This window comes from Paucilactobacillus oligofermentans DSM 15707 = LMG 22743 (assembly GCF_001434315.1).
Lineage (GTDB): Bacteria > Bacillota > Bacilli > Lactobacillales > Lactobacillaceae > Paucilactobacillus > Paucilactobacillus oligofermentans.
On the sequence record NZ_AZFE01000031.1, the window covers coordinates 543,464 to 601,134 of the forward strand.

The 57,671-nt window shown below is 34.4% G+C and carries 56 protein-coding genes and 1 pseudogene (2 of these 57 running past the window's edge); 17 read left to right on the top strand and 40 right to left on the bottom strand.

Annotation, left to right across the window (positions count from 1 at the left end):
* Positions 1-347, top strand: partial view of a BglG family transcription antiterminator gene (locus FC70_RS06170; RefSeq protein ID WP_057890123.1) — the final stretch only. It extends 1,147 nt beyond the left edge of the window; 347 of the gene's 1,494 nt are visible here — the last part of the coding sequence; the start codon falls outside the window, past its left edge; its stop codon occupies positions 345-347.
* Between the two features lie 66 nt (positions 348-413).
* Here FC70_RS06170 and FC70_RS06175 read toward each other — a convergent pair whose 3' ends face one another.
* From FC70_RS06175 to FC70_RS06235, 13 genes are all read right to left on the bottom strand, one after another.
* Entirely contained in the window at positions 414-1,142 is a 729-nt protein-coding gene (locus FC70_RS06175) for an L-ribulose-5-phosphate 4-epimerase (RefSeq protein ID WP_057890124.1), read from the bottom strand.
* Between the two features lie 21 nt (positions 1,143-1,163).
* Positions 1,164-2,039, bottom strand: coding sequence for an L-ribulose-5-phosphate 3-epimerase (locus FC70_RS06180; protein ID WP_057890125.1), 876 nt, complete (start codon positions 2,037-2,039; stop codon positions 1,164-1,166).
* Positions 2,036-3,571 carry an FGGY-family carbohydrate kinase gene (locus FC70_RS06185; protein ID WP_057890126.1) on the bottom strand — a complete coding sequence of 512 codons (1,536 nt, stop codon included), beginning with the start codon at positions 3,569-3,571 and terminating at the stop codon, positions 2,036-2,038. Before FC70_RS06185 ends, FC70_RS06180 begins: the two co-directional genes overlap by 4 nt.
* A gap of 30 nt (positions 3,572-3,601) precedes the next feature.
* Positions 3,602-4,600: a hypothetical protein gene (locus FC70_RS06190; RefSeq protein WP_172457050.1), complete on the bottom strand. Its 999-nt coding sequence runs from the start codon at positions 4,598-4,600 to the stop codon at positions 3,602-3,604.
* Between the two features lie 200 nt (positions 4,601-4,800).
* Complete coding sequence (locus FC70_RS06195; RefSeq protein WP_057890127.1) at positions 4,801-5,805, bottom strand: substrate-binding domain-containing protein; 1,005 nt, start codon at positions 5,803-5,805, stop codon at positions 4,801-4,803.
* A 225-nt stretch (positions 5,806-6,030) separates the two neighbouring features.
* The gene (locus FC70_RS06200; RefSeq protein ID WP_057890128.1) at positions 6,031-7,005 is read right to left on the bottom strand and encodes an NAD(P)-dependent oxidoreductase; all 975 of its coding nucleotides are present in this window, start codon (positions 7,003-7,005) and stop codon (positions 6,031-6,033) included.
* A gap of 54 nt (positions 7,006-7,059) precedes the next feature.
* Complete coding sequence (locus FC70_RS06205) at positions 7,060-7,530, bottom strand: YhcH/YjgK/YiaL family protein (RefSeq protein ID WP_057890129.1); 471 nt, start codon at positions 7,528-7,530, stop codon at positions 7,060-7,062.
* Positions 7,531-7,544: 14 nt separating this feature from the next.
* On the bottom strand, positions 7,545-8,819 hold the full coding sequence (locus FC70_RS06210) for an MFS transporter (protein ID WP_057890297.1): 1,275 nt from the start codon (positions 8,817-8,819) through the stop codon (positions 7,545-7,547).
* An 11-nt stretch (positions 8,820-8,830) separates the two neighbouring features.
* A complete protein-coding gene (locus tag FC70_RS06215; protein ID WP_235804080.1) occupies positions 8,831-9,262 on the bottom strand; it encodes a NanQ anomerase/TabA/YiaL family protein in 432 nt (143 codons plus the stop codon).
* A gap of 463 nt (positions 9,263-9,725) precedes the next feature.
* Positions 9,726-10,013: a PTS sugar transporter subunit IIB gene (locus tag FC70_RS06220; protein ID WP_057890299.1), complete on the bottom strand. Its 288-nt coding sequence runs from the start codon at positions 10,011-10,013 to the stop codon at positions 9,726-9,728.
* Between the two features lie 22 nt (positions 10,014-10,035).
* On the bottom strand, positions 10,036-11,439 hold the full coding sequence (locus FC70_RS06225; RefSeq protein ID WP_057890130.1) for a PTS galactitol transporter subunit IIC: 1,404 nt from the start codon (positions 11,437-11,439) through the stop codon (positions 10,036-10,038).
* A 27-nt stretch (positions 11,440-11,466) separates the two neighbouring features.
* Complete coding sequence (locus FC70_RS06230; protein WP_057890131.1) at positions 11,467-11,934, bottom strand: PTS sugar transporter subunit IIA; 468 nt, start codon at positions 11,932-11,934, stop codon at positions 11,467-11,469.
* A 148-nt stretch (positions 11,935-12,082) separates the two neighbouring features.
* Entirely contained in the window at positions 12,083-14,137 is a 2,055-nt protein-coding gene (locus FC70_RS06235; protein ID WP_162253444.1) for a BglG family transcription antiterminator, read from the bottom strand.
* 187 nt (positions 14,138-14,324) lie between these two features.
* Here FC70_RS06235 and FC70_RS06240 point away from each other — a divergent pair, with 187 nt between their 5' ends.
* Positions 14,325-15,152 carry a helix-turn-helix transcriptional regulator gene (locus tag FC70_RS06240; RefSeq protein WP_057890133.1) on the top strand — a complete coding sequence of 276 codons (828 nt, stop codon included), beginning with the start codon at positions 14,325-14,327 and terminating at the stop codon, positions 15,150-15,152.
* A 77-nt stretch (positions 15,153-15,229) separates the two neighbouring features.
* Positions 15,230-15,646, top strand: coding sequence for a hypothetical protein (locus FC70_RS06245; RefSeq protein ID WP_057890134.1), 417 nt, complete (start codon positions 15,230-15,232; stop codon positions 15,644-15,646).
* A 47-nt stretch (positions 15,647-15,693) separates the two neighbouring features.
* Here FC70_RS06245 and FC70_RS06250 read toward each other — a convergent pair whose 3' ends face one another.
* Positions 15,694-16,608: a prenyltransferase gene (locus FC70_RS06250; protein ID WP_057890135.1), complete on the bottom strand. Its 915-nt coding sequence runs from the start codon at positions 16,606-16,608 to the stop codon at positions 15,694-15,696.
* A 144-nt stretch (positions 16,609-16,752) separates the two neighbouring features.
* Positions 16,753-17,673: an NADP-dependent oxidoreductase gene (locus FC70_RS06255; protein ID WP_057890136.1), complete on the bottom strand. Its 921-nt coding sequence runs from the start codon at positions 17,671-17,673 to the stop codon at positions 16,753-16,755.
* 182 nt (positions 17,674-17,855) lie between these two features.
* Between FC70_RS06255 and FC70_RS06260 the strand changes: the two genes are divergently transcribed.
* The 3 genes from FC70_RS06260 (at position 17,856) to FC70_RS06270 (ending at position 19,838) form a co-directional block, all read left to right on the top strand.
* Positions 17,856-18,266, top strand: a complete 411-nt coding sequence (locus FC70_RS06260) for a LytTR family DNA-binding domain-containing protein (protein ID WP_057890137.1) — start codon at positions 17,856-17,858, stop codon at positions 18,264-18,266.
* A 44-nt stretch (positions 18,267-18,310) separates the two neighbouring features.
* On the top strand, positions 18,311-19,036 hold the full coding sequence (locus FC70_RS06265; protein WP_057890138.1) for a LiaF transmembrane domain-containing protein: 726 nt from the start codon (positions 18,311-18,313) through the stop codon (positions 19,034-19,036).
* Positions 19,037-19,175: 139 nt separating this feature from the next.
* Positions 19,176-19,838 carry a hypothetical protein gene (locus tag FC70_RS06270; RefSeq protein ID WP_057890139.1) on the top strand — a complete coding sequence of 221 codons (663 nt, stop codon included), beginning with the start codon at positions 19,176-19,178 and terminating at the stop codon, positions 19,836-19,838.
* A 39-nt stretch (positions 19,839-19,877) separates the two neighbouring features.
* Here the strand turns inward: FC70_RS06270 and FC70_RS06275 are convergent, their stop codons facing one another.
* Positions 19,878-21,053: a cation:proton antiporter gene (locus FC70_RS06275; protein WP_057890140.1), complete on the bottom strand. Its 1,176-nt coding sequence runs from the start codon at positions 21,051-21,053 to the stop codon at positions 19,878-19,880.
* 206 nt (positions 21,054-21,259) lie between these two features.
* Here FC70_RS06275 and FC70_RS06280 point away from each other — a divergent pair, with 206 nt between their 5' ends.
* Positions 21,260-22,321, top strand: a complete 1,062-nt coding sequence (locus FC70_RS06280) for a hypothetical protein (protein WP_235804081.1) — start codon at positions 21,260-21,262, stop codon at positions 22,319-22,321.
* On the opposite strand, the gene FC70_RS06285 is transcribed toward FC70_RS06280, so the two are convergent.
* On the bottom strand, positions 22,318-22,869 hold the full coding sequence (locus FC70_RS06285; protein ID WP_057890142.1) for a TetR/AcrR family transcriptional regulator: 552 nt from the start codon (positions 22,867-22,869) through the stop codon (positions 22,318-22,320). The genes FC70_RS06280 and FC70_RS06285 overlap by 4 nt on opposite strands.
* A 126-nt stretch (positions 22,870-22,995) precedes the next feature.
* On the opposite strand from FC70_RS06285, the gene FC70_RS06290 reads away from it, so the two are divergent.
* Positions 22,996-24,384, top strand: a complete 1,389-nt coding sequence (locus FC70_RS06290; protein WP_057890143.1) for an MDR family MFS transporter — start codon at positions 22,996-22,998, stop codon at positions 24,382-24,384.
* A 46-nt stretch (positions 24,385-24,430) separates the two neighbouring features.
* On the opposite strand, the gene FC70_RS06295 is transcribed toward FC70_RS06290, so the two are convergent.
* From FC70_RS06295 to FC70_RS06310, 4 genes are all read right to left on the bottom strand, one after another.
* The gene (locus FC70_RS06295; RefSeq protein WP_083478658.1) at positions 24,431-25,024 is read right to left on the bottom strand and encodes an NAD(P)-dependent oxidoreductase; all 594 of its coding nucleotides are present in this window, start codon (positions 25,022-25,024) and stop codon (positions 24,431-24,433) included.
* Positions 25,025-25,038: 14 nt separating this feature from the next.
* A complete protein-coding gene (locus FC70_RS06300; RefSeq protein WP_057890145.1) occupies positions 25,039-26,022 on the bottom strand; it encodes a DUF4767 domain-containing protein in 984 nt (327 codons plus the stop codon).
* A gap of 110 nt (positions 26,023-26,132) precedes the next feature.
* Positions 26,133-27,071: a helix-turn-helix transcriptional regulator gene (locus FC70_RS06305; protein WP_057890146.1), complete on the bottom strand. Its 939-nt coding sequence runs from the start codon at positions 27,069-27,071 to the stop codon at positions 26,133-26,135.
* A 297-nt stretch (positions 27,072-27,368) separates the two neighbouring features.
* On the bottom strand, positions 27,369-28,463 hold the full coding sequence (locus FC70_RS06310) for an NADH-dependent flavin oxidoreductase (RefSeq protein WP_057890147.1): 1,095 nt from the start codon (positions 28,461-28,463) through the stop codon (positions 27,369-27,371).
* Between the two features lie 213 nt (positions 28,464-28,676).
* On the opposite strand from FC70_RS06310, the gene FC70_RS06315 reads away from it, so the two are divergent.
* The 3 genes from FC70_RS06315 (at position 28,677) to FC70_RS06325 (ending at position 31,341) form a co-directional block, all read left to right on the top strand.
* Positions 28,677-29,228: a helix-turn-helix domain-containing protein gene (locus FC70_RS06315; RefSeq protein ID WP_057890148.1), complete on the top strand. Its 552-nt coding sequence runs from the start codon at positions 28,677-28,679 to the stop codon at positions 29,226-29,228.
* A gap of 23 nt (positions 29,229-29,251) precedes the next feature.
* Positions 29,252-29,992: an ABC transporter ATP-binding protein gene (locus FC70_RS06320; RefSeq protein WP_112278639.1), complete on the top strand. Its 741-nt coding sequence runs from the start codon at positions 29,252-29,254 to the stop codon at positions 29,990-29,992.
* Between the two features lie 179 nt (positions 29,993-30,171).
* Positions 30,172-31,341, top strand: coding sequence for an FtsX-like permease family protein (locus tag FC70_RS06325; protein WP_162253445.1), 1,170 nt, complete (start codon positions 30,172-30,174; stop codon positions 31,339-31,341).
* 71 nt (positions 31,342-31,412) lie between these two features.
* On the opposite strand, the gene FC70_RS06330 is transcribed toward FC70_RS06325, so the two are convergent.
* The 3 genes from FC70_RS06330 to FC70_RS06340 form a co-directional block, all read right to left on the bottom strand.
* Positions 31,413-31,739, bottom strand: a complete 327-nt coding sequence (locus FC70_RS06330; protein ID WP_057890150.1) for a DMT family transporter — start codon at positions 31,737-31,739, stop codon at positions 31,413-31,415.
* A gap of 135 nt (positions 31,740-31,874) precedes the next feature.
* Complete coding sequence (locus tag FC70_RS06335; RefSeq protein ID WP_057890151.1) at positions 31,875-32,486, bottom strand: histidine phosphatase family protein; 612 nt, start codon at positions 32,484-32,486, stop codon at positions 31,875-31,877.
* A 52-nt stretch (positions 32,487-32,538) separates the two neighbouring features.
* The gene (locus FC70_RS06340; RefSeq protein ID WP_235804082.1) at positions 32,539-33,726 is read right to left on the bottom strand and encodes an MFS transporter; all 1,188 of its coding nucleotides are present in this window, start codon (positions 33,724-33,726) and stop codon (positions 32,539-32,541) included.
* Positions 33,727-33,862: 136 nt separating this feature from the next.
* Here FC70_RS06340 and FC70_RS06345 point away from each other — a divergent pair, with 136 nt between their 5' ends.
* A complete protein-coding gene (locus FC70_RS06345; protein ID WP_057890152.1) occupies positions 33,863-34,234 on the top strand; it encodes a winged helix-turn-helix transcriptional regulator in 372 nt (123 codons plus the stop codon).
* Here the strand turns inward: FC70_RS06345 and FC70_RS06350 are convergent.
* On the bottom strand, positions 34,231-34,806 hold the full coding sequence (locus FC70_RS06350) for a sugar O-acetyltransferase (RefSeq protein WP_057890153.1): 576 nt from the start codon (positions 34,804-34,806) through the stop codon (positions 34,231-34,233). The genes FC70_RS06345 and FC70_RS06350 overlap by 4 nt on opposite strands.
* Positions 34,807-34,993: 187 nt before the next feature.
* Between FC70_RS06350 and FC70_RS06355 the strand changes: the two genes are divergently transcribed.
* Positions 34,994-36,421, top strand: coding sequence for a hemolysin family protein (locus tag FC70_RS06355; protein WP_057890154.1), 1,428 nt, complete (start codon positions 34,994-34,996; stop codon positions 36,419-36,421).
* A 124-nt stretch (positions 36,422-36,545) separates the two neighbouring features.
* Complete coding sequence (gene thiD, locus FC70_RS06360) at positions 36,546-37,358, top strand: bifunctional hydroxymethylpyrimidine kinase/phosphomethylpyrimidine kinase (RefSeq protein WP_057890155.1); 813 nt, start codon at positions 36,546-36,548, stop codon at positions 37,356-37,358.
* A 247-nt stretch (positions 37,359-37,605) separates the two neighbouring features.
* Here thiD and FC70_RS06365 read toward each other — a convergent pair whose 3' ends face one another.
* Together FC70_RS06365 and FC70_RS06370 are read right to left on the bottom strand one after the other, a co-directional pair.
* On the bottom strand, positions 37,606-38,814 hold the full coding sequence (locus tag FC70_RS06365) for an NAD(P)/FAD-dependent oxidoreductase (RefSeq protein ID WP_057890156.1): 1,209 nt from the start codon (positions 38,812-38,814) through the stop codon (positions 37,606-37,608).
* A gap of 12 nt (positions 38,815-38,826) precedes the next feature.
* A complete protein-coding gene (locus tag FC70_RS06370; protein WP_057890157.1) occupies positions 38,827-39,729 on the bottom strand; it encodes a prenyltransferase in 903 nt (300 codons plus the stop codon).
* An 88-nt stretch (positions 39,730-39,817) separates the two neighbouring features.
* Here FC70_RS06370 and FC70_RS06375 point away from each other — a divergent pair, with 88 nt between their 5' ends.
* Complete coding sequence (locus tag FC70_RS06375; RefSeq protein ID WP_057890158.1) at positions 39,818-40,795, top strand: polyprenyl synthetase family protein; 978 nt, start codon at positions 39,818-39,820, stop codon at positions 40,793-40,795.
* Here the strand turns inward: FC70_RS06375 and cydC are convergent.
* The 6 genes from cydC to FC70_RS06405 form a co-directional block, all read right to left on the bottom strand.
* Positions 40,792-42,516 (bottom strand): thiol reductant ABC exporter subunit CydC, encoded by a 1,725-nt coding sequence (cydC, locus tag FC70_RS06380; protein ID WP_057890159.1) that lies wholly within the window; start codon positions 42,514-42,516, stop codon positions 40,792-40,794. The two genes, FC70_RS06375 and cydC, sit on opposite strands and share 4 nt — an antisense overlap.
* Positions 42,509-44,233: a thiol reductant ABC exporter subunit CydD gene (cydD, locus tag FC70_RS06385; RefSeq protein ID WP_057890160.1), complete on the bottom strand. Its 1,725-nt coding sequence runs from the start codon at positions 44,231-44,233 to the stop codon at positions 42,509-42,511. Before cydD ends, cydC begins: the two co-directional genes overlap by 8 nt.
* A complete protein-coding gene (gene cydB / locus FC70_RS06390) occupies positions 44,223-45,251 on the bottom strand; it encodes a cytochrome d ubiquinol oxidase subunit II (protein WP_057890161.1) in 1,029 nt (342 codons plus the stop codon). Before cydB ends, cydD begins: the two co-directional genes overlap by 11 nt.
* Entirely contained in the window at positions 45,251-46,669 is a 1,419-nt protein-coding gene (locus tag FC70_RS06395; RefSeq protein ID WP_275453064.1) for a cytochrome ubiquinol oxidase subunit I, read from the bottom strand. The genes cydB and FC70_RS06395 overlap by 1 nt, the downstream gene beginning before the upstream one ends.
* Positions 46,670-46,982: 313 nt before the next feature.
* Positions 46,983-48,500: an ABC transporter permease/substrate-binding protein gene (locus FC70_RS06400; RefSeq protein WP_057890163.1), complete on the bottom strand. Its 1,518-nt coding sequence runs from the start codon at positions 48,498-48,500 to the stop codon at positions 46,983-46,985.
* The gene (locus tag FC70_RS06405) at positions 48,497-49,435 is read right to left on the bottom strand and encodes an ABC transporter ATP-binding protein (RefSeq protein WP_057890164.1); all 939 of its coding nucleotides are present in this window, start codon (positions 49,433-49,435) and stop codon (positions 48,497-48,499) included. The genes FC70_RS06400 and FC70_RS06405 overlap by 4 nt, the downstream gene beginning before the upstream one ends.
* Positions 49,436-49,879: 444 nt before the next feature.
* Here FC70_RS06405 and FC70_RS06415 point away from each other — a divergent pair.
* Positions 49,880-50,719, top strand: a pseudogene (locus FC70_RS06415) (Mbeg1-like protein).
* A 39-nt stretch (positions 50,720-50,758) separates the two neighbouring features.
* On the opposite strand, the gene FC70_RS06420 reads toward FC70_RS06415, so the two are convergent.
* The 7 genes from FC70_RS06420 to FC70_RS06450 all read right to left on the bottom strand — a co-directional run bounded on the left by FC70_RS06420 (position 50,759) and on the right by FC70_RS06450 (position 57,367).
* Positions 50,759-52,648, bottom strand: a complete 1,890-nt coding sequence (locus tag FC70_RS06420) for a copper-translocating P-type ATPase (RefSeq protein ID WP_057890167.1) — start codon at positions 52,646-52,648, stop codon at positions 50,759-50,761.
* Positions 52,645-53,022, bottom strand: a complete 378-nt coding sequence (locus tag FC70_RS06425) for a cupredoxin domain-containing protein (protein WP_057890168.1) — start codon at positions 53,020-53,022, stop codon at positions 52,645-52,647. The genes FC70_RS06420 and FC70_RS06425 overlap by 4 nt, the downstream gene beginning before the upstream one ends.
* 22 nt (positions 53,023-53,044) lie before the next feature.
* Entirely contained in the window at positions 53,045-53,482 is a 438-nt protein-coding gene (locus tag FC70_RS06430) for a CopY/TcrY family copper transport repressor (protein ID WP_057890169.1), read from the bottom strand.
* A 117-nt stretch (positions 53,483-53,599) separates the two neighbouring features.
* On the bottom strand, positions 53,600-54,691 hold the full coding sequence (asd, locus tag FC70_RS06435; RefSeq protein WP_057890170.1) for an aspartate-semialdehyde dehydrogenase: 1,092 nt from the start codon (positions 54,689-54,691) through the stop codon (positions 53,600-53,602).
* Positions 54,692-54,854: 163 nt separating this feature from the next.
* Positions 54,855-55,517, bottom strand: coding sequence for a TetR/AcrR family transcriptional regulator (locus FC70_RS06440; RefSeq protein ID WP_057890171.1), 663 nt, complete (start codon positions 55,515-55,517; stop codon positions 54,855-54,857).
* A gap of 33 nt (positions 55,518-55,550) precedes the next feature.
* Positions 55,551-56,648 carry an ABC transporter permease gene (locus tag FC70_RS06445; protein WP_057890172.1) on the bottom strand — a complete coding sequence of 366 codons (1,098 nt, stop codon included), beginning with the start codon at positions 56,646-56,648 and terminating at the stop codon, positions 55,551-55,553.
* Positions 56,648-57,367, bottom strand: a complete 720-nt coding sequence (locus tag FC70_RS06450) for an ABC transporter ATP-binding protein (RefSeq protein WP_057890173.1) — start codon at positions 57,365-57,367, stop codon at positions 56,648-56,650. Before FC70_RS06450 ends, FC70_RS06445 begins: the two co-directional genes overlap by 1 nt.
* A gap of 193 nt (positions 57,368-57,560) precedes the next feature.
* Here FC70_RS06450 and FC70_RS06455 point away from each other — a divergent pair, with 193 nt between their 5' ends.
* Positions 57,561-57,671, top strand: partial view of a TetR/AcrR family transcriptional regulator gene (locus tag FC70_RS06455; protein WP_057890174.1) — the beginning only. 405 nt of this gene lie beyond the right edge of the window; only the first 111 of its 516 coding nucleotides appear in the window; its start codon is at positions 57,561-57,563; the stop codon falls past the right edge of the window.

The following is a 57,671-nucleotide window of genomic DNA, read 5'->3' on the forward strand; positions in this document are numbered from 1 at the left end:
AACAAATTACAATATTATCCATGATTTTTTACAATTTTTCACAGAAAAAAATACAAAATAGTCCACTTAAAATTCTAATATTATCTTCATTACCCATTTATAGTCAAAATCTAATTAAAACTATATTAGATAATAATATTATTCCTACTATAATTTTCACTAAAAGCATTCAAAATAGTACTAAAAATAACCTCTATGATAATACTCTAAAAAAATATGATTTAATTATCACTGAATCAAACGTAATCACTGCAACTGTACCTATTTTCTTAATTGATAATGTACTGAATAATATAGAATTTAATCGCTTAAATAAAATTGTTTATGAACTTTATTACAATAATTAGTATTTATAAAAATTAAAAATGACACATTTACCAATAAAGGTAAATGTGTCATTTTATTAATGTTAATTAGTGTTTTGCATGATCCTTAGATTTTGCATTGTCTTGACCGTAATATGCATTTGCACCATGCTTACGATAGTAGTGCTTGTCTAATAAATATTGTGGTACGTGATTATCTGTATGTGGATTCAACATTGAGGTATGATAGTTCATTTCAGCAACAACTTCTAACACTTTTGCATTATGAACAGCATCATGCGCATCTTTTCCCCATGTAAATGGTCCATGTTGACTAACTAAAACAGCTGGTACAGCATCGGGATCAATTCCACGTTCCTTAAAAGTACGTACAATCACTTCACCCGTATTTAATTCATATTCGCCTTCAATTTCGCCTTGTGTCAAGGCATCAGCTGCTGGAACATCCCCGTAGAATGTATCTGCATGGGTTGTGCCAAAGGCTTGGACATCTTTTTTAGCTTGCGCAAATGAAACTGCCCATGGTGAATGCGTATGAACAACCCCACCGATATTTGGAAAATGGTTATATAAATACATATGAGTTGGTGTGTCACTTGATGGATTCATATCCCCCTCAACAACTTCACCTTTTAAGTTAACAACTACCATATCTTCTAGACGTAACCTATCGTAATCAACACCTGATGGCTTAATTACAAATAAACCAGATTCACGGTCAATTTGTGAGACATTTCCCCAGGTAAACGTTACTAAATCTAACTTAGGCAATAACATATTAGCGTCATAAACTTTTTGTTTTAAATCTTCGAGCATCATAAAACCTCCAAGTAGTTTTTATACATCATTTACAGGTTCTTGAACAATACCAATTGTATTAAATAATTGGTCAAAGAAAAGTTTCGCTTTCATAACTTGTTCAATTGCATTCTCTTCTGAACCACACCACATTTCAATTGTTAATCCACCAGAATACCCTAATCTCTTTAAAGTTCGAAGGCAACCTTCAAAATCCACTGTTCCTTCACCAAAAGAAACATTTTTAAATTTACCTTTTGATGTAGAAGTAACTGGAAGAGTATCCTTCAAATGAACTGCAGCAATATTAGCAATATTATTTTCAAGTTCCTTAGCAACATCATTTTCGGGCCAAGCAGTTAAGTTACCAAGATCAGGATAACTTTGTAACCATGGACTTCTAACTTGAGTTTTATAATGTGCAATTTCAGTTAGAGAATTAATAAAAGGATCGTCCATTGTTTCAATTGACAACATGACACCCTTTTCTTCAGCCATATTAACACATTTAGCTAAATTTTCCACATATAATTCTCTTGAATTTACTGATTTATCTTCATAAAAAACATCATATCCAGCCATTTGAATATTTCTAATTCCCAAATCAATTGCTAAATCAATAGCTTTTTGCATCATTTCTAAAGATTTATTTCGAATATTTTTATCTTGCGATCCAAGTGGAAAACGTCTGTGACCAGATAACATCATTGTATTTATTCTAATACCAGTTTCCCACATATCATTTCTAAAACTAGCACGTTCATCACGTGTCCATTCAAGACGAGCTAATTTTTCATCACTCTCATCAATTGAAAACTCTAAAAAATTAAATTTTAATTTTTTTACTAGTTCAAAAGTATCACGCCAACTTAAATTATTTGGCAAAGCCTTTTCATAAATTCCTAATGAAATCATTTATTTTCGAGTCCTTCCTGCATTATTTTTAAATCATCCCAGGTATTATCCAAGCTACCAAGCAATTTAAGATACATTTGATACTTGTTCTCATAAATATTGGACTGTTGGCTATCAGGAATCGATTCAGAACGTAAATGCACCATTTTCTTAACTGCCTCATCTATATTCTCATAAATACCACTTCCAATAGCCGATCCAATAGCTCCCCCTAAGCCACCAATTTCAGTAGCTTCTACAAGTTGAATTGGAATATTCAAAATATTAGAGAACATCTGAACCCAAGCATCTGAATTAGTTCCTCCACCAGATAATCTAATTGCTTTGGGCTTTTTACCCAATACTTTTAAAAGTTGTTCAATATGATATCGATGTGAAAAAACTATTCCCTCATATACAGCACGCACCATAGATGATTTTGTAGTGTTACTCTGAATTCCAATATATGCACCTTCTGCATCTGGATTAACATTAGATCCATACAAAAATGGGAAAAATACTACTTTAGAAAATCTTGCATCAGTATGCAATAAAAAATCTTCTAAAATATCGTATATACTTATATTGTTTTCAGTAGCATTTTTTATTTCTTCTCCCATTAAGCTTTGTAAAGTCATCTCAAGATTCCCAGCAGATGTTGCACTTGATGCTTCTACTAAATTATCACCAGTCGGATAAATAGAATTCATTAATCCTGATTTTAAATCAGCTCGTTTATTAGATGGAAATACGTTGATATTCCAAGTACCAGCTATTACGCTAAAATAATCATCATTCAAAACTCCAGTTCCGATTGAACATGCATCTATATCAAACATACCTCCGAACACAGGAGTTTTTACATTTAGCCCTGTTTCTAAAGCTGCCTCATCTGACACGAATCCACATAATTCATCATAATTTTTTAATGGTGGCATTTTATCCATCATTTCTGGTATGTCAAAAAAATCAAACAATTTGGAATCATATTCTTTTGTTTCCAAGTTTAAGATGTTATTACCTGACGCATCTCCATATTCTTGATAAACTTCACCGGTTAATCGTGATCGTACAAAATCCTTCGCAGAAAGGACATACCCAATATTTGAATATATTTCAGGCTTGTTATTTTTAATCCAATTCAGTAAAATTGGAGATTGACTTGTCATAACATGTTGGTGACTAATAGAGAATATTTCACTTACCCGATTTTCAAAATTTGTTGCTATTTCAACTCCTCTTGAATCAGTTGATAAAATTCCATTAGTAAATATATGCTTACTATGATCAAGCATATACAGTCCCTTACCATGTCCAACACATGAAATGCCAACTATTTTTTGGGGATTAATATTTGCATCAAGAATCGCTTTTTTAATTGCATCACAAATTGATAACCAAAGTACATTCAAATCAATCTCATGAAATCCAGAGTTTTCTTCAATTCTCATAGTAGGAAACGATGAGACACCAAGTTGTTTCCCCAATGTATCAAATATTATTGCCTTTGTATTAGTTCCACCATTATCAATAGTTAAAAAATATTTATTCATAAATTTTCACCTGTCATAACTTTTATTAAATTAGCAAATTTTATACACAGCAACTTCATTTGTCTCTCGGTTAGCAGAAAATATATATTGAACTTTATCTTTTTCGTAAACCGTTACGTTACTTGGACCCACTTGTTTATCAATCAATTGGATGTTTATTTTATTATTTTCAAAATTAATAAATTCTAAATCTTGCTTTCCATCACGATATCCAAAAATAAAATATTCTTTATTACCAATTAGTCCTCCCCAAACAGCATGACCAAATGGTGTTTCTGCACCACTCCTATAAATAGAATTAAAATTTGAATCATATATTCTAGTATATGGTCCATGAAATCCTTCAATAGTAAGATATTCATCTTTACCATCATCATTTATATCTGCAGTTACAATGTCACTTGTTTCTACTGCAACTAATTGAGTTAATTTCCAATCTTCTTCTTGTGTAGGATAATCTAAACGATATACACCACTAGTACCAGTAACTAAAGAATATGCGCCCATGTTTTTATATCCATGATTTTTTGTTAAAGTAAAATCTAAATGCCTTATATTTTCAACCTGTTCTGTTTCATCATTATAGTTTCCAACCCATATCATTCCCGGATCAGTCCAATCATCTGCATTTTCTTTTGAGTTTGCAATTGAACAGCCAACAAACTGCAATCCATTTTTATTTTCTATCAAATCAAAACGATGAATATATGGGAAATCACCAATAACTGTCTGGTCCCAGTCAGTACCGTTGAATGTTTCTTTTACAATTCTGCAATTTTTTGAATTAAATCCAGGATAAAATCTCTGAGTAGCCAAAAAATTTAAAGTCCCTGGTATTTGAATCATTGTCATGGTGCCACCAACATCATCCCAAACGATTGTTTTTTTATAATTATCATTTAAGTCATATGCAAAACAAGGTTGATTTTCCTCCGAAGCAACCACTAAGAAGTCATATTCTTTATTTTTTAGACGCATAATTGCATAGCAATGGTCTAACTCATCCGAAAAAATTTTTATTGTTTTCATTAATAAATCCCTTTCAGTTATGTTTTAATCAAAAAAATTGTTAACCGCTTAACTTAAGACTTAAAAAAATTCAATTATTACCTATATTTTTATACAATAGGACAAACAAAAACCTATAATAAAAGCCCTGGTTAACCGCTTAACTATAAATCTAATTGTATTCGCTTTCTATACACCTGTCAACGCCTTTTATCCTTGTATTAGAAAGAATCTCTTAATTCCATTCTTGTTGTAACAACAATTCTTTTGGGATTATTTTCTACCTTGTTATCTGAGCCTAACTTATTAATTAGTGTTTTTACCGATGTTACACCCATATCAAATGAATCTTGATGAACACAGCTAATTCCCGGTGTCATTATTTTCATCCAGTCAAGGTCTTCATATGATCCTATACCATAATTTTCGGGGTACCTTTTATTCAATGACCTCATGGCTTGTATCAGACTAATCAAAACTTTTCCATTCATTGAAAAAAATCCAATTTTTTTATTTTTGTTTTGTATAATAATCTTATTTAACGTCTCTTTTAATTTATCAATATCATTTCCATGATTACTAATTTCCACACAGTGACTATCATCTTTATATTTAGTTGCCTCTAAAAATCCCTGATAACGAAGTAAACGTGTACTAACTTGTTCAATCGGCCACGTAATAAAATACATTTCATCATATTCTTCTTTTAACATAGTTGAAACAAAATTATTAACCGCATTAAAATTATCAGTTACAACTGTATCAATCTGTATGTTCATTGCCTCTCTATCAAGCATAACTGCATCATCATTGCTCAAAGTTTTAAAGATTGGGCTTTGTGCATCGACTGGATCAATAATCAATCCTGAAACATTTTGTCGCTTTAATTTATTTATATTTTCAATTTCTTGTGATGGATCAGAATTAGAATTAGTAAAAATAACTGTATATCCTAATATTCCACAAGCATCGTAAATTCCTGATAAAACTGTAGATGTAAATGGATTTGTAATATCAGCCACTGATACACCAATTGTTTTTGTATCATTAGTTGCTAAATCATGTGCAATTGAACTTGGAATATACTTAGTTTCTTGTATCATTTGTTCAATTTTATTTTTAGTTTTAGTAGACATCTTTGAGTAATTACCATTAAGATAATTAGAAATTGTAGCTGTTGATACGTTAACCATTTGAGCAATATCTTTTATTGTTAACTTTTCCAAAATAGTTCCTCCGACCATAATAGTTTCAAATTATATGTATTTTATTAATTAATAAGCATATAACAAACCGTCAATAAATAATTATTATATTTTTGAAACTTTATAAATACTAAAAATTTAGCTTTAATCTAAACTTTACCATTAATTTTCTTCAATGCAAAATAATATATTTTAGAAAAAAATAAAGTATTGATGTCCGAAACCATCAACACTTTATTTTATACATTACATATATTTATCAACATTATTAACCATATTAGTTGCTTTTCCATTTTCTAAAACAGAAATAATATTATTTGATGCTTCTGCAGCAATGTCAATTCTAGCCTCAAGCGTCCCTGTACCAGCATGTGGAGACATAATAACATTCTCCAACTTCCGTAATGATTCTGGAATATCTGGCTCAGTTTCAAATACATCTAATCCTGCACCTGCAATATCATGATTTTCAAGAGCTTCAACTAAATCGCTTTGATTTATCAGAGCTCCTCGAGCAGCATTTACTATATAAGCCGTATTTTTCATTTTACTAAATACGTTAGAATTGAAGACCCCTACCGTAGTTAATAATGCTGGCGCATGTAATGTAATTACATCTGAATTTTCAACCAATTCTTCAAACTTAACATATTTAACATCCAATTCTTTTTCTAAATCTTCAGTTAACCTGTGCGCATCATTATAGATAACTTTCATACCAAGTGCTTGAGCGAATTTTCCAACGGTACTACCAATTCGTCCCATACCGAAGATTCCCAAGGTCTTTCCTTGAAGGCTCATACCCATATATTTTTGTTCACTTACATCTACCCAATCACCAGAACGAACAATTGAATCATATTCATGTAAACGTCGAACGGTGGCAAGTAATAAAGCAATCGTCATTTCTGCAGTTGGCACTCTAACACCTTGCGGTGCATTAGCAACAACAATTCCTTTTTCTTTTGCATATTCAATATCTACATGATCAAATCCAACAGCATTTACTGCAATAACTTTAAGTTTTGACGCAGCATCTATTAACTCTTTATCGCCCTTAGTTCCCATTAACAATAATCCTTCATATTCACTAATATTATCTAAAATCCATTTTCGTGAATATGGTTCTCCATCTGAATACGTTACATCACATTTTTCCTGAAGATTTTGTAATCCCTGTTCAGGAATTACACCTGTAACTAAAACTTTTTTCTTTTCCATAAATTATTACTCCTTACTTAATATAAATATATTTATCATTTTTTATAAATAAATCTAGTTAATTGCAACCTTTACTACTACTTTACGATTGTGCCCAATTTTACCATCGACAACTCCATGTGCTGCATGCAAATCATCTGGATAAAAAGTCGCATAATGACGATCTGTTAACAATGCTTTTCCATGTTGTGATTTTGGATGCCCGAAAAATTGAATTTCAATCTCTGGATCATATTCACTAACTTGGTCTGCAGTCCCTTCATCTGCCCAACGAACCCATTCTGCACCCTTAATCATATAATGAATGTCTACATGTTCACGGTGCGTTTCATAATTCATTGTGTCGTATTCGCGACTATCATAACTTTGAAAACGAAGCTCAACTCCATCCGAAATTACCTTATTACCAATTTTCTCAGCCAAAAGTTCTTCAGTTGATTTAGAATCTAACCAATCTAGTGCAATTTGTATACGTTCTTGAACCTTTATATTGTTTGTATGATTTTTACTTAATCCAAATTCCATTATTAATTTCTCCTTTATTTTTCCATATTTTTTGTTGATACTGATGCATATTTATCTGCGTCAGATTCACGTACAAATAATAATGCTACAACTGCAATAAGTGGAAATACTGAAATAATTAAATATGCAGATACATAGCTACCCGTAGATGCCAAAATTTGTCCCAATAGAACCGGTGCAAGAAAAGATCCTGATTGGTTAAATGCATTAATAAACCCAGAAACAGTTCCACGTTGATCTGCAGGTGCAACTTCAACTGAAAGATTATTTGTAATAGTACTAAACATAAATGCACCAACACCCATTGCACCTGTCCAAAAATAAAGCATTGGTAAATTACCATGAGGTGTCAATGCAAAACCAATAATTGTTGGCGTAAAAATAGCCATAAAAATAGATGCCCAAACATGTCGAGACCATTTAGAGTGATCAGAAATCCATCCTGCAACAATCATAGATACAAGTGAGGTGATACCAAAAATTGACATTGCTGTTCCAGCTGTAATTACACTGAATTTTAAACTTTTAACAATAAATAAATTAGCCCAGTTAGTAACTCCCCATTTAGCTCCAGTTGCAAATAATCCTGTGATTGCTAGCATCCACACGCTTCGATTATTAATAGCTCCTTTTAATCTTGCCCATGAAGATTCTGCTTTAACTTCTCCGTTTACTCGTTTAATACCAAATTGTTGTGGAAATGGTGCATTACCTTTCAATGCAAAATATGCAAAGAATAGTGCTGCTAATGGGAATAATGCAGTTACACCCATAGTTGCTCTCCAACCGTAATGTATCATTACTGAAGGAGCATAAATATTAATAACGGTTAATCCAAATGAAGTACATGTATTAAAAATACCCGTTGCTGTTGCTCGCTTTTTACCGTCAAACCATTCAGTAATTATTCCTAAACATGCTGACAAATCTGGACCACTTACTAAACCAAGAATAAATCTTAATCCAAAACCCATCCAGTATCCATGCATAAATACCATGGCTATCATGACAATAAAATTACCAAAAACTGCAGCTAAAAGCATTTTTTTATATCCAAATTTATCTGCCAGCATTCCCCCAGGAAGTACCGATATAGCATAACCTATATAGAAAATAGTAACGTATGAGTTACCCTGTTGTACTGTAAAATGGAGTGAATCAATTGCTGTTGGCATAATAGTAGACCACGATAGTCTAGTAATAAAACTGATTAAAAATGCTAGCCAAATTCCTGCAATAATAAACATTTGCTTTGCAGTCCACTTACTTTTTAATGTCGCAGTATTCATTCCAATCATTCCTACCTTCCAAGTTTTAATACAATTTTTCTAACATGTTTTTTTTCATTTAACATTCCATTTGTTCGATGCGGCTCATGCATACCAATCAAAATAAAATCACCTTTGTGTAATAAAACTTGATTAAATCTTTTAGGTTGTTTTACATATTGGATATCTCGATCATCGTTGTAATCTGATAATGCAAAACATTCTGTATCTGGTGATACATCAATTCTTTCTTCTCCTTCAACGATGTAGTGTAAATCTAATCTTTTTTCATGGATTTCAAAATCAAATTTATCTATAATTTCAGTATCATATTCCAAAGTTTGACAATAAAATGATTCGCCTTCTTTATAACTACGTCCTAAAGGCGTTTTTTTCAAGTCAGTATTTCGTAAAAAATCAATTGCTTTTTGCAATTTATTATAATCTGCTATCTCAATAGCCATCGGATTCGAAAATAACATACAAGCATCACCCTTCCATTACATTCTTTAGTTAAACGGTTAATAAAATTAAAAAATATATACGCCCTAACAAAAAATAATTAAGTATTGATATATAACGGCTTTGTAGCATAATATGATTATATAAAAGCAATTGGTTCAAGTTAACCGGTTAAGTAACTTTTACGACTGTAATTGTATCCGCTTTCAAAAAAATAGTCAAGTATTAATTTTTACTCAAATTAAATTCACAATCAATAGTCCACCTATAATTCCAATATGTTATTGAATTTAAATAATCAAAAAAATACAGATTGTGAACATTTTTAAATTCACTAATATTTAAAATTAAATTAAAAAAACGATTTATTCTTTTTTAAAATAAAGAATAAATCGTCTATTAAAGTTAACAAAGTAAAAATATATTCAAATCATTGATTAATTGGTTATTGTCCTAATACTTTTGTTAATCTAAATTAGCAATAACTTCATCAATTACTTTTTCTGCACCAATATTAGTTAATAATGGTAATCCATTAATTACTGGAATTTTAATCTCATCATTATCATATTGTGTTGTAGTAATCGCCATATCATATTGATCAGCGAGTGACTGAACCTCTGCAACTGAAGACTGACCTAATTTATACTTAGTTTCATCAACACCCCGAGCTGTTAGTTCTTCTTGTAATTTATTCATAGCAGCGGTACTTGTAACAACGCCTGCTCCACATGCAACTAAAATCTTTTTCATTTCTTCCACCTCATATTTAAATTTAATTACTTTCAACATTTCCTTCTGAAGCTATACTCTTTTCTTCAGCAATAATTTTAGATCTATTCCATAACATTAGGACAACAACTAATACAATACAAATACTGTAAGCTAATAGCTTATGTGTTGCAATTTGAACAAAGAACCAAGGAAATGGATTTGAACCATAATCAACACTTGAAATTAATGATGATCCCTTTGGAATTGTAAATTTAGCAGCACGAGCGGCACTTGTAATTAGTGGGGCTAAATTAGTCCCTATCCACAAGCCTAAAACAACATTCACCGCGCCAACAATAAAAGCTCTAAAGAAGTCACCATGAACAACAGCTACTATAAGTGGGAACATAAACACAAATCCAACGAGTCCAATAGTTGGTAAAAATTGATTTCCTGGTAAAATAAAGGCGAATAAAACTGCAATCGGAATCATCAAAGTAGCGCAGGCAAGTACAACAGGGTTACCAATTCCAACTGCAGTATCCATACCAATGTACAATTTTCTAGTCCCAGAGAATTTCTTTTGCGTAAATTTCTGAATTTCAGCTGAAATAGGAACAACACCTTGAAGTAACAAAGCCGCCATTTTAGGTGTAATTACCATAACAGCTGATAAAGTTACACCCATCAGAGCAATTTTCCCTATTTTATCAGCCCATGACATACTTGGAACTGCTGAGTATGCAATAGCACCAATTAAAATACCAATAATAAATCCAAGCAAAGTAGGTTCGCCCCATGCACCAAATTTTTTATTAAATCCTTTAGCGTCAAGGTGAATTTTATTAACACCTGGAATACGATCCATAATCCAATTTATAATAAGTGCAACTGGTACAAATGAAGCTGCATAACCATGAGGAATCGATATACCCGGTAATCCCAAATATTTTTCAGCTAATGGAGCTGTTCTATCAGCAATAACCATGATTACAATCATATTTACACTGGCTAAGAAAAGACTTAGTACAATATCTTTTGATAATGCATATACCAACGAGCCACTAAATGCAAAATGCCAAAAATCCCAAATATCGACATTAATTGTTTGAGTAGTTTTAGTACTCAGCATAAATATATTAATTAAAATACCCAAAGGAATCATGCTAACACCAACAGCTGTGCCATAGGCAATAGCACTTGCAGAAGGCCATCCAACATCAATAACTTTTAAATTCATATGCATTACTGAAACCATATTTTTAATGGCTGGATTCATGACGTCTGTCAAAATAGAAACAGTTGCATTTAATCCAATAAACCCAATACCAACCATCAAACCACCACGTAAAGCCTTAGTAAATGGAACGCGTACAGCTAGTCCAAAAACTAACATAACAATTGGCATCACTACAGTAGGTCCCAGACCTATAATATACATAATAGTATCAATTATGTACTTCATAATATATATCTCCTTTCAACTTATCAACTACACATCAAACGACTTAAAATATTTTGAAATATGTTCGTATAAATCTTCTTGCTTATCAAGTGTTAATAGTTCTTTTAAATAATCTTGTTCTTGAAATAATGACATTAATGATTGCAATACTGTAACTTGACTATGTGGTTCTACCATTGCCAGCATAACGACAATCTGGACATCTAATGTTTGACTTTTATCACCCATATTCCTAAAAGCAACCGGCTTTTTCAAAGTTGCAAATGCTAATGATGCTTGTTTTACATACTTAACATCAGTATGTGGTATGGCTACTGTTATATCACCACTTGGTATACCAGTTGGATATTCAATTTCTCTTGCTTTTACAGCATCTCCAAATGATGAAATAACTCGATTTTGATCAAATAATGACTTTGATAATACGTCAATCACTTGATCTGATGAATCAACTTCTAAATTTGCAAATACAGATCTTTTATCAATCAAATCCATAAACCTAACCTCCTTATAATTTTTTCCTACAAATAAGTTATACTATTTTTGCAAAGGCTTACAAAGTGCAATTTCATGACTACTTATTATGCAAAGTATTCACTACATCAAAAAAGAGCCCATATGGCTCTTTTTTGATGTAGTTACATTACCCTAACGTAATATTTTTTATGATATCTTTTTTACTTTGACTATTTAGCAATAAATCTAATCTATTTTCATCTCTAATTAAATCAATTAACTGTTCTAAAATATAATCATGCTCTTTATTTTCTCCTGGTGACAAAACTAAAAATAATGAAATATTTTCTATTTGGTTTTTTACGTTTATTTTAACTGGATGACGACTTAGAATAGCCGACAAACCGACAGAATTAACTCCATCTTTAACTCCTGCATGGGCAAGCATAATTTTTTTATGAATTAACATGTAAGGACCATACATATTAACTAACTCAATAATCTTACTGCTATACTTGATCGGATCAACCGCATCACCAAGCAGTTGACAGCCGCTTTTAACAACAGTTTCCCAATTAACTGTTGAATTATCAATAATTTCAACTTTAGTACTATCAATAACATCGTTAATGCCCAAAGTATCATTTGCAATATTTAGTTTATCCTCATTTATTTTAGGATTCATATAATCAATCAATGTATTTCTTAATCCCTCTTCATCATTAATGTCAGCATATTTTGAAATTGCCCCCATCAACATATCAATATTTTCATTATTATCATGGAAAAGACTTGGAAATTTTTTTCTAAGTTCCATATGAACCCGCTCATAATTTTTCGCAGATAGTACTGGTCTCACTTGAACAACAGGAATATTAATTACATCATCTTCAATTGGAACTGTTGTAATTACCATCTGTGCTTTATTCTTCAACAGCAACACATCCCGTAACTCACCTATCTCAAGTGAACTAGAAAATTTAATCATTGGAAATGATTTACTTAATTCTTGAAGTAACATAACTGATGTTCCAATACCGCTAGAACACACAATTAAAGCATCTGCTTCTGCTGAAGTTTTTATTTTTTCAGGAATGAATAAATCTTTAACACTTTCGCTTTCTAAGTTGCGTTCTGCAGCTCCAAAATAAAGACAAATCAGAGCAACTTCGTTTTCCGGTAAAGTTTGATCAAGATACTCTTCTAGTGGTGCACAAGAAATTGCTGTATATCCAATTAATTTAGGATAATTTTTTTTAATTAATTCAATTTCATTTGATTCAAAAGGAACATTAAAAATGATTCTAAAATAAGCCGTTACAACGTGATTAGTTAGCAATCCCCAGAAAGACTCTGTATTAAATTTTTCACCAATTAGATTCTCATATTTAAAAATCATCTCAGCAGTAATAGTTTGAATTTTCTTATACAATACAGACCTTTTATTAATATTTCCATCAATAATCATCGGTAAGCAAACTGTAACTTTTGCTAACATTGCCGTTTCTTTATTTAATTGATTCTTACTCAAGATTAAATTATTTTCATTAAACAATAATTCAAAATACTTTTGAACCGTATAAATATATGGAATTAGTTTTTCATCAATTTTTGCACTAGAAATAGTTTTATTAATTGAAATACGATAAAAGCAAGCCACCACAAAAGCATTCAGAATATCCATTGACGTTCCAGTAAATTTCATGTTAACCGTCCGTTGCATATCTCTAAAATCAAACCCTTTTACAACCTGTAAACCTTCAATCCAACAAAAAAACACTTCAGATTTATTCTGTAATTGTTTTAAAATAAATTCTCTCACCACATACTCATCTGTGGCTAACTTTTTCCCTGTAGTCGTATTTATAATATTTAATTCCGAGAAATCAATATTTATTTTTTTAAAATCATGAATAATCGTGTTTCTTGATACAGAAAACCGTTGTGCTAATTTGTTTATTGATAACTCATTAGAATCCATTAGCAACAAAATAATAATTTGATCAATTCGATTAACTTGATTATTTTCTAATGATTTCATTTCAACATCTTCATTAATAACATTATACTTACTCAGTTGTTTTCTGCATTCACGAGTCAATGTGTATCCCATTTTGGGAGTACTTACAATTTTGTCTAATCCAATTTCAGCTAATGATTTATTACATTGATCAATCCGATTAAACATGGTTCTTCTTGAAATATTTAATTCATTTAAAATTTGTTTTTGTAAAATATACATATCTGTACGATACAAAATTGATAAGAGTGCATTATTTTTATCTGACTTTGTTACCTTCAACATCTTTTCACCTATAATTAATAATTATTTTACTAAAGCATAACTCTATTTATAATATATCAATAATTTTATTTTGATTATCTTAATTTTAAGTGATAGTATCATATCAAAATCTAAAGGAGTCGCTATGAATAACGAACTTGGGGAGACTATTAAAAATACTCGTACTTCACAGCATCTTTCTCAAAAAGAACTGTCACAAGATATCTGTTCACAACCGATGTTGTCATCAATTGAACATGGTAAATATATGCCAAACGCCAAATTGCTAATTCTTTTATGTGAACGACTAAATATTAGCATCGCTGAAATTAGCTTATCCACAAATTATCATATTAGCAATAATCAAGAATTAAATAATCAACTTTCCACCTTGTGTAATAATCACCATTATCAACAGTTACTTGATTTTTTAAATAATGATGACACGCTTGACTTAATCAATTCTGATTTACAAACTCAAGCCTACTATTATTATCTTGGCATTGCCCAAATCCAAACCGGCGCTGACCACAACAAAGTATTAAATTCATTCAAACTTTCATTAAGTAGTCACGAAAATAGTACCGATTCTAACACCCTAACTAGATTAACTCATGCGGCTATCGCTGTTATCAAATCAATTATCCACCAGCCTAATTCAGTAGACAAAGAAATCATGTTAGCTACAAACAAAATTGAAACTATTAACTATACTGAAAATCTAAATATCATTCCATATTTATCAGCATGTGCTGCCGCTAAATCAAGTAACTGGACTATCGCAGCCCACTGGATTAATTTTGGTATTACGTTTACTACTGCACATAATTCTCATTATATGTTAGCCAATTATTATTTTCTTTTAGCTCACGTTTCAGAGGCCACTGATGAACAAAATATTAAAATCGAATATGAACAACGATCACAAATATTTGCAGATTTATTTAACGAAAAAGTTTTCAAACAATTTTAAAAATATAAGAATACTTATTTTATCTGTTCAGCGCTTCCGATTATGATTGGGTTACAAAACCAAAGGAGGTAATATTTATGAACAAAAAACTATTTACAAACGTGGTTACATTTCAAGGGCAGTCTAATGAAGTACTTAATATTTTAACTAATCCAACTCGGTTGCTTAATTGGGTTCCAGATATCATGACGGTTGACGAAGTTGACAATACTTTTAAAATCACTCGGACTGATAACGCATTTAATCAAACGGAAATGATTACGGTAATTACAACTAATCAATCGGTTACTTACCAAAGCACCGGTGGTCGCTTAGCTTATGATTTGGTCTTCGACATCACTCAAACCGACCAAATAGTTCAGGTAAGTGAATCATTATTTGTCAATCCGGCTTCTGACAATCATCTACCACTCACTTTATTGACCCCAATTGTTAAACATGCATTTAACCAAAATTTAGATGGACTCGCTCGCATTGTTTCAATTACCAATTAACTAAAAATAGCATCTGATCAAATCCTGATCAGATGCTATCGTTTTAATTAAAATAATTTTTCTAAAATCGTGCCAATCATAAAGAGTAATACATAAACTACAATAATTTGTGAAATATTTTTAACTAAGATTCCATAAACCGTGGCTTTATCTTGATTAGTAAAAAATACTTTTGATTTTTGCCATGCTTGAAAATAAACCACCCAACTCAATAAAATTGTCACTGGTGCCAAACGAAAAAGCGCTAATGGCAACATAATAATGGCTGAGGCCCAGAACATAATCGTAAATAATTTGAAAATAGTTGGCTTTTTAAGATAATATGCTAATGTTTTACGGCCATTTTGAATATCTTCTTCCAAGTCACAAGTATTATTTGCCAATTGTAATATATAGCAAATTAAAAATGGTACTAATGAAATTGCTGCTGCTCGTAGCATTGATACCCCATCAAACTGCCATGAGTTGAGGCTTCCCAGATAGATATAAGTCATTGGAATACAAATTGCGATTGGAAATGAAACGGCAAATTCACCAAAAAAAGTTGAATTAAGTGGCTTAGGGCCAGCTGAATATGCCAAACCAATAATTACCGCTAATACTCCAATACCTAATGTGACTGGACCAGTAAAATAGGCTAATGCCAAACCACCAATTACGGGAATAATTGCTAATGAATATAGCCAAGTCTTAACTGATTTTAAATTAATTTCGTTTTTACCAATGGTACTAGTTTTGGTTTTATAAGATCCATCATCTGAAGCATGCACATAATCCATATAATTATTTTGCATATTCGTAATTAAATGAAACATAAATACTAAGACTAACGCCATTACCGCAAACGTCCAATTAAACGTTCCATAATAATAATATGAATAACTTGCGGCTAGGATCAACCACATTAAATCTAGTGGTGTCGTATATATTTCTGTAAGTTGATAAAATAATTTCGCTGTCATTATTAATCCTCCATTGATTGTTCTAGAATACCATTGATTACAGCATTAACAAAAGAATAACGGCTATGTTTCACATGGAACATTTTCAATAAAAAAACAAATACCTCATCAAGAAGTATTTGTTTATCTAATCTAAATTAAGTCTTATCGAACTAACACAATTCGACCAGGTGCATGTGATGTTTCTAAAAGTTCATGGCCATCAATTACTCCCTGCAATGTGAATGGTAGTTCTCTAAATATATCGACTTTAATCTCGTTTTTAGCCAACATTTTAGCTAACTCAATTAACGCCAGTTGATTAATTGATTCTGCAATTGGTTGAACACCAGCAACTTTAACATTGGGTTTATTAATTAGTTCAGTACTTTGTCCCACGGTTGCGGCTTGTCCATCTGGTTTAACTGCTTGATCGATTAATGCATCATTATTACCATTCATTGCTGCATTCAAAACAACGTCCGCGCGGTTAGCAAACTTAGTGCCAACCTCTTCTTGATCATATAACCCAATTTCATCGACACCTAAGTTTTTAAGTAATTGCTCATTTCGTGATGACGCAACTCCAATTACGTATGCGCCTAAAGCTTTAGCCACTTGCACAATAATAGTTCCAACTCCACCAGATGCCCCATTAACTAAAACAGTATCTCCACGTTTAACCTGGGTAAAATGAGTTAGCATATTATAAGCGGTAATCCCTGGGGTAATTAACGCAACGGCATCTTCATTAGTCACATTAGCTGGCTTTTTAACCAAATGGCGCGGCGTGGTAACCACTTTTTCTGCATATGCCGGACCAGCATGCGCAATTACAACATCCCCAATTTTAAAGTCAGATACGTTATCTCCAATTTTAATAATCTTACCAACTAAATCACGCCCTGGAACAATGGGCAATTCCCCACCAAACATCCCGGCACGTTGGGCACGTTCAAAATTATTTAATCCCACAACTAGTGTTTCAATCACAACCTGATTTTCCGTTGTAATTTCTGGATCATCAACTTCCATTTCTTGAAAAACTTCAGGTCCACCAAACGTTTGATATCCAAATACTTTCATATTTACCCCTCATTTCTGATTTACTAGTTCTACTTACTGTTAATCATAACCAACTTTGGTAAAGATGAACAACATTTCGAATCATGACTAACCACTTGGCTTAAAATATTCTCCACTTATACATAATTTATTTACAAGATTCGACTGAAATGGTGTAATAATATTTGGAAAGGAACTCCGTCATGAAAATCACATTCGAATTCGATGAAAATTTAATAGACACTGAAGTTATTATTAAGGCACCGCGTGACAGTAACTCAATCCAACATTTAGCTAAAATGTTAGAAGAAAACGCGATTTCTACGCCAAAATTAAGATTCTATAAAAACGATAGCGAGTACTATTTAAGCATCAATTCCATTCTGTTCTTTGAAACTGACGAACGCTTAGTCCACGCTCATACCGCTGATGATGTTTTCACAACCAAATATCGACTTTACGAATTAGAAGCTTCTTTACCAGATAGTTTCATTCGGATTTCTAAATCTTCAATCGTAAATACCAATCAGATTTTTGCATTAACCAGATCACTCTCAAATGTATTGATTGAATTTCAGAATTCACATAAACAAATTTACGCATCTCGGCATTAAGCCAAAACGTTAAAAGAAAAATTAAATCAAACGAGGTAAATATTATGAAATTTTTCAGAATCTTCTGGGGACTATTTTTTATTGCTGCCGCTGGTAGCTTTATCGGGACGCAAACAGGCATCATCACAACTGACTTGCCAGTATTTACAATTATTGCATCAATTGTGATTATCGCCATCTTGATTCACAGTATTTTTTCTAAAAGTATCGTTGGTATAATTTTTTCACTTGCCTTCGAGGTAATTGTCTTATCAGGTCCATTTGGATGGCACATTGGTGCCTTTACAATTTTAATCACGGCACTTTTATTGGCAATTGGAATTTCGATTATTTTTCACGACTCAAGAATCTGGCATCATGGCGAATGGATGATGCATCACCGTCGTGACATGTATCGCCATGCAATCGATCCAGACGTTGAAACTATTAATGGTACGGTTGACGGTCACGTCGAAGTTGATAATCGTTTTACCGGTAGTGTCCGTTACGTCCAAGAATCTGATTTCAAAAGTGCCACGATTACTGCCTACATGGCTGGTACTAAAGTTTATTTTGATAAATCAATTATCCAAGGCGATTCTGCCAGCATTATTTTAGATATTGATTTAAGCGGTACTGATATTTTTGTACCTGCTGATTGGAATTTAAATATTAATGTCAATAATTATATGGGTGGCATTGAAGAAAAAGGGCATGGCAATATTAACGGCCCAAAAGTTAATGTAACTGGTCGTGTGCGCATGTCTGGATTAACCATCCACTACGTTTAATCAATCATGAATTAACTAAATATCGCATAAGCTAGAATTACTATTTAATAGTTGTTCTAGCTTTTTATTTGATAACGAATTAAAAGTCAAAATATGTTAATCTAGTAGTTAATAAAGATTGCATTTAAAGGAGTCTCACTTGAAAAACGAAAATTTAGGCACTATTTACGCCAACCAACGAGCAAAATATGACAAACATGAAGGTGTCTATGCGTTAGGAACTTTCACTAATACGGATGAGTCCCAACTAACGGGAACAGCAACCCAACTATTCCCAACTGAACGGACATTAAAAAACTTTGCTACCGTATCCAAAAACGGCTATACAAAAAATAATTTTAATCGTGATCAATCAATCTATACAATTAACTCTGACGATATCCTACAAATAATGACGGACATGCTTGGTGATTCATCAATTAAAATCACTGCTGAAATCACCGAATTTTTAGAAGGCATTGGTAACCAACAACCCGAGCATATGGTCTCCGTATCACAAATTACAGCCCCAGACGATAGCCAGTATTACTTAATGCAAGCTGGCGTTTCTGCCTTAGAAGCTTCCAACAATGCCCTAAAAATTTCAGAACAAAATTACGATCATGATTTATTTACTTCATCCGAAGATAATATCAACATTATCGAAGATGCCATGCCACTATTTGTATTAGAATACGTCAATCATATCCTTGATTTAGATTTAAGTCCGGCTAAAATCCTTGAAACTTCAGATATTGGTCAAGACTTCGATGAAGCAACTAACAGCAACTTGTTATTCATCATCATTCATATGGCTAAATAAAAAATGATTCACCAATTAAATTTGGTGAATCATTTTTATTTACGCTGTGCTAACTTCGTGTTTCGCGTGTCGTTTAATCGCATGTTTTAACATAAACGGTGCAATTACTGTCGCTAGCACAATTACAATAATTACATCAGTATAATACGTTTCTGATAGTAAATGGGCTTCAAACCCAATTTGTGCTGTAATTAAAGCCATCTCGCCCCGGGAAATCATCCCCGCACCGACTAAATAGCTACTATCCAAAGTGAAACCATTCATTTTGGCACCTAAACCACAACCTAATAACTTAGTAAGACAAGCTAGAATGGTCATGATAATAATAAATGGTAGTGATTCCAGCAAGTGTTCAAATTTAATATTCAAACCAATACTAATGAAGAAGATTGGAATAAATACGGCATAACCGATTGGTTCAATTCCATGTTCAACCTTTGAATGACTTTTAGTTTGTGCTACGGCCACCCCTGCAAAGAAGGCACCAACAGCCGCACTTAAGCCAACAAATTCGGCAGCAGCAGCTAATGACAGACAGATAACTAATGACATCACCGTTTCTGAAACTTGAGACAGTAAATGTTCACCTAATCGCATTAAGTATGGCGCTAACCAGCGAACTAATAAGTATACTAAAACAAAGAATCCGGCCTGTTCCAATAATAACAAACCAATATTCGTTGTATGACCAGCAGCTTGATTGCCACCACTCATAAAGCCAACTAAGAGACTTAACATTAATACGCCAATAATATCATCAACGATCGCGGCGCCTAAAATAACAGTTCCTTCTTTAGTTTCTAAATAGTGATATTCATTCATCACTGAAATTGAAATACTGATTGAGGTCGCTGAAAAAATCGTTCCGATAAATAATGACGCTAGCCATGGAAAACCGAATGCATAGCTGGCTAATCCCATCACTGCAAAAGGAACAACTACTCCCATCACTGCAACTACCATCGCTGGTTTAATATATTTCTTCAATAGGTTAAGATCACTCTCTAACCCACCAATAAACATTAAAATGATGACCCCAATAACTTGAAATTCATTTAACAATGAATTCAAATGAACCCAACCTAATAAAGCCGGTCCTAAAATAACTCCAATTAAAATCTCTCCAACAACCCCTGGAATTTCAACTCGACGACATAAGTGAATCGCGACCTGATCTGCCAGCAGTAAACCCGCTAACGTGGCAATGAATAGCATATTTTCTCCTTTGCTAATTGAACTAACAGTTGGTTATATTGTAACAGAACCCGAATACTTTGATTAAATTACTTTAAAAATAACATTCACACCGATGTCCCGGGAAATAATTTGACTCGAAACAAAATTTATCATCACTCCTGGTTTAATCTGACTACTTAAAATAAATAATTACCATTCATGGTACAATTGCACCAGCAGTTTCCATGAAGGGATTTTATATGAACGATATCTTTAATTTCCAAAAATTATTAGAACGAGTTGAATTAACGATACTCATCATCATGGCAATTTTTGGAACAATGCCTTTATTTATCGTTGCAAGTATTTTAATTGCCAGCTTTTTAGCAATTAAAGTCTGTTTGACCACCCGATATTCTATTCAACTTAAAGGTATTCTATCAATTGGTTATTTAGCTGTAATGACGATTCAAATTATTTTCATTGCCAATGTGTCCCTTGATGAACATTTATTATTACGAATTATCGCAGCGGCAATTTTACCGCTACCCTTTTTATTAGAGTGGGCTGTGATGCGTCGTAATAATGATGTTTTCTATCTTCCTTCACTCGGTGAACTTGCCACTATCAGCTTTGACCAATTTAAAAAGAATCGTCAAATCATTCAATCTAGCGTAGTAAATGTAGGTCATGTGCTTTCAACCGATAATCTCAAAAATTTATTTGGCGACCTTCATCGTCACAGCAACTTAAACTACATCAATAATCATTCACTTGATACTGATTTTTTTAAACGCGCTGAACAGTCACTAACTGACCCTAATTTATATATTGTTATTTCAAATACTGGTAGCCCCGCCAGTGAAGTCATTGGATTGTTTACCCAAAAGCAATTTAATCATGCCAGTCTAAGTTTTGACCGTGATCTGTCGACAATCACTTCTTATAATGGTGGCGAACGAGTTTATCCGCCTGGTCTTAATCCTGAAATGCTTTCTTCACTCCATAAAAATAATCAAGCCAGCATCTTAATTTATCGACTACCTGTAACCCGTGAACAAAAAGAAATCGTCCTTGATACCATTCGTAAAATTAACACAACCGGCAGCGCCTATAACATTCTTGGTTTAGTTACAAAACACTCATTACGCCGCAACATTATGTTTTGCTCTCAATTTGTCTATCGGATGTTAGAAATTGCTGAGATAACTTATTTTGATAAATCTGCTGGTAATGTGCGTCCTACTGATTTTGTCGAACTTGATTATCATCGAAAGCTTGAATATGTTGAAGAAATTAAATTTTAACTTTTACTTTGTATTTGATATTCTGCTTCAATTAATTGTGCCATCACCACTGGTGATTCTTGGCAATCATTTTTAATCCACTGTCTGATCACCGCTCCTAATCCAGCTATAAAAAAGTTCATTCGATACTCACGAGCTTGCTTAGATTGAGATAGCTGGGGCATTTTTAATTTTGAAAAAGTTTGTAATTTTTGTGAATCAACTAATGAAATACCTGAATGATAATTTAAATAGACTGCATAAAAGACCCGATTGTTTGCGACAAATTCAAACAATTTTGTAATGGCATCTACAAAATTACTCAAATCAGGTAATAAAATTTCATCAATCATTACTACCACTTCTTGCTGCTTTTTTTCTTGAATATGAGTGACTAAATCATTAATATCCGTAAAATGTGCATAAAAGGTTGTCCGATTTACTTGAGCAATCTCGCAAATTGCTTTAACCGTTATCTTATTTCGTAAATCAGTCGTGAGCAATTCTAAAAAAGCTTGTTCAATTTTAGCTACTGAATTAATTCCTCGTTGATTATCTTTTGTATTCATTTACTCCTCATTTCTTTTGTTATTAACCCAACATTCGCCATCAAATTGTTGATTGAACTACTTTTTAAGACGTGTATAGTATTTAAAGCAACAAACGTTGGATTAATAATTGAAGGATGGTACTATATGCGCGATAAACAACGAACTTGGATTTTCATTAATATAATAATCACTGTCATCGCCTCAACTATGATGGCAACCGCCCTCACTACTGCCTTGCCAGTAATGATTACAGAATTTAATATTTCTGTTACTACCGGACAATGGCTAACCAGTGGCTATTCGCTTGCCATGGGAATCGTTATGCCTCTAACCGCTTTTTTAATTACTCAATTTCCAACCAAAAAGCTCTATTTAACTGCGATTGTCTTATTTATTGTTGGCCTTTTAATCGCTGTACTTGCTCCTAATTTTACCATCCTCATGATTGGTCGTCTATTCCAAGCCTGTGGTAACGGAATTTTATCAGCCATGGCACAAGTAATCTTGCTGACCATTTACCCGCCTGAACGTCGGGGTACTATTATGGGATGGTACGGATTATCAATTGGCGCAGCTCCGGTTATTGCGCCCACAATCGCCGGAGTTATTGTCGATTACAGTGGATGGCGAATGATTTTTTACGTCGTTATCGTTATCATGATTTTATCGTTTATCGTTGCATCTTTGGCATTCAAAAACGTTTTAGAAACGCGTAAAAAGCACTTTGATACCCTTTCATTTATGATTAGTGCCATTGCATATGCAGGCATTACCATTGGAATTGGTAATATCGGCACTTACAAATTTATTTCAGCTGGCGTTTTATTACCAATTTTGCTTGGTATCATTGCGATTGTCATCTTTGCTCGTCGTCAATTAAGTCAAGCTGATCCATTCTTAGATTTACGTATTTTAAAGCATCGTGCGTTTACCCTTAGTTTAATCGGCAGCATGTTATTGTATTTCGCTATGATGGGATCTTCAATTATTTTGCCACTTTTAATTCAATCGGTAGAAGGATTTTCAGCCACCGTCTCAGGTTTAGTAACCTTACCCGGATCTTTAGCAATGGCAATTCTCAGCCCATTTGCTGGTAAAATTTACGACCGTTTTGGCATTCGTAGATTATTTATCACTGGTAGTCTCGGACTTATTATTAGTAATCTTTGCATGGTATTTATCAATATCAACACTTCATTACTTATGATTGCTAGTTTTAATATCATCCGTAGTTTGGCAATCGGTTGCTTAATGATGCCTTTAATCACTTGGGGTATGAGTAACTTTTTACCAGAAATGATGGCTCATGGAACTGCTTTATTAACCTCACTTCGAACCATTGCCGGTGCTATTGGGTCAGCTATTTTTGTTAGTCTAATGACTTTTGTTACTAATAATTCTCAACATTTATCTGCTCAAGGTGCTGCTATGCATGGTGTTAATGCAGCCTTTCTTGGTATGACTTTTGGAGCAGTCGCCTTATTCATTGTTGCGTTATTACCGATTAAAAAAACAAATACTAAATCTAAATAAATATTTCCAATCAAAAAGCAGACCAAATGGTCTGCTTTTTTAACTTTTAAAATTGATTAACTGCCCATTGTGGCTTTTTTCCTTGTAATACTCGATCAATTTCAGAAGCGGCATCAACCGCCATTCGATTTTTAGTTTCAACGGTATTAGAAGCAATATGCGGTGTAACCAACACATTTTCCAATTCAAACAATGGACTATTCATCGCTAACGGTTCTTCGTCAAAAACATCTAATCCAGCAGCCGCAATTTCATTAGTTCTTAACGCCGTTACTAACGCATCGGTGTCAACAATTGGGCCACGCGCTAAATTAACAATCATCGCCGTCGACTTCATACTTTCAAACTCATGTGTACTGATACTACCACGAGTTCCATCCACTAATGGTAAATGGATTGTTATAATATCGGACTTTTCAAAAATTGTTTCACGTGAAACTAGCTCACCAAATTCAACATCACTAGCATGAGGATCAAAAATTAAGATATTAACTCCAAATACTTGTAACATTGCAGCAACCATTTGACCTATACGACCAAAGCCAAGAATTCCAACGGTTTTATTTTTCAAATCAATTCCTTGATGGGTCTTACGATAATCCCAATTACCTTGTCGCATCTGATAAGAATCATTATACATTTTGAAAAACTAAATCATTGAGAATACCCAAGTGATATCGCATCATCAGTTGTCGACTTAAGTGTTGTAAAATCACTATCACTTTGGATAAATTTAGCTATCAAAGCATCTTTTCCATACACACGTGGTTCATACTCTAATGGTTTAGTAACCTTATTTATTACACTTACAATTGTTACGCTATTACTATCAATACTTTTTTCAATAGCTACAGAAAATGCTGTTGACAAAGAAAAAATTCTTCCTCTTTCGTCTGATTTAATGTATAACGCCGGTGTGTAATCAGATAATGTATCAAAGTTGATATTATGCAAATCTAAGTATGCAAGCATGTACCATTCATCATCTGAAATCTTGGATTCATATGGATTACTAGAAGATGAAATTTCACTAGACGTTGATGAACTATTTTCACTACTTTGTTCGGAACTCGACGAACTTGATTTCACCGTCTCAATTTGCTTGCCATCGACAACATTTTTAAAATTATCAACTAAATCATCATTTTTAGATTTCGAAAAATCTAACGTTTCACTGTCATCATCAGTTTCTAAAACAACTGGTGTACCGTTATGCATCGTAAATAAATACAAAGTTGGATCATCATCATTTGTCGGTGCATCAGTATATGCTGATACAATCTGATAATCTTTGGTTCCGGTCCCTTTAATTGACCACGCAACCGTAACTTTTTTATCATTCACCGTCAGCTTAGTATTTTTTAAATTAGTTGGAATTGTATTGTGATAAAATTTTATTTTTTTACTATTAGTGGCTTGTTCATAATCACTATCCCACTGATTCATAAACTGATTCAACTTTTTATCTTTAGTTTTATTCCAAGAATTTTTTTGCTGATGAACAGCAGTTTCGTTTTTATCACTACTTGTGTGATTACCATAAAATAATTTATATCCTCCAAATCCCAGACAAACTACAATTACTAATACCAATCCCATAATTACCCAAATATTTTTTCGTTTACTTCCATGTTTCATAATACTTCCTCCAAAGATTAATTCCCTATTTATCACAATTATTATAAATATTCAAATGGCCAAATTATGGCCAAATAAAAAAGTTACTAAAATCGTTAGTAACTTACTAATTATTCCTCATACCGCTGTTGTGCTTCTTTTAGCTTGTCTTGCATCTGGTTAACTAAACTCAATGGCGATAACACTTTAACCTCTGATCCTTGACTAAGTAACCACAAAATTGCACCACCAACTTTAACATAGCTTCTAATAATATGGCTTCCATCACTATTTGTTTTAATGATTTCCGAACTTGGAAAAGCATCAAGAGCAGTTTGCACATAGTTTCGATATTCAAATACAATTCTTTCAGTTGGACCCATATCTTGTAAATAAGTTAATTTCTTATGATTTCTAATGGAGTAATCAGGTTGGCGATTAGATTTTTTTCTTGCGACCGTATTTTTAATTTCAATAATCCGATCTAAACGATAGTGCCAAATAGTATTATGTTCTTCACTCTCCATTGCAACGTAGAAATAATGGACCTCAAAAAATAAACTAAGTGGAACGGCATGATGAATACTAATATCACCCCGACTACTCCGATATTCAAAAATCATTTGACGCTTATTAGTAATACATTTGGTAACTTGCTTAATCATATCTAACGCTGGTTTAGGATCAGATAATGGAATATACCCATATTTCGAATCATTAAGCTGATATTTCAGATCGCTTTGTTGCGATGTCGGCAAACATGACCCAATAAACTCAAGTACTTGTTCCAATTCTATTGTGTTAAATGCACGGCTTCCAATTACCACTTGTCCCGTTGCCAAAGCTGCATCAAAATTTATCTTTTTACTTCTACGATCTAATCGCAGCGCACCATCTTTTTTGTTTAATTGACCTGCATTTGTCTCTAATAGTACATATTGAATTTCTTTAACATATCGTCGTAAAGTTCGCTCACTAATTTCATATCGATCTTGTAAATTATTTACATTTAATAGTTCACCTTCATCTAAACGCACAATCATTTCCGCAATTCTTTGATTACTATTCATTTTCATTCCTCTTTCGAGATTAATTTACAGATAGCTCTTCAAAAAAACTAATTTCTAAAAAGTATGATATGCAAAATAACCTCTACTAAATCACCTAATATATTCATAAAATCCCCCATATTGATAACATTCCCAACGATACGTAGCGTTTATTTATAATTATAATAATTTGGTTGGCCACAATATGGCCAACCAAAAATTTAATGTAATAATTTATGCATATATAACAAAAAAACTGCAATAGCGATTTTTAGTCGCTATTGCAGTTTCATTATTAATATTTTCTATATAAGGTGTCTAACTATGATATCTTGCCGCCACAAATTCATATAACGGTAACGATAGTGGTGTGATTTCAACCGCATCTTTAAACGGTATTTGAACCATCGCTTCGTCATGACCAGAATTAAGCTTAATCGCCCACGTTGGATCAAACAAAATTTGTTGACCAACGGCAACTAAATCTACTGATTGAAGCACATTTTCAACATCTTTTCTTGTTCGAACCCCACCAACCCCAACAATTGGTTTACGACCATTAACCCACTCTCTAACGTATGCTAACCGACCTTGATTATGATAATTTTCATCACGCGATATACTTGCATATTTATTTAACGAAACATGTAAATAATCTAACCGTGATTCACTTAATTGATCAACCAACCATTTAGTGTCAGCCATTCTAATTCCTGGTGTTTCAAACTCTTCGGGTGAAAAACGATATCCAACAATAAACGGTTCAGTTGCATACTTATCAACTGCATCAAAAACGGCGATTAATATTTCTTTAATAAAATTAAATCGGTGCGCAAGATCTCCACCATACTCATCCGTCCGTCGATTACTATGTGGTGAAAAATATTGCTGTATTAAATACGTATTAGCACCATGCAACTCAATCCCATCAAAGCCAGTTTGAATTGCTCGTCGTGTGGCTTCACCAAATGATTTAATCGTAGCTTTTACTTCTGCTAAAGTTTGCGGACGTGGTGTTTCTGCATCATCCCGTAGTGCAGGAATATCACTCGCCGAGACAATCTGTTGCCCATTTAGTTCCGCACGATGCGTCATCCGACCTGCATGTACAATTTGTAAAATCGCCTTCGTATCCTTGCTTTGAATCCCTTTAGCTAAGGCTGACAATCCTGGAATCATATTATCATGTGCAACACTTAGCTCTCCAAACCAGCCTTTTCCTAAATCCTCAACATTAGCTGCTCCAGTAATAACTGCACCCAATCCATCAGCGCGGTCCCGATAATATTCAATTTCATCTTGCGTAATCTCACCATTATAAAAGCTCTGAGTGGTTGTCATTGGAGACATCATTAAACGATTTTTGAGTTTGGCTCCACTACCAAAATTGAGTTCATCTGTAAATTTAGTCATTATCTTACCTTCTTATTTAAGCTTAATTAAACCATCAGTTATTTCCGAGGAAATAACTTAATCAAATTGGGGACGTTTCTTTTTGTCTGTAAACAATATTGATGATTTAATATAGACAATATATAAGTATTATTCTTATTTATCAAATAAATTGTTATCTATTTAATAATTTTAGTGTTTTACTACAAGTGTTCTAACCAGGGAGGGTTTGTAATGAACAAATCAATTGGCCAACGTATTAGAGAAAAACGCGAAGAAAATAACCTAACCCAAAATCAAGTCTCCGAAAAACTCTACATTACTCAACAAACAGTTGCTCGGTGGGAAAACGATAAACATACCCCACCAATTAAAGCCGTACAAGACTTGGCAAAACTATTTAATGTTGATACCAGCTACTTTTTTGGGGAAGATCGGATCATTGTACATCAATTTAATTTTTTTGCTTTCATCGGATCTCTAATATTAAATTGTTTATTTTTTTGGATAATTGCAGTTGTTCTAGTATCAATCCAGCTTGCATTTTGGGGAACTGCTTTAGCATGTACAGTAGCGCCCATCGTCCTAATTTGGCAAGTAGCTATCGGAACCGTTACTTTTTCAATCAGTAAATTTATTGCTAGCCTCATCATGACTTTGGTAGCAGTAATAATAATTCCAATCTTATGGAAAATAACAAAATATATGTGCCAAATATTACGAACCTACTATCGTTATAACATTAATTCAATCGTTTACGAAGTCACTCCCAGAGTTGATAAATAACCTGAGTAAGATAGGAGATAGTTATGGAATTTATAGTCGACGCACAAAACATCAGAAAATCAGTTAAAAGTAAAAACAAAAATCAACCTGATATTAAAATTCTACGTGACGTTAATTTTCAAGCTACTGCAGGCGAATTCGTTAGCATTTTAGGACCTTCAGGCTCTGGTAAAACAACCTTATTACGCTGCATTTCTGGATTAACTAGACCAACCTCTGGCCAAGTAACCATTGCAGGTAAGTCATTGGGTACTTCATCAGAGCGACAACTTGCACGGTTACGTCGAACTACAATCAGTTATATTTTTCAGTCATACAACCTATTACCGGCTCTACCAGCATATGATAATATCGTGTTGCCCTTACGCCTGTCACATCAAAAAATTAATCGTCATGATGTAAAAAAATTAATGGATGATTTTAATTTTCAAGCAGCACTTAGCCAATATCCAGCTGAACTATCTGGTGGTGAACAACAAAAAGTAGCTATTGCCCGGGCGTTAATGATGCATGCTCAAGTTATTTTTGCAGATGAGCCAACGGGTGCATTAGATTCCTTATCAAGGCAGTTAATTTTTTCAAAATTACGCGAATTAACAAAGTTTGGGGTTTGTGTTGTCATGGTAACCCACGATATTGAACAAGCATCTCAAACTGATCGATCTTTAATCCTACGCGATGGTCGTCTGGTTCAAGAATTCACTCATCCATCAGAACAAACGTTACTTGAAGCAATGCATCTTGCAGAAAAAGTATCATCATGATTAGCATGGGATTTTACCAATTTCGTTATTCTTGGCGAGTTTGGTTAACCGCCAGTTTCATCTTCATAATAGCCGGATGGTTAATTGGCTTTTGTTTAACTGGTATTTTTTCAATTCAATCTGCTTTATCAAGTACGACCAGATTAACTAATGATCCATCACCATTATTTATCATTCCAATGATTTTTGGTGGTCTAACTCTCTTTTTCGTTCTCGGAGGAATTATTAGCAGCGCTTTAAAAGAGATGCAACTTGAATATCAATTATGGGCCATCTTAGGTGCTTCTCCCCGCCAAATTTCAAGACTGGTCGGAGTTCAATTAATGATTCTTGGATTACTTAGCAGTATTATTGGCTATTTTATAAGTCTAATTACAGTAGCACCGTTTTACTATCTACTTCAAAAAAATCTAGGTAGTGACTGGCTCCCTACTGTCCCTTTTAAATTTTCAGTTTTGATTTTAATAATAACTAGTGGAATTATTGCAGTCACTTGCTTTATCACCGGCTTTATACGAACCAAAAAATGTTTAAAGCAACTCGATGAAAGTAAAAAAACTAAACAAAAATTTTTAAATCTATCAAATTTATTAACCACAGTTTGTTTGATTGGAATCACTATCATTATTATCTCAATATTAATTAGCTCACCCATTAATATTTCAGCTCACCCATCCATAATTACAAATGCTGAAATTCAACCGTTATATTTCACTTTAATTTTATTAATCACTCTGCAATTATCAAGTGGTCGTGGCCTATTTCCTTGGATAATTTTTATTATGACCAAATATTTGCCAACAAATAAAACAGCTATCGGTGGTACAGCACAGAAACAAGCAATTGCAAACTCAGAGCGAATCACTACCACTATTATCCCTTTATTAATTGTTCAGACACTTTTAGTGGGCTTATATGAACTCCTTTTTGGTTTTACTAGTCCCAATCAAATTGACATTCAAAATGTTGTTGTATCATTTATCGTGTATGTTGGAGCTCCATTAATTTTAGTTATCGCCAATATTATTTCGTTAACTATGTTAAATGGTCGACAACAAATTAACAATCTTGTTCAATTGACACAATTAGGTTTTACTAAATTAGACCTACTTAAGGAACGGTTATCAGAAAATCTCATTATATTTGCAGTATTGCTTGTTGCATCAGTCTTTAATAGTTTAATTTTATTTACTATTTTAGCGTTGATCTGTTTCAAAACTGGAGTATCTCTAAATATTAGCCTGTTAAATATTATAACGATTTCATGTGTTGGAGCCATTATCACAGGAATTATTTTAACGATAATTGATTGGTATATTATTTTACAACATCACTATTGCATAGATTAACAGCCATATAATTTTAACTAAAAGGTAGTTAAATACAGAAAAAGGAACTTCCATAGGAAGTTCCTTTTCGCTTAATGTTCACCCGTACCAAATAATTGTAAGATCAATACACCAATTGCAATCAGCGCAATTCCAAAGATGCTTGGCAAATTCAAAGGTTCTTTCCAATACACCACTGAGAAAAGTGCAATTAGTACAATTCCTACCGCTGCCCATATAGCATATGCGACATCCATTTCAATTGTTTTTAAAGATAGTGATAAAAAATAAAATGTTACTAAATACCCTAACATTGATGCCGCAGTAAAACTTAAATTATGAAAACCGTCTGACAGTTTCAAAAAATTAGTTGCACAAAACTCACCTATAATTGCTACACTCAGAAATACATATCCCATAACTGTTCCCCTTATAAATCAATTAACTTAAAAAATCGGAAACTGAATATGCATCGCCAGCGGTTTTCCCATCCCAAAATATATAATCGTAATTTCTCCATTACCTATCACTCTTATCTAACATTTAATTATATTTTAATACACTCTATTAAAATAGTTTAATACTGATTGTCCCTCATTCAACAAACTAATTTTAGTTACACTTGTATTTTCAGGTTCAGGCACCGCAAACGGATTTTTAACTTGCAACGCATTCACAACTGCACTTCGGATTGTAAAACCATGACTAACAACGATAATTTTTTCATCCGGATATTTAACAGACATGTCTTGCATAAAATTAGCAACCCGAGTTTCAACATCTAAAAATGATTCACCGTGCGCCGTTTTATAATATTCTGGAACCACATCATCACTAATTGGGCTAAACAAAGCTGGAAATTGTTGTTTCAATTCACTTTTCTTAGTACCATCCCAATCGCCATAGGAAATTTCTTTAATCCGATCATCCAATTCAATTGGTAGATTTGCAGTTTGATTTACAATTTCTGCCGTTTGTTGTGTTCTGACTAGTGGACTGGCAATGATTCGGTCCGCAAAATTAATATCAAAATGATCATGTAATTTTTGGGCTTGTTGTTTACCGTGGTTATTTAAATAAGCAATTTCTGTATTAATGGTACCTTGACTGATTCCTTGTGTGTTGCCAAGGGTTTGTCCATGACGGATAAAATAGAAAACGGTCATAAGATGCCTCCTGAATGATTTATTTCACTCAGTATACCAAACCAACCTGTACTTAGTCAGTATGAAGCCGATTTAATAACCATGTTAACCCCAAAGCCACAGTCGCCATAATTGCTCCAGCCACCGGCGTAAGATATAAACTTACTCCGTCAGCAACTATACCACCGACATATGAACCAACCATAATTCCTAAATTAAAAGCAGCAATATTAAAAGCTGAGGCCATTTGGACATCATTAGGCGTATATTTTTCAGCAGCTTGCATTGTAAATAATTGTAACCCTGGAACATTCATAAACGCTAGCAATCCCATCACAATGATCAAAATTAAGCCAAATATCTGTGCTTGTAAACCAATCAACATTAATAGCATCATCGGAATCATTGACCCAAACATCATCATTAATACTTTAAGTGGCTTTTCATTGGCTACACGTCCTCCAATCGTATTACCAATCGCAACTGCCAGGCCATAGATAATTAAAATAATTACACTAGCTGAGTCACTCCAACCTTGGTCTGAAATAATAGTAGTCATATACGAATAAACTGGAAAACTAGACCCATATCCGACGGCTGTCACAATTAATGATAACAAGACAACAGGTGCTTTAATCATTCTCATTAAGCTACCACGTTTAATTTTTGCTGGCATTGGTAATTCTTTTGGCACTAAGATTATATTTGAGATTAACCCAACCAAACCAATCAATGCAATTACAATAAATGAAATCCGCCAACTTGCATGTTGGCCAATAAATGTTCCCAGTGGTACACCCGTTACGGTTGCGACTGTTAATCCAGTGAACATCGTTGCAATCGCAGATGCTCGTCGCATTGGATCAACCACGCTCGCAGCAATTACCGTTGCCACTGACATAAATAATCCATGGGCAAACGCCGCTACCACACGTCCAACCAATAAAATTGAAAAAATGGGCGCCACTGCTGTAATTAAATTACCAATTATAAAAGTAATCATAATTGAAAGTAATAACACCTTTCGCGGTACCCGACTAGTTAAACTAGTGAAGATTGGTGCTCCAATCATCACTCCCGCCGCATATACTGAAACCGTTAATCCAGCCGTTGCCAAACTAACATGAAAAGTTTGCATAATCAGTGGCATAACCCCAACACTAATAAACTCGGTTGAACCAATTGCAAACGCACTCACTGCCAAAGCTAACAATGTTAGTGTGGGTGAAATTTTACGTTCTTGTTTAATCATTGTATCCATTTGAATTCTCCTAATATCTTTAACTTGTCCTAACAACAAAAATTAATTATACTGTCCAGTGTTAAATAGTAAATTACGCACTAAAAAGTGCTGTAGATACTTAAAAGTACCTATACAATCTTAAGGAGAATCAATTATGCCTGATAAAACTTATAATATTGGCGTTGAAGCAACTATGGATATCATTGGCGGTAAGTGGAAATCAATTATTTTATGTCATCTACGACAACAAACTTTACGAACCGGTGAACTCCGTCGGGCAATTCCTCAAATTACACAAAAAATGCTCACGCAACAATTGCGTGAGCTTGAAAACGATGGTATTGTAAATCGTAAAATTTATGAACAAGTTCCACCTAAAGTTGAATATTCTTTAACTGACCGTGGCAACAGTTTGAATGCCATCCTACATCAACTCTGTCTTTGGGGTGAAAGTAATATTGCTGAACGTAAATCCAATGGTGAAACGATTAATCTTTTAAGTGAAGAACAGGAAGTTAATTCTTAATCAGCCGCTAACGGTGCTAATTCTTTAATTATTCGGGCTGGATTACCGGCAATTGCAACGTTACTTCCAAATGATTTGGTCACTACCGATCCTGCCCCAACGACAACATTGTCGCCCAAAGTAACGCCTGGAACAACCTTCACGTCCCCACCTAACCAACAATTATCGCCAATTGTGATTGCCGCACCAGTACCAATCCATTTAGTTCTTAAGTTAACATCTAATGGATGACTAGCTGTATATAATTGCACTCTCGGTGCTAGTAAAGCGTTCTTTCCAATCGTAATTGGACAAGTATCCAATAAAATACAGTCGAAATTAGCAAAAAAGTTGTCACCAACATGGATATTATAACCATAATCACATATAAAGTTTGGTCGTACATCAATCCGATCACCACAACTACCAAATAACTGTTTAATTAGTTCGTGACGGGTCGTTTCATCTTCAAAATCAGTTTGATTTAATTTTTCAAACAATCTTCTGGCAACTAACCGGTCATGCAATAATTTTTCATCATTCACATCATATGGTCGTTCAGCCATCATATTATCAAATTCAGTTGTATCCATTATTTTCTACCTCACTTATCTAAATTTTCATTAATTATAGCGCTTACAATCATAATTAGGGATAATATTCGACATTTTATCTAAAAATTAGTACAATCGAATTATTCTATTTAAAATAAATTAACTACTTATTAGTAGATTATTTGGTATAATAGAGTCTACTACAAAATTTGAAAGAAGGTACGTCATGGATTCCGGTCCGTCTATTATCATAAACTTAGTGATAATCGTTATTATTTTAGCTTTAGCTGTTCTGTTTACTTTGACAGAATATTCGTTAGTAAAGGTGCGCCCTAGTGCGTTAAAGACCCTTCAATCAGCCAGAGAGAAAAAGTCTAAAAATATTGATCATGCAGTTCATATGATTGATCATATGACTGAATATCTCTCGACTGCACAGGTTGGGATTACTCTTACTTCCTTGATTTTAGGTTGGTTAGGTGAAGAATTCATCGCAACCCTCTTAATTAATGCTAACATTTTGCCTCCTGAATATGCCAAGAGCATTTCTTCAATTGCGGCTATTCTGTTGTTCACATTTATTCACGCTGTTTTCACTGACCTTGTGCCAAAGAACATCGCAATTGATCAACCAGTCAAAGTGTTACTTCTTATTGTTCGTCCTGTTATGTTCTTCCACGTAATCTTTTACCCTCTAATCTGGCTATTTGACCGTGCAGCAATTGGAATTACTAAATTGCTTGGCTTTAATGCTATTCCTGATGAAGATATTTATTCACAAAATGAAATTTTATCTTTATCAAAGGATGCTGCGGATGCTGGTGAATTACAAGAAGAAGACTTGATGTTCATGAAGCGCGCTTTTCAGATGAATGAAAAAGTTGCTGCAGACATTATGATTGACCGTACCCAGCTAACAGTTATAGACATTCAAGACTCGATTCAAGATGCCTTAAATACTTACCTTGATGAAAAATATACCCGTATGCCTGTTGTTGCCAATAACGATAAAGATAAAATCCTTGGATATGTCTTCTCATACGATTTAGTTCGTCAAGGACGCATTAACTCCGATGCTTCAGTACGTTCCGTCCTTCGCAATATGCCGGTGGTTTCTGAAACCCAAGCAATTACTGACGTCTTACAAGAAATGATTCAACATCGAGTTCCGATTGTCGTCGTCAAAGATGAATATGGTGGAACATCTGGAATTGTTACCGATAAAGACGTTTACGAAGAATTATTTGGAACTGTTCGTGATGAAATTGATGACGTCGCTGAAGATTTAGTTGAAAAGCTTGGCTCTGACGATGATGGCAATATGCATTATAAGATTTCTGGAAAAGTTACCTTATATGATTTCGAACGCTTCTTCAAAGCTGAAATTAATGTTTTCGAAGAATCAGAAATGGTTACTTTAACTGGATATGTCATCGACCAGAACCCTAACATCAAAAAAGGTGAAACGGTTATCGTTGATAATTTCCGCATCACACCACTAGATTTCAATGATGCTTATATCAATGAATTCGAAGTTGTCGAACTTCCTAAGTCTGAACAAGACCAAGATGATATTGACAATGATGACGATGATGAAAAAGAATCTCATCGTAATAATCACAAGAAACAAACCAAAGAAAAAGATAACGATTAATACTAATAAAGACTCAATTCCATCCGGAATTGAGTCTTTTATTTTACCGATTCAGAATTATTAACATTTAATCGATAGTAACGTATACTGATTGAAACATAAAAATCATTTGGAGGTATCAACTATGACCAATGAGTATCCACAAGTAATGGTAATTGGCGGATCAGATAGCGATGGCTCTGCTGGGATTGAAGCCGACTTACACAGTTTTTTCATGCGTAAAGCCTATGGAACCGTTGTAATGACCGCAGTAGTCGCTGGTAATTCATATGGAATTCACGATTCCTTTACGCTTCCCTTACCTTTTATCAGTAAACAATTTGAAGTGCTTGCAGATGATTTAGATATTAAAGCGGTCAAAACCGGTATGTTAGCCGATGCTGACTTAATTAATACGGTTGCCGATAATTTAGAAAAATATAGTTTCGGTAAATTAGTGGTAGATCCAGTTATTATAACGAAACATGGCGCATTACTTTTGGAAAGCAACGCTTTTGAAACCCTCAAAAATCGTTTAATTCCGTTAGCTGAAGTTATTACTCCTAACTTTTATGAAGCTGAACACATTGTCGGCCGAAAACTAAATTCAACCGAAGAGATTAAGGCTGCCGCACATGAATTACAATCATTAGGTACAAAAAATGTAATGATTAAAGGCCAACGAACAGGTAATAGTCAAAAAACGGTTGATGATTTTGTCTTATTAGAAAATGGTAAAGAATTTTGGCTTCCTGCACAATTTTTTGATACAGATCGTCGCAATGGAACCGGCGATACCCTAAGTGCGTTTATTGCAGCCGAACTAGCTAAGGGAACTAATGTTGAGCAATCAATTAGGATCGCGCGTGAATTCGTTACTAACGCCATTCAAACAGAAATTAAAGTTGGTCATAAATACGGACCTATTAATCATTGGGCCAATAAATTGCCCCTATAATTGTTTCACATGAAACTTTCAATGAGATTTAATCCAGTTGAAAATTTGATTTTGAACACTTTTGCGAGGTAGTAGCTCAAACCGGTACAATTTACTGTCAGGGTGATTTAATTGCTAACTAGGTGTCTTATTTTGACAATTATGGTCACGTATTGCTAGCCGAACATTTCCTTGGCATTTAATATAATAAAAAGTTTCCCAGTTGATTAACTGAGAAACTTTTTTGGCTAAAATTTATTTTTTATGTCTAATGATAGAAATCAAAACGACCCTTTGATAGCACTTCTTTAAAACCACCAGTTTCAAGTAATGATTTATCCATAATACCCTTTTTAGCTACAGAAGCTAAATATCCTTTAACCGTTGTCTTTCCAACTAGTCCAAAGGCGTGAGCATTACCAATTGAAGCAACGGTTCCAAGTGACTTAAAGGCAAATTCTTTTGTAGCTTCACCATTCACTTTATGAATAATATTTTCAGCGGCCAAGTGACCCATCACAAGTGCAATTTGTGCTGTGGTTGGGAATGGACGTCCAGATGCTTCATCCATTGCAGCAGCAACATCACCGACAATAAATACATCTGAAAAATCAGGATCAGTTAAATCTTTGTTAACTAATACTCGTCCACGTTTTTCAGCAAAGCCAGCATCCGTCATTACTTTACTACCACGGACACCGGTCGTCCAAATAATAGTTTTAGCAGTTACTTCCGCTAGATCATTTTTATCTTCACTGTCTTGATATACAACGGTATCCGGTTTGATAGCTTTAATCATCTTACCGTTTAACATTTCAACGCCCCAGGCAACTAACTGTTTCGTACCGTAGTCAGCTAACTTTTCTGGGAACATTGGTAATAAGTGAGTTGATGCTTCGACGGTCACGATTTTAATTTTTTCTGGACTCACACCGGCTAACTTAGCCAAAGTTGGTTTAGCTTCAACCAATGCCCCAACTAATTCAAATCCGGTGAATCCCATCCCGCAGACAATAATTTTAAGATGTTCTTCATCTTGGGTACGAGTGTATTCAGCCATTTGATCTTCGAGATGTTTGCGAATGTTAAGTGCTTGATCAACATCAACCATTGAAAGTGCATTTTCATCAACACCTGGAATACCGAATGATTCTGAAACAAATCCTAGTGCAACAATCAAATAATCATAATGTAATTCTGGTTGGTCAGAAACTTCGACAACCTTTTGTTCACGATTAATATTTACAACATTACCCTTAATAAAGGTTGTTTTATCATTTTTAACAACATCATTAATATCAAATAAAATTCGTTCTTGATCTTGCGTACCAGCCGCAACCTCATGTAAATCAGCTGCCTCATAATGATAATCATTCCGGTCAACTAATGTTACGTGAATATCTTCTTTACTCTTTTGTAAAACGCCTAATGCTCTGAGCCCGGCATATCCTGCACCTAAAATTACTACTTCTGTCATAATTTCCACTCCTTAAAGAAATATTCCAACTGCGTAACTAACAACTTGTGCTAATGAACCAATTGCTAAAATCTTAATTGCGGTCATGAAAGTTTCCTTTTTGACCTGTTTACCAATAAAAATCCGTGTCTGCTTTATCACAATTGGCACCACGAGCAATGCTAATAACATTGTCCAAGGAGCAATTCCGATTACCACAGCAACAATAATTGCAACAAACGCAATTACATTTAGTGCCGCAAACAAGTTAATTGCTTGCTTTTTACCCATATAATAAGGCAACGTATAACGATGATTTTTTTCATCTTCATCTAAATCACAAATGTTATTCGCTAACATTACATTAGCAATCCATACTGATGTTGGAATCGCAATTAAAATAATTTTTAAAATTGTTGCAACATTCCAATCAATAACAGTAAACGCATTTAGATAAACACTAATTAAAATAATCACGAAGCCCATTGTAACGCCAGATAACAACTCTCCCAGTGGCATACTTGAAAATGGATGTGGTCCAGACGAATAAAAAATTCCTACTAGATAACACCATACCCCCATTATAAGTAATGGCCACCCAATTATACAAGCGAGAGCGATTCCAATCACGGCGGAAATGATTACCATAGTGATCATAATCGTAAAAACTAGCTTTAATGATAGGTTCTCACGACCAATAATATTAGTATTCTTTTTATAGTCATCCACATCAATTGCATGATGATAATCACTAATATTATCCAAAACATCGACTGCCATGTTAAACAAAAGCATGGCAATGAAAAACCAAATTACAAATCCTAAATTTAAAACATGATAGTTATACCAACTAAAGCAAACACCAATTAAAAACGGAAAGACACTAGCGGTTTTTGCTTCAATTTGAACTAGCTCTAAAAATACTTTTAATGACAAAGTTTACACTCCTCAATGATTGATACTAGTCAAACATCACTCAACTACGGTAAGATAGCTCTATAAGAACTCGTGGAGGAGCAACAAAATGTCTGATGATAGTTTTAATTATCCTATAGTTAAAAATGGAACTCAACAAGTACGCAATTTATTACTTGAATTTATCAATCATAATAATTCAGAGGTTGAACTAGCAATTACCGAAATGATTACTGCCGGTGGAAAAATGCTACGTCCAGCCATGTTTTTATTATTCAATGAATTTGGCAATCAAGCTAAAAACGATGATAAGCTCATTAAAATTGCTGCTTCACTTGAAATTTTACACATGGCCACCTTAATCCATGATGATATTGTCGACGATTCCCCTTTACGTCGTGGTGTGCCCAGTATTCAAACTAATATGGGTAAAGACATCGCCGTTTACGCAGGTGATTTACTTTTCACTAAATTCTTCCAATTAATTAATGAAACCATGAATGGCACCGAATTTATGCAAATCAATGCTAATGCAATGGAACAAATTCTAACTGGTGAGCTGGTCCAAAAAGCCAATCGCTTCAACTACCATAATCCAGTTGAGGTTTATTTAGACACCGTTTCAGGTAAAACCGCTGAATTATTTCGCCTTGCTTGTTTAGAAGGAGCTCATTTTGGTGGAGCCCCAACTGAAGTTACTCAACTAGCGTCTGAAATCGGCCAAAATATCGGTATCGCCTTCCAAATTAATGATGACATCTTAGACTATACATCTGACCCAAAAACGCTTAAAAAGCCAATTTTAGAGGATTTATCCATGGGTGTTTATACCTTGCCGTTATTATTAGCAATTCAAACGGATCCCACTAAATTTGAAGTGCTAACGGATAAAAATCACGCATTAACCGCCAGTGATGTTGAAGCAATTGTGTTTCATGTAAAACAACTAGGTGGCCTTGACCGAGCAGTTGAATACGCCCGCTCATATACTAACCAAGCTGAAAAGTTAATCGCTCAACTACCAGCTGGTCAACCAAAAATTGTTTTAGCCAAAGTGATTAAACAAATGCTAACGAGAAAATACTAAAATCCTGCATCAATGGCCTTCAAATCACGGAAACGTTGATTTGTATCATTTAATTGAGTCGGTGTGCCTTGCATTTCAATTTGTCCATCTTCAATAAAGATAACTTTATCCATACTATCAACACCTTGTAAATGATGCGTTACCCAGATAACCGTTTTACCATCCAATTGATTAAAGAATGTATTAATTAATCCTTGTTCAGTAATCGGGTCTAATCCAACTGTAGGTTCATCTAAAATAATAATTGGAACATCTTTTAGTAAAATTCTTGCTAACGACAAACGATGACGTTCACCACCAGAAAACCGTAAACCTGCCTCATCAACTAAGGTATCAAGTCCCTTTGGTAGTCGTTTAATCATTTCTTTCAAGCCTACCCGTTCAAGAACATCCCATAATTTATCTTCACTAGCTGTTTCATCACCAATACGTAAATTGTTGGCAATCGTAGTATTAAACAAATATGGTACTTGATTAATCACACCGATATATTGATCAATTTCATCATTTAAATCACTAGTTTTAATATCATTAATCGTAACTTGACCTTCATCCGGGATTAAATCACCACGTAATAAATGAGTTAAGGTACTTTTACCAGAACCACTTTTACCTAAAATAGCTAATTTTTCTCCCGCTGAAATTTTAATTTCGAGATTATTTAATATCTGTTTAGATTCAACTGAATAACTGAAATCAACATGATCAACTTTGATTGTTAATGGGCTAGTTAGCTCAGACGTCTCAGTTGGTTTTTTTGTTGCATCCGGTAACTCATTAAAACGTTTAATCGAATCTTGATAATTCGAACTTTCTTCAGCTGCTTGAGATAATGGTTCAAAACTATTAATTAACGGAAAGACACCTAGCACAAATGCTGCGATCCAATTAGTCATTCCTGAACCATGGACACCATCGAAACTATTACCTGTCCAAATCAGGGCCACAATCACAATTACCCCAAATACAATTTGTACTAAGAAATCACGACGTCGTTTAAATTTAAGAATGTTGTCCCGAACTTCATGCAGTTCTGCTTCTGATTTTTCATGTAGTTCAACATAGTCTTGGCCTCGTTGACTAAAAATCCAATCAGAAATTCCAAGAACATTGTCCGTCAAATTACCATACAGGTTATTTTTCATCACTTTAGCTTGGGCATGACGCGCTCCATTCGCAGCCACTGACCACATTGGAATCACAAATACGACAAACCCAAACAATACTAGCATTGATAAACCAAAGAAAATTGAGAAAAATCCGGTCAAAATAACAACTACGACATATAACGAGCCACCAATAATGGCGGGGAAAATTACCCGTAAATATAAATTTTGAATATGGTTAATATCTTCTGATAACAGCCCTAAAATATCACCCGTCCGATATTTTTGATTAAAAAAGACCGCTTGTGGTTCTAAAGCTACATATAGTCTTCGGCGCAAGTTAGACGTCATCTTCAAAACCCAATTATGACTAACTAATCGTTCCATATATCTAAATACTGGACGACCAATCCCAAATGTTCTAGTTAATACGATTGGAACATAGACCAATAAAATATTAATTGGCAACGAAGCTGACTTACTGATTAAATAACCAGAATTAAACATCAACCCAACTTCACACGCAACCGCAATGATTCCTAGAAAAACGGCTAACATCAATGGACGTTTATATTGTTTTAAATATGGTTTCACCCACGTATCATTCTTAAACATCAGCTTCACCACCAATCATTGCATTTGTTAGTTCAACAAACGGACCATTATTTTGTTGCAACTGTTCTAACGTACCTTGTTCAACAAGTTCACCATGTTTCATGACTAAAATATAGTCCATGTCTTTCATCCAATGAAGACGATGTGTAGCAAAGAAAACTAAGCGCTGATCCATCATTGGTAACATTTTATCTTTTAAATCAATTTCGGTTTCAATATCTAAATGAGCAGTTGGCTCATCAAACAACATAATTTTACGACCTGAATCAATTAGCGCACGAGCCAAAGCAATCCGTTGTGCTTGACCACCACTAAGGGCACGGGATCCTTCACCAAGTACCGTATCTAAATGATCAGGCAGTTCGTCTACGAAACTTGTTAATCCAACGGCCTCAATTGCCAGTCTTACATCTTTATCACTTGCATTAGGATGATAAAACGCAACGTTTTCTCGAATTGTTTTATGGAAAACATATGGTGTTTGAGGCATATAAATTAATTGCTTTTGCCAATCTGCCTGATTCAAAGATTCTAAGTTTGAATTATCAATTTGAATATCTGATCTTTCGGGAGTAAAGAAACCACTTAATAAATTAATTAAAGTTGTTTTCCCAGAACCACTCATCCCGATAATTCCTACCTTATTATAGCCTTGAATATTCAGCTTTAAATTTTTAACGCCGAATGAATCTTGATAATTAAAATCAAGATGATTAATCGTTAATTGTGACTGCTCGGTCCACGGATTAATTTTAACTGATTCACTTTTATTTCCCGGGTTATCAATAATATTATAAATGGCCGTCATGGCATTTTTGCCATCTAAAGTCGCATGATAATCACTAGAAAAATTGCGAACTGGTTGGAAATATTCTGGCGTTAAAATCAAAATCGATAAGGCTGGAAATAAGAATATCTTTTCATTAATCAATCTCAATCCCAACAACACCGCCACTACGGCAATTGACAAGGTCGTAAAGAAATCGAGTGCAAACGTTGATAAAATTGCAACCTTAATCGTCGACATCGTTGCTTTTCTAAATTGTTCACTAGTTGTATAAATACTATCAGCATATTTTTTACTTAAGCCAAAGTACTTTAAAACTGAGATTCCTCGTAATGAGTCAATAAAATGATTAGATAACATTTCAAATTTAGCATATTGGTTATCCGCTTTACTTTTAGCTGCATAGCCTAAAATAATCATGAAAATAATGATTAAAGGAAAGACTAACGTTAAAACAAGCCCTGATTCCCAGTCAAAAACGAACACCGTCGCTAAAACAAACCATGGTATCAACATCATGTTCATCACTTTGGATAGAATCAATTTGATATAATTCTCAACTTGATCAATACCATCTAACGTCATCGTAGTAATATTTCCGGTACCAACTTGTTGAACTACCTCAGGTCCTAATTTAAAAATTTTGTTTAATAGTGTTGTTCTGATTTGTTGTGCACTTGAATATGCAAACTTATCCAGCATACGATCACGGACTAACTCAATCAGTTGACGTCCGACAAAGGATGCTGCGAAGGTCCCCATCCACTTAATTACTTCTGATAAATTTTTTCCTGACCACAGCCCTGTAATTGCAAGCGATAAACTAATTGCCTGCCCGATAATAAATAATGCCTGCAAAACCGCTAAGCCTGCAAGCATTACCATTATTTTTTTAATTCCAGGGAGTTTCATTAATCGCTTATCCAGCATTAACTATCTCACCCTCGATTTTTGGATGTTTAATCCGTTTTCTAAAAATATAATATGTCCATGCGGTATATGCTAAGACGAATGGCAAGATGGTAAAGGCCACAATCGTCATAATATGCAATGTATAAGGACTTGATGATGCATTAACAATTAGTAAGTCATTCTTATGTGTAAGTGAGCTAACCATTACACGTGGGAACAAGCCACTAAATAGCAATGCTACCAGCGTAATTAAAGTTAATCCACTTGCAATAAAGGCGGTCATTTCCTTACGTTTAGCAACGGCTACATTAGCAACTACTGTTAAGGCCACAATTACAGCTAATAGTGCAAGGGTTGTAATTGGGTGAACCGTAAAGAAGTCAGTTTGGAAATATGTTAACACTGCAAAGACAACTAAGCCTAGATATAATACCCAGTACAACAGTTCAGAATAATTACGTGAACGATCACGAACTGGTCCTAGTGTTTTTAAAGTTAAGTAGTTTAATCCGTGCAAGTAGCAAAGTAAAGTTAATGCAACCCCACCAACTACCGAATACACATTAATATAATCCGTGAACCCAGCCTTCATATTGCCGGCGGCGTCTAATGGCATCCCTTTAACCATACTAATGAATAAAATTCCGAAGAAGAATGGCACAATAAAGCTACCAATTGCTAATGTCCAGTTCCAAACTTTCTTTTTGTTACCTGGCATTTTACTTCTAAATTCAAATGAAATCCCACGAATAATTAATCCAATCAAAATAATGAATAAGATAAGATAATATCCGCTAAACATTGATGCATACCAATAAGGGAATGATGCAAAAATTGCACCACCGGCCGTTAATAGCCAAACTTCATTCCCGTCCCATACCGGTCCGATTGTTTCAATAATTTGGTCTTTTTCATGTTCATCATGTGCAAGTGTTTGGACTGACATTCCGACTCCAAAATCAAAGCCTTCAAGGAAGAAGAATCCAGAGAACAAAACACCGATTAAAATGAACCATAATAGTTGTAATCCACTCATTAGCTAAATGCCTCCTTGTCAAAAGGATCCGAATTAATTTTAGCTTCATCTGCTAGTTTATTTTCTTCGTAATCAGGTCCCTTGTGTAATTCACGAATCACAAGATAAACCATAACACTAGCTAAACCAGCAAATAATAAGAAGTACACCGTATTAGAAATAATTAACGATGTAGCTGAAACGTTAGGTGACACACTTTGTTCCATTGTAAACAATCCATAGACAGTCCATGGGAAACGACCTAATTCGGTAATTAACCAACCGGCTGTATTAGCCATAAATGGGGTAAAGGTTGTTAAACCAAGAATCCATAACATCCATTTATGTTCGTAAAGGCTTGGTTTCTTCTTTCGAGAGAAGAATAGTCCAAGTGCGGAAACCAAGAACATCAATACTCCGAAGGCTGCCATCACACGGAAACTATAGAATAGTGTGTTAACCGATGGATAGTAATTTTTATTTCCGTACTTCACCGTTAATTCTTTATTAACAGTGTTCATTCCTTTAATTGAACCTGATGGTTTATCAAATGCAAGAATACTTAATACATAAGGGATATCTACCCCAAACGCTTGTGTATGATCTTTTTCATTAGCCCAAGCAATTAAGGTCCATGCAGCTGGATCACCAGTATCTTTATAATTACCTTCAGTTGCAGCGAATTTCATTGGTTGTTGTTCAACCAAGTCTTTCATTTGTAGGTCTCCTGCAGCCATTACAGCGACTGAACCAACAAGCGAAATTACTAATCCTAGACGAAGTGATTTCTTAAAGAATGCTTTCGCTTTTTGACTCTTTTTAAGTAATTGGAAAGCTGACAAACCAGCAACGATAATTCCACCCATCGTAATGGCACCAGCGATAACGTGAGAAAATTCATACCATACTTGATGGTTGGCTAGTAATGCACCAAAATCATTCATTTCAGCACGACCATTTTTCAATGTATAGCCGACTGGATGTTGCATGAAACTGTTGGCAGCTAAAATCCAGAAAGCCGACAGGATTGATGCAAATGCTGTTAACCAAATAAAAATTAAATGAACTTTTGGTTTCATCCGATCCCAAGTGAAAATCCATAGTCCCAAGAATGTTGATTCCATAAAGAATGCTAGTAATGCTTCAATGGCCAATGGTGCACCAAAAATATCACCAACAAATCTTGAATAATCCGACCAGTTCATCCCAAATTGGAATTCCTGAATAATACCTGTTACAACTCCGACCGCAAAACTAAGAAGAAAAATGTTCCCCCAAAATTTTGTCATCTTTTTATATAACTCATTCTTTGAACGCACATACATTGTTTCCATAATGGCTACTGTAAATCCAGTCCCAATGGTAAACGGTACAAAGAAAAAGTGAAAAATTGTTGTCATCGCAAATTGAAATCTTGCTAGTGTGACAATATCCATAATAAGTCCCCCTTTTTTTAAACATCCTACCTAATAATTGCATAATATATTGAATACCCTTACAGTACATAATATACTCTTTTGTGTAGTGATTTAAAAGGAAATATCCATAGTTATTCCTTTTCAATTGATAAAACTTGACATATATCAACAACTTGTCAATTACTCACATTCAAAAAGCCGGTCCATAAACTTTGACCGGCTTTTTTGATTATTATCAATTAATAACATTTTGTAGAACATTATCTTCATTTTTAAAAAAAATCTGTTTCTCATCACTAGCTAACTTTTCACCTGATAAAAAATACATTAAGAACTATTGCTCAATCAATTTATGCTTAATCAGATATTCGTTTGCAACGACCGCAGCTTTTCGATGTTTTACTGAAACTTGATAATTCATTTCCTGCATCTCTCTTGTCGAAATTTTATCAGCTAATTGATTTAAACTCTTAACAATCTGAGGGTTTTTCTTAGCAAAACTTGTCTTCATCAATGGTGCTCCTTGATAAGACGGAAAAAATCCATGGTCATCTTTTAAGGTTGTTAAATTATACTGTCGCAATTGCGGATCAGTTGTGTATGCATCAGTCACATCAATCTTTCGATTAGCTAACGCTTGATATCTTAATGCCGGTTCCATTGTTTTGACTGATAAGAATTCAATTCCATAAGTCATTTTCAATCCCGGATAGCCATCAGATTGTTGATAGAAATCTGGATCAAAGGCTGCCGTTAACTGATCTGAAACCTTGGTTAGATTACTAAGTGTCGATAGCTTATATTTTTTTGCGTCATCAGAGCGAACCGCCAAAGCGTAATTATTTTCATATTTCATCGGTTTTAAATAACTCAATCCGAATTGTTTTTGCAATAACCGTTTTGCCTCTTGATAAGATTTTTGCGGATTATGACTCACTTTATCTGAAGTTTGAACTAACGATTGCATAACCGTACCGGTAAATTCAGGATAAATATCTACTTTGCCACTATTCAATGCTTTAAATAAAAAACTCGTCCCACCAAAATTAGGTTTCAACTCCACGTTCACATTAGGATTATTAGCTTCAATTAAATCTTTATACATATTAATTAAGATTTCAGGCTCACCACCCATTTTACCGGCAATGGTAATTGTTTGAGTCCGCTGTGCCAATAGTTTAGTGGTAATTGTATAGCCGCCAAACATAATTAACAAAGTACCAATAACGATCACAATTTTTTTCAATGATACTCGTCCTAATATCTTAATAATTGCATTTGCTAATAAGGCCAGCAGTGCCGACAAAACGGCCCCAACAACCAGCGCATGATCATCATTAGTTTGAATTCCGACTAAAATATAAGTTCCTAAACCGCCACCACCAATTAATGCCGCCAGTGTCGTTGTACCGATAATTAATACCACTGCAATTCTAATTCCGGAAATAATCATTGGTAACGCTAACGGTAGTTGAACCCGAAATAATTTAAACCGTTTTGAAACCCCAAAAGCGTCCGCTGCTTCAATTAAAATCGGATCAATATTCGTTAAGCCAGAATAGCTATTTTGAAAAATTGGCATAATTGCATAGAGTACTAGTGCAATAATTGCTGGTAACGTTCCAATTCCCACCAATGGAATTAATAACCCTAAAATTGCTAAACTAGGAATTGTTTGAATCACGCCGGCTATTTGTGAAACTAATTCGCCACCCTTAGGATGATCAATTAACACGATTGCCAATGGTACCGCAATGGCAATGGCAATCACCGCTGCAATTACTGAAATATAGATATGTTGGCCAAGAGCTGTAATAATTTCGCCAGCATTTTTTTGTAAATATTCAATCATTTAATGACCCCCACTCTCAAGGTTGCCATGTAATTGACTAAATCCTCTGACCGTAAAATAATGTTATCCACAACAATCAATTGATCCGGATGATCGTTAATTTCTCGTGACCAATCAAAAATCGTTTGGTCATCCCCCATGGGAATTGCCACTTCATTTGTTTGTCGAACCCCAAAGCCAGCATCAATTACTTGCTGTAAGAAGATCGCAACGGATGTGTCATTATCAAAGAAATTTTTCACGTATTGATTAGCTGGATGTGCCAAAATTTCTTGTGGTCGTCCGACTTGTTGTAACTCACCATGATGCAAAACCGCCAATCGATCAGCTAACTTCAGTGCTTCTTGCATATCATGGGTCACAAAAACAAAGGTTGTTTCGATTTCCCGATGAAGTTCCATTACCAATTCTTGCAACTGAACTCGTGAAATTGGATCAAGTGCACTAAATGGTTCATCCATTAATACAATATTAGGTTGGCCAGCCAGCGCACGGACAATTCCAACTCGTTGTGCTTCACCACCGGATAATTCACTGGGCATTCGCTGTAAAAAAGTTGTAGGATCTAACCCCACTCGAGTCATTAATTCAGAAATTCGTTGATACTTTTTTTCATCATTCCAACCCAATAAATCTAATTGAATGGCAGCATTTTGTTCAACTGTCATATTGGGAAATAGGGCTCCTGACTGCAGTACATAACCAATGTTATGCCGTAATTCATTAATATCACTCTTAATAATATTTTGACCCGCAATTAAAATCTCACCATGCGTTGGTTTATTTAACCCATTAATCATTTTTAATAAAGTTGTTTTTCCACTTCCTGATGGTCCAACCAAAACAAATAACTCACCAGCTTCAATCTTAAGATTTAGATTGCCCAGTGCTATACCTTGTTCATATTCTTTACTTACATTTTTAAATTCAATCATGAAACTCCCCATTTGCGCCGTTATTTTCACTAAAACATCGCACTAATATTAAACCACCTCTAGTTATCGTTTGTCATTTAATTGGCTTGTTATAAACTACCCAATAGTTTCACGTGAAACACGATTAATTAAGAATTCTTAAACGCTGAGCAACATACTCGTAATGTATTTTAAAAAGTAATATTATTATCAAACCCAAATTCTTAATCTAAGGAAGGAACAATGATGTTAGACATTATTTCATACGCCCAAAAGTTCGCTAAATTTACTTTTGCAGAAAAGTCATTTAACAACATTGATGGGGTTATTTTTTCACAACTCCCTTACTTAAATTACAAGCACTTAAACTCGCCGACCAGGTTGATAGATATGACAATTGAAGAGCTTGCACACCTTACCAAGCATACTTGGAATGCCCAAAAAAATTATGCATTACTAAACATCATGAAAAATAGTATTCGCTATCGTAACGTAAAATTTTTAGATTTTACAAATAAGTTCAGTTACGGGAAGGAACAATGTTTTTCAGCAATTAGTTTGCAAATTGACACTGACAATTATTTCGTTGGCTATCGTGGAACCGAATCTAATTTTGTCGACTGGAAAGAAGACTTAAATCTTTAATTTATGAAGGAAATCCCCTCACGAGTTGAGGCTACTAAATATCTGTGTGATTTTATGCATACCGTCTCTGGAGATGTAATCATCGGCGGCCACTCTAAAGGTGGTGATCTCGCAACCTTTGCCTTTAAGCATCTCCCTCCTGAACTTCAACCACGAATCATCCATACTTATAGTATCGACGGTCCGACTTCAATTAAAACTAAACATCTTCATCTCCAAGATCGGATTACTAAATTAGTCCCACAAACATCATTAATCGGAATTATTATGGATCGGTCAAAAAAATTTCAAGTAGTTAAAAGTACCGCCGATTTTATGGAACAACATAACCCATTCACCTGGTGCGTAGCTGATGATGACTTTGACTATCTTCCCCAGACTGATAAATTTTCTAAAATCATGCAAGAATCATTAATTTCATGGCAAACTGAGTTATCACCAACTATCAAAAAATATTTTATTAACTCACTTTTTAAAGCTGTTAATAAAACCGGCAGCACCTCCGTCAATGAATTTACTAAACATTGGCAGCAAAATGTCTTTACCATCTTCAAAATTAGCCTGCATCAACCCATTGAAACTCGTAAAGTTTGGCGCAATGTTTCAGGTAAATTTGTTAAGTGCTTAATTAGTTCTACCAGTAAGCACGCCTTTCGATAATAGTTAACAAAAAATCGCCAAAATTTTTGGCGATTTTTTTTAAACGACTAATTTAACTTTATTCAATAATAATGAACTACCTACAACTGAGATTGAGCTTAACGCCATCCCCAGGCCAGCCAATTCAGGGCTTAAAATCAAACCTAAACTCACAAAAATTCCAGCGGCAATTGGAATACCAATTGCATTGTAGATAAACGCCCAAAATAAATTTAATTTAATCCGGTTAAAGGTCTTTTTACTTAATTCTAAGGCCTTAACAACATCCAGCAAGTCGTTTTTAACCAAGACAATATCACCAGATTCAATTGCAACGTCAGTTCCCGAACCCATTGCAATTCCAACGTCAGCCGTTGCTAACGCAGGCGCATCATTAATCCCATCACCCACGAAAGCTACCACTTCATTCGTCTGTAAATGTTTAACCTGATCAGCTTTATCTTTTGGCAATACATTTGCAATTACCGTATCAATTCCAACTTGATCCGCAATTGCTTGCGCAACTAATTCATTATCACCCGTCAACATAGCCGTCTTTAATCCACGTCGATGCAGTGAGTTAATCGCTGTTTTAGCAGTTGCTTTAGCCATATCTTGGATGGCAACCAACCCAATTACTTGTTGATTGCGGCCAACGGTTACCACTGTTTTGGCTTCGTTTTGTAGTTGATGCATCTCAGCTTCAAATGAATTACTTTTAGCTAATTTTGGCGAACCTACAAACACCTTTTCGCCATTAATTTCACCTTCAACTCCACGGCCTTCAATTGATTTAAAGTTTTCAACCACGTAATCTGAATTTGGTTGTTGCTTCAAAATAGCCTTTGCCAATGGGTGCTCTGATGCAGATTCTAATGCAGCGGCGATGGCTAATACTTCTTTTTCATCCCCTATAACATTAGTCACTTTGGGGGTACCTTCAGTAATGGTTCCGGTTTTATCAAAAACGACCGTGGTAATTTGATTAACGGTTTCTAAAACTTCCCCATTTTTAATTAAAATACCTAATTTAGCACTTCGCCCAGTTCCAACCATTAAGGCAGTTGGTGTGGCAATTCCTAGTGCACATGGACAAGCAATGATAATCACTGAGACCGCAAATAACATTGCATTAACCACACTAGCACCTAAGAAACTGTACCAAATCGTAAACGTTAAAATTGAGACCATCAAAACGATTGGTACAAAAATATTGGCAATTTGATCGACGGTTTTCTGAATTGGCGCATGACTAGTTTGGGCTTTCTTCACTAATTCGACAATCTGTGCCAGCATTGTATCACTACCAACTTTAGTTACTTTAAAAGTGACCGTTCCATCAATATTTAAAGTTGATCCAATCACGTGATCGCCCACTTTTTTGCTCACAGGCATACTTTCTCCAGTCACCATTGCTTCATTAATTGCTGATTTACCTGAAATAATAATTCCGTCTAACGCAATTTTTTGACCTGGTTTAACCCGAATTTCATCGCCTAATTCAACTTCATCAATTGGTACTTGAATATACTGACCATCACGTAAAACTTCAGCATCCTTAGCTTGTAAATTAACTAGTTTTTCAACTGCACTAGAAGCAGAATCGCGCATGCGCTCCTCAAACACTTGACCTAATAGTACAAACGTAACGACAAAGGCGGCACTTTCAAAAAAAACTGCCCGACCAGTTAATAATGCAAAAATACTATAAACATAAGTTACTAACGTTCCCACTGCTACCAAAGTATCCATATTGGCATGATGATTTTTAAATGATGCCCACGCACTTTCAATAAATTGCCGGGCAGAGATTGCCATCACGATGGTAGTTAAACCGAACATGATCCAAGCATCTCCATGAATCATCAAACCAAATAAATTTGTAATCATCATTACTAACATGGGTAACGAAGCAACTAAGGAAACTATAAAGCGCTTCTTAATGCTCATGGTTTAACCATTACCTTTCCATGGAACATATTCATTCCACATGCAAAATCATATTCACCGGCTTTGGTGGTATCAATTTCAATCACGTGATCTTCATTTTGTGGGAGAAAATCATTGATACCGAAGTCCTCAAAAACTACTCGTTCTAAACAGCTTGATGCATCTTTACGATTAAAAGTAAGTTTAGCCGGAACGCCTTGTTTTAAAACAATTGTGCTTGGATTATATCCACCGTTAACGCTAACTGTAGCAGTTTGCGTTTTACTATTTAACGTTGCTTCAACGCCCTTGTCTTGCCGTTTTCCAAAAAACCACCAAGCGATTAAGCCAATTAAAACTACTGCAACAATTACTACTATTATTTTGATCATCATTATTACCCCTTTAGTTAATTTGTTATTTACAATTCATTGCCGCGCCTGGTACACAATCACATTCAACTTTATCAGGTGCATCACTTAGTTTTTTTTCTAAGACTTTTTGCATTGATTCAATATCCGTTTTAGTTAAAGTTGAATTTTTAATTAATTCGATAATTGTAATTCCTTTTTTCATATTACAAAGTGAGGCAAAAAGATCATTAACCGTGTCATTCATCGCCGTTTGTTCAGGAATTGTTGCATGATAGACAAAATTACGACCCTCTTTAGTTGTCGCCAACAAATTTTTCTTAACTAACCGACCCAATAACGTTTTAATGGTTGACTCTGACCATTCTCGTTTCCGCTGAATAATCTCAATCACTTCCCGACTACCAGCGTGGCCTAATGTCCATACAATTCGCATTAATTCCCATTCGGCACTCGTCATTTTTTCTGTTTGTATCTCCGTCATTTGCTCACCCCTTTTTTACGTTTACATTTGTAATCCTTAAACACATCATAATCGGTACGTTTACATTTGTCAACAAAAAAAGCTAATCCAAATGGATTAGCTTTTACATTACATATTTTACTTAGCTTTAATATATCCTTGTGACGTCAGGAGTTCCGCACAGAGCACTGCTCCACCAGCTGCTCCACGCAGTGTGTTATGTGAAAGCCCAACGAACTTCCAATCAAAAATCTTGTCTGTTCGTAAACGCCCCACCGAAACTCCCATCCCGTGTTCAAAATTTACATCAAATCGAACTTGCGGACGGAAATCATCTTGCATATATTGAATAAATTGTTTGGGTGCACTTGGTAAACCTAACTCTTGTGGTACACCACTGTAACTTTCAAGTGCTTCAATTAATTCTTCCTTAGTCGGATTTTGTTTAAAATTAACAAATGCCGCCGCAGTATGTCCATATAAAACTGGAACTCGTAAAGTTTGACTAGTAATTACGGTCGACTCAGCTGGAATAATTACTTTCTTTTCGTCATCCACATGGCCCCAAATTTTAAGCGGCTCCATTTCAGACTTTTCTTCTTCACCAGGGATATACGGAATCACGTTACCCATGATTTCAGGGGCATCTTCTAATGTTTTACCCGCACCAGAAATCGCTTGATAAGTTGTCGCTACTACTTGTGTTGGTTCAAATTTTTGCCACGCCGTTAAAGCTGGCGTATAACTTTGGATTGAACAATTAGGCTTAACCGCAATAAATCCTCGTTTAGTTCCTAATCGTTCCCGTTGATATTTAATTACCGCAGAATGTTCCGGGTTAATTTCTGGAATAATCATTGGAACATCAGGCGTCCAACGATGAGCACTATTATTTGAAACGACTGGAGTTTCAGTTTTAGCATAGTCCTCTTCAATTTGACGGATTTCATCTTTTGACATATCTACCGCAGAAAAGACAAAATCAACTTGTGAAGTGACCGCAGCAACATCTGCTGCATCTAATAACACTAAATTTTTTACATTTTCTGGAATTGCTTCGTCTAATTTCCAACGACCATATACAGCTTCTTGATATGTTTTACCAGCACTATGAGGACTGGCTGCGACAACTGCAACTTCAAACCACGGATGATCGACTAACAGTGTGACAAATCGTTGGCCAACCATCCCTGTTGCACCAATCACACCAACCTTTAATTTTGTGTCCATCTCAAAAACCTCACTCTTATATTTCCGATAATTGTATCTACAATCATATTGCAAGTCAAGCCCTACCACGACTTAACTTCAATCATTTTTTGATGAACATAAAATTATTTATATAAAACCGATTAGTTTACTGTTTCACGTGAAACAAAGTCATCCATTTACTTTAAAATTTAGGACTGATTGCACGCAAAATTTGAATTTCAAGTTGTTCTAAATCATGTTCAACATTTGTTTTCACATTAGGTAATAAAATTTTAGTTTGCAAAAAATAAGTAAACATTTGACTGATAATCATTCTAACTATCTCTAACAGTGAGAGTTCCGAATAAATTTCACCACGTTGCTGCATCAATTCAATTTGACCACCAAATACTTCCTTGATTCCGTTGTGCTCACTATCATCTGTGATAACCCTTGTAACTTTAGGTAGCAATGTTTTATCAGTTAACAATTCAATCAACAAAATTTTAATAATTTCTGCATTCTGATTGATAAATTCAAATCGATCAATAATAATAAAGTGAATTAAAGCTTGAACATCCGTCTGTTTTTTGAATTTCCCAAAAAATTCATCCCGATATACCGGAAATAATTGTTCAATAATTGGTTCTACAATGGCAATTAATAGTGCTTTTTTTGTTTTAAAATACTTAAAAATTGTTGCCTGACTAACTCCAGCTTCAATTGCAATTTGAGCCGTGGAAGTTCCATCAAACCCATTTTCAGCAAATAATTTGATGCCCGTTGCCAATACTTGCCGCTTACCGTTTGGCATCGTTTGTTCATTTAACATTTCTTGATAGTTAAGATAAATTTTATCGGCCATTTTCCCACCCTTTTAAACTTTAATTTACGAAAACTAGACCTTCCTATATCGTTTCATACCAACAATATTTAAAATTGTTAGTACAATAATAAATATAACTAAAATTACAATATCTAGACCTAATTTAAAAATTGAATCACCATGCATAATAATCTGTGTCTGCGCGTCACCAGCATACTTAATTGGCAAAATATACGCAATTGATTGTACCCAATTAGCCATTGAATCGAGTGGAATAATCCCTGAAAAAAATACCTGTGGCATCACGATTAACGGTATAAATTGCATCATTTGAAATTCCGAACGTGCAAAGGTCGACATCAAAATTCCAAATGCTAAAGCTACAAAAGCTAAGATAATATTGATTAACATAACACTAAAAATATTTCCTACGACTTCAATGTCTAATAACCACACAGCGACTACAACAATAATCGCCGTTTGAATAATCGCTAAAATGCCGTAACTGAGCATGTAACCAAACACAATTTCCGATCGTCTCACCGGCGTTGCTAATAATCGATCTAAAGTTCCCGATGACCGTTCTTTTAATAAGGCCATCCCCGAAATTAAAAAGACAAAGAAGAACACAAAAAAGCCAATTAAAATCGGAATTATTTTAGCAAAAAAGCCAGTATCCGCATCACCATATTGATAATGATTATTCACTTTAATCTTGCTTCCATTATTCATTTGCATAGTTGTTCCACTTTGTTTTGCTAATAATTCAACTGTGGACTTCAATTGTGACAAATCATTCGTTGCAACTGCATTTTTAAAGGCCATTTTAGTAGCAGTTGTTTTACTAGAATCGGTATTGTCGTATGTAATATCATACTTACTACCAGTTTGTTTAACAATCGCGTCAACCGTTTCATTCTTTAATGCTTTTTTTGCATCACCAATAGTTGTATAGGTTTCCACTTGAACATGCTTAGTAGCTTTTAATTCCGTTCTAATTCCACCATCAACATTAACTGCTGCAATCGTGATGTTAGTGGTCGAATTAGTATCAAACATTAATTTCAACATAAATAAAATTAAGATGGGTGCAAGAAACATTAAAGCTAGCGTTCGTTTGTCGCGTAATAATTCCTTAATTACCCGATTCATAATTGCTAATGTTCGCATTATAAGTCCCCCTCAGCTTTCAAAAAGACATCTTCAATTGATGCTACTTGATACTGTGCTTTCAGTTGTGTCGGCGTATCAAATGCAATCACTTTTCCACCTAAAAGTAATGCTACTTCATCTACTTGTTCAGCTTCTGACATCACATGCGTCGTGATTAAAATAGACCGGCCTTGTGCTCGAATCGCGCGTAGTTCAGTCCAAACTTTACGACGTAACGCTGGATCAATCCCAACAGTTGGTTCATCTAATACTAATAATTGCGGTTGTCCCAGCAAAGCAATCGCTAATGATAAGCGTCGTTGCATTCCTCCAGAAAAACCACTAACTCGTTTGTTTAAATCATTAGTTAAATCAACTACTTGTGCGACATGGTTAATTTCATCAGTAACTTGGTTGGCTTTAATCCCCTTCATATCAGCAAAAAACTTTAAATTTTCATAAGCGGATAAAGAATCATATAACGCATCAGCCTGTGCCATATAACCTATTTGACCTAATAATTCACGATTGGGCATTTTTTTATCTAAAACGGTTGCTTCACCGCCATCGCCAACTTCCATTCCTAAGGCAATTTTAATCACGGTTGATTTTCCTGATCCTGATGGACCAATTAAACCAACAATTTGGCCAACTTTAACATCAAATTCCACATCTTGTAAGACTATCTGATTACCAAACTTTTTGACTAAATGTGATAATTTAATCGCATTTTCCATTAATTTCACCTCATTAATTAAGCGTAAGTGAGTAATCACTCACCTTGATGATTAAAATATAACTTGTTTACGTAAATACGTCAAGCTTCAACTACATTATAGAGCGTAATCATAATTGTTGACACCGTGTCACTTTGTGTTATGATACCCATATTGACGCAGTGTCACTTTTGACCGAAAAGGAGTTTTAATCATGCCACTACCCACCTTTGAACATCTAACCAGTGAAAAACAAACTCGTATCCGTGATTCACTATTAACCGAATTCAGTCAATATCCCTTAGCAGAGGCCCAAGTTGCACGA

Coding starts and splice junctions, on each gene's coding strand:
- FC70_RS06260 (WP_057890137.1), top strand. CDS start 17,856: ATGAAAATCACATTCGAATTCGATGAAAATTTAATAGACACTGAAGTT.
- FC70_RS06305 (WP_057890146.1), bottom strand. CDS start 27,071: ATGAATAGTAATCAAAGAATTGCGGAAATGATTGTGCGTTTAGATGAA.
- FC70_RS06295 (WP_083478658.1), bottom strand. CDS start 25,024: ATGTATAATGATTCTTATCAGATGCGACAAGGTAATTGGGATTATCGT.
- FC70_RS06220 (WP_057890299.1), bottom strand. CDS start 10,013: ATGAAAAAGATTTTAGTTGCATGTGGAGCAGGCGTTGTTACAAGTACC.
- FC70_RS06250 (WP_057890135.1), bottom strand. CDS start 16,608: ATGACAGCGAAATTATTTTATCAACTTACAGAAATATATACGACACCA.
- FC70_RS06300 (WP_057890145.1), bottom strand. CDS start 26,022: ATGAAACATGGAAGTAAACGAAAAAATATTTGGGTAATTATGGGATTG.
- FC70_RS06355 (WP_057890154.1), top strand. CDS start 34,994: ATGGATTCCGGTCCGTCTATTATCATAAACTTAGTGATAATCGTTATT.
- cydB (WP_057890161.1), bottom strand. CDS start 45,251: ATGAGTGGATTACAACTATTATGGTTCATTTTAATCGGTGTTTTGTTC.
- cydD (WP_057890160.1), bottom strand. CDS start 44,233: ATGCTGGATAAGCGATTAATGAAACTCCCTGGAATTAAAAAAATAATG.
- FC70_RS06325 (WP_162253445.1), top strand. CDS start 30,172: ATGATTTTTGGTGGTCTAACTCTCTTTTTCGTTCTCGGAGGAATTATT.
- FC70_RS06365 (WP_057890156.1), bottom strand. CDS start 38,814: ATGACAGAAGTAGTAATTTTAGGTGCAGGATATGCCGGGCTCAGAGCA.
- FC70_RS06265 (WP_057890138.1), top strand. CDS start 18,311: ATGAAATTTTTCAGAATCTTCTGGGGACTATTTTTTATTGCTGCCGCT.
- FC70_RS06315 (WP_057890148.1), top strand. CDS start 28,677: ATGAACAAATCAATTGGCCAACGTATTAGAGAAAAACGCGAAGAAAAT.
- FC70_RS06215 (WP_235804080.1), bottom strand. CDS start 9,262: ATGGCTATTGAGATAGCAGATTATAATAAATTGCAAAAAGCAATTGAT.
- FC70_RS06310 (WP_057890147.1), bottom strand. CDS start 28,463: ATGACTAAATTTACAGATGAACTCAATTTTGGTAGTGGAGCCAAACTC.
- FC70_RS06230 (WP_057890131.1), bottom strand. CDS start 11,934: ATGGATTTGATTGATAAAAGATCTGTATTTGCAAATTTAGAAGTTGAT.
- FC70_RS06320 (WP_112278639.1), top strand. CDS start 29,252: ATGGAATTTATAGTCGACGCACAAAACATCAGAAAATCAGTTAAAAGT.
- FC70_RS06190 (WP_172457050.1), bottom strand. CDS start 4,600: ATGAAAACAATAAAAATTTTTTCGGATGAGTTAGACCATTGCTATGCA.
- FC70_RS06235 (WP_162253444.1), bottom strand. CDS start 14,137: ATGTATATTTTACAAAAACAAATTTTAAATGAATTAAATATTTCAAGA.
- FC70_RS06335 (WP_057890151.1), bottom strand. CDS start 32,486: ATGACCGTTTTCTATTTTATCCGTCATGGACAAACCCTTGGCAACACA.
- FC70_RS06280 (WP_235804081.1), top strand. CDS start 21,260: ATGAAGGGATTTTATATGAACGATATCTTTAATTTCCAAAAATTATTA.
- FC70_RS06180 (WP_057890125.1), bottom strand. CDS start 2,039: ATGATTTCATTAGGAATTTATGAAAAGGCTTTGCCAAATAATTTAAGT.
- FC70_RS06225 (WP_057890130.1), bottom strand. CDS start 11,439: ATGAAGTACATAATTGATACTATTATGTATATTATAGGTCTGGGACCT.
- FC70_RS06340 (WP_235804082.1), bottom strand. CDS start 33,726: ATGGATACAATGATTAAACAAGAACGTAAAATTTCACCCACACTAACA.
- FC70_RS06205 (WP_057890129.1), bottom strand. CDS start 7,530: ATGGAATTTGGATTAAGTAAAAATCATACAAACAATATAAAGGTTCAA.
- FC70_RS06350 (WP_057890153.1), bottom strand. CDS start 34,806: ATGGATACAACTGAATTTGATAATATGATGGCTGAACGACCATATGAT.
- FC70_RS06275 (WP_057890140.1), bottom strand. CDS start 21,053: ATGCTATTCATTGCCACGTTAGCGGGTTTACTGCTGGCAGATCAGGTC.
- FC70_RS06210 (WP_057890297.1), bottom strand. CDS start 8,819: ATGAATACTGCGACATTAAAAAGTAAGTGGACTGCAAAGCAAATGTTT.
- FC70_RS06285 (WP_057890142.1), bottom strand. CDS start 22,869: ATGAATACAAAAGATAATCAACGAGGAATTAATTCAGTAGCTAAAATT.
- FC70_RS06420 (WP_057890167.1), bottom strand. CDS start 52,648: ATGAGCATTAAGAAGCGCTTTATAGTTTCCTTAGTTGCTTCGTTACCC.
- FC70_RS06330 (WP_057890150.1), bottom strand. CDS start 31,739: ATGGGATATGTATTTCTGAGTGTAGCAATTATAGGTGAGTTTTGTGCA.
- FC70_RS06345 (WP_057890152.1), top strand. CDS start 33,863: ATGCCTGATAAAACTTATAATATTGGCGTTGAAGCAACTATGGATATC.
- FC70_RS06240 (WP_057890133.1), top strand. CDS start 14,325: ATGAATAACGAACTTGGGGAGACTATTAAAAATACTCGTACTTCACAG.
- cydC (WP_057890159.1), bottom strand. CDS start 42,516: ATGTTTAAGAATGATACGTGGGTGAAACCATATTTAAAACAATATAAA.
- FC70_RS06425 (WP_057890168.1), bottom strand. CDS start 53,022: ATGATGATCAAAATAATAGTAGTAATTGTTGCAGTAGTTTTAATTGGC.
- FC70_RS06450 (WP_057890173.1), bottom strand. CDS start 57,367: ATGGAAAATGCGATTAAATTATCACATTTAGTCAAAAAGTTTGGTAAT.
- FC70_RS06255 (WP_057890136.1), bottom strand. CDS start 17,673: ATGAAAGTATTTGGATATCAAACGTTTGGTGGACCTGAAGTTTTTCAA.
- FC70_RS06185 (WP_057890126.1), bottom strand. CDS start 3,571: ATGAATAAATATTTTTTAACTATTGATAATGGTGGAACTAATACAAAG.
- FC70_RS06200 (WP_057890128.1), bottom strand. CDS start 7,005: ATGGAAAAGAAAAAAGTTTTAGTTACAGGTGTAATTCCTGAACAGGGA.
- FC70_RS06445 (WP_057890172.1), bottom strand. CDS start 56,648: ATGCGAACATTAGCAATTATGAATCGGGTAATTAAGGAATTATTACGC.
- FC70_RS06245 (WP_057890134.1), top strand. CDS start 15,230: ATGAACAAAAAACTATTTACAAACGTGGTTACATTTCAAGGGCAGTCT.
- asd (WP_057890170.1), bottom strand. CDS start 54,691: ATGGACACAAAATTAAAGGTTGGTGTGATTGGTGCAACAGGGATGGTT.
- FC70_RS06175 (WP_057890124.1), bottom strand. CDS start 1,142: ATGCTCGAAGATTTAAAACAAAAAGTTTATGACGCTAATATGTTATTG.
- thiD (WP_057890155.1), top strand. CDS start 36,546: ATGACCAATGAGTATCCACAAGTAATGGTAATTGGCGGATCAGATAGC.
- FC70_RS06405 (WP_057890164.1), bottom strand. CDS start 49,435: ATGATTGAATTTAAAAATGTAAGTAAAGAATATGAACAAGGTATAGCA.
- FC70_RS06290 (WP_057890143.1), top strand. CDS start 22,996: ATGCGCGATAAACAACGAACTTGGATTTTCATTAATATAATAATCACT.
- FC70_RS06375 (WP_057890158.1), top strand. CDS start 39,818: ATGTCTGATGATAGTTTTAATTATCCTATAGTTAAAAATGGAACTCAA.
- FC70_RS06400 (WP_057890163.1), bottom strand. CDS start 48,500: ATGATTGAATATTTACAAAAAAATGCTGGCGAAATTATTACAGCTCTT.
- FC70_RS06440 (WP_057890171.1), bottom strand. CDS start 55,517: ATGGCCGATAAAATTTATCTTAACTATCAAGAAATGTTAAATGAACAA.
- FC70_RS06430 (WP_057890169.1), bottom strand. CDS start 53,482: ATGACGGAGATACAAACAGAAAAAATGACGAGTGCCGAATGGGAATTA.